This window comes from Pseudomonas sp. PA15(2017), from assembly GCF_001945395.1.
Taxonomy (GTDB): Bacteria; Pseudomonadota; Gammaproteobacteria; order Pseudomonadales; family Pseudomonadaceae; genus Aquipseudomonas.
In genome coordinates this window covers 21,506-72,809 of record NZ_MSXV01000060.1, presented here as the reverse complement: position 1 = coordinate 72,809, position 51,304 = coordinate 21,506, and the positions used below count along the sequence as shown (strand labels likewise).

The following is a 51,304-nucleotide window of genomic DNA, read 5'->3' as shown; positions in this document are numbered from 1 at the left end:
GCTGCTCACCTGAAAGGTTGGTCGCGACCTTTCGAATCGTACAAAAGCAAACGCCCCGAACAATGTCGGGGCGTCTGATGGGATCACTACCTGCATCAGCGAGTTTTCACACGCTCTGATATGGCGGGTTTTTTATGGCCTGGGAAATTACTGCTGGGCCGTTTCGCGCATGCCCTTGAGGGTATTGAAGGGCGCCTCCACCACGAACTTGTTGGACAGCCACGAGGGCACGCTGCCACCTGGATCGGTGTGCGCTTCGTACACCACTTCGACCATGCCGTCGGGCTTGGGCGTCATCGTCCAGTGGCCTTCGACACTGGCCACGCGTACGTAGCCCTTTTCCTCAGGGCGATAATCAGGCATGCCGTGAAGGGTGCGGGTGACGCTGCCATCGGCGCCCTGCTCGGTGGTGACCTCGATGATCGAATCCCGAGGCGTCACCGGCCATGGCGTGTTGAAGCGGGTGTAAGTCCAGCTCTTGTCACCTTCGTGCTTGAGCAACCGCTGCTCCTGGCACTCGTGAATCCAGGTACAGGAAGCCACCACGTCCTCCTGCATCGCTCTGAGCTTGGCCACGTCGGTCTTGATCAGGGTTACGCCGCGGTAAGCCTTGTAGGGAGAGCCGGCCACCTCGCTGAGGTAAACCTTGATGCCCTCCTCGTCCTTGGCCAGGCGCCAGTCCTCGGCATGGGCGGCAGAGGCGATGCACACCGCCGTACTTGCTAGCAACAAACGGGTCAACGACATTTTATTCTCCGGAGTTTGCTTGTAGAGCATCAGACAGCCGTTGCCGTGGCACCCTCCAGCCAGGCCAGCAGGCGGATGGCTTCTTCACGGCTATTACCGCAGACAGCGAAATCCGCTGAAAATGCGGCGCACACGGCGGGTCGATCCTCGCGCCCGAAGATCGCACAACGGTTGTCCTCGGCCAGATTCACGCAGCGCTCCCCAGCAGCCTTGCCATTGGGCATACCGGGGACGAAGGAGCTGATCGACGGTGAGATGCAGCAGGCGCCACAACCAGGACGGCATTGCATGGAACGGACCTCGAACAAGGAGCATGCAGCAAACGGCGGCGATTCTAGCCTGCCGGTCCATCGTCCGGCAGCCCCCTCGGTCAGTTGAGGTCGAAGCGGATGCTGAAGCGCGATCCCTCTCCCGGCGCACTGTCGACTTCCAGTTCGGCGCCGAGCACATCCACCGCCAGTTGGTGGGTGATATGCAGGCCCAGGCCGGTACCGCCCTGGCCACGCCGAGTGGTGAAGAACGGGTCGAATATCTTTCCCAGCAGCTCCACGTCCATACCCCGGCCGTCGTCGATGATCTCGATGATGCACTGCCCTCGCGCCTCATCGACCTGACCACGCACGGTGACCAAGCCTTTCACGCCAGGGTCGAAGGCATGAACCAGCGCATTGTCGACGAGATTCTGCAGCACTTGCCCAAGGGGGCCCGGGTAGCTGTCCAGCACTGTATCCGGAGCAACCTCCACCGCGATCTGGTGGTCGTTCTGACGTAACTTCGGTTGCAGCAGCAATACCACCTCATCCACCAGCTCGCGCAGGTCGAAGCGACGCCGCTCCGTACTGGCCCGGTCGGTAGCCAACTGTTTGAAGGCACGGGTCAGCTGCGACATCCGCTCCAGGCTGATCAGAATGATGCTCAGGCCATCGTCGGTACGCCGCACGAAACGCTCCAGGGTGGTGCGCTTCAGGCCTTCACGCATCGCCGCCTGAAACTCCTGGCTGGCTCGCTCCAGAGTGGACGCCGCCACGCTGGCGGCGCCAATTGGCGTATTCAACTCATGGGCGACACCGGCGACCATCGTGCCCAGAGACGACAGCTTTTCAGCCTGCAACAAGGCGCGGCGCGTGCGCTGCAGTTGCTCGACGGTACGCTGCAGTTGCTCGTTACTGGTGGCCAGCGCACGGCTGCTCACATGCAGACCATGCTCGGCGCGCAGCCGCTGGGCCTCATCGATCGCGCGGCGCACGCTGATCAGAATACCCAAGCCTTGTAGAACGCTGAAAAACAGCAAAACACGCCACGCCACGTCCCAGCGCACCTTGCTCAGGTTGCCCGCAGGCAGATGAGATAGCAGGAGCCAGCGGTCGGCAACATTGGACGTTGCCGAAGCGGCATCACTCGGCCGGAAATGGCTGTAGGCCCAGAAGCCTGCCGCATCGATGAACGAGCCACGCGGTTCGTTCTGCAAGCGTCGCCAGCTCGCGGGTTGGTGGCTGGCCAGGGTCAGATCCGGCTTGCCCAGCAGAAAGCCCCAATCGTGCTCCGGGCTCTCGCCCAGCATCCAGTAGCCTTCGTGATCGAGCAGTTGCAGCGAACCGCCGTAGGCCACGGATGTTTCGCGCAAACGCTCCAGCATTCGTTCGGCGCGATAATCGAGGATCAGGATGCCACGCCGCTCACCACGCTCGCTGAACACCGGCACCGCCGCGCGCAGGATCGGTACCAGGGACTCGATGGAACCGTCAGGCCGATAACGACGCTCCAGGTCGAAACGCGACAGATACGACTCGCCTTTGTAGAGATGCATGGTTTCCACGAAGTAATAGGCAGCCGAGTCATTCTGCAAGTCCGCCACCTCGACCTGGCGCGCCTTTCCCGACACGTTGTCGATGCGTACTCGCTCCATTCCGCTTTCATCGAGCCAGCGAATATGTTGGTAGTTGCCACGGCTATCTGAAAACTCGGCGAATAGCTCACTCAATGCAGCGTAGCTATCATCGGAGGCATACCTCACGGCCCTGTTCAGCAGGGGCTGCTGACTGAGGAACTGCAAATCACCGCGCAAGCTCGACAGATGCCTCTCGAGAACCGCCACGCCCTCGTTCAGGCTGTCGGTCTGCGCCTCGAGCAGCGGTTCCAGCCGGTCATTGAGCATGCGGTCGTAGAGCAACAGGCTGAGCACGACGATCAGCAGCGACCACGGCAGCAACAGCACCAGCAGGTTACGCGGCAGCGGCCTGGAAAGTGCCGCGCGCCAGCCGGCGATGCGGCGGCCCATCACCGCTGCGAACGCTCGCCCAGCCAGCCCAACAGCCGCTCCAGCGGCATCGGCCTGGCGTAAAGATAGCCCTGGGCCTCCAGGCAATCATGGCGCTTCAGCCATTCGGCCTGCTGCTGGTTTTCTACCCCCTCGGCAATTACCGTCATGCCGACCCGTCGGGCAATCTGGATGATCGCTTCAGCGATCGCCTGGCCATCGTCTTCGGCACGCAGTTCCTCGACGAAGCTGCGGTCGATCTTCAAGCGATCCGCCGGCAGCTGGCGCAGGTAGCTGAGCGAAGAAAAGCCGGTGCCGAAGTCGTCGATCGCCACCTTGACCCCTATGGCACGCAGTGCCAGCAGTTGCTCGCAAACCTGCTCGAACGAACGCATGGCCACCGACTCGGTGATTTCCAGCTCGACCTGCGCCGCGCTCACGCCAGCCGCCTCCAGGTGCAGGGTGAACCGCTCGATGAAATCGCGCTGCAGCAGTTGAGTCGCCGATACGTTGATCGCCACGCGGATGTCGCGATAGCCGGCTTCGGCCAGACGTCGGGCCGCCTGCAAGGCCAGGCGCATGAGCAGGTCGCCCAGCGGCAGGATGTAGCCAGTGGCTTCGGCCAGTGGAATGAACTCGAGCGGCGGGATGGCCTTGCCGTCGGCCTGGTACCAGCGGGCCAAAGCCTCGACGCCGGTGACCACACCAGTGCGCAGGTCCAACTGGGGTTGCAGTTCGATGCTGATCAGGTCGCTGGCCACCGCGTCGCGCAACGCCAGCAGCAGCCGGAACGACTCGGCATGGGCGCTCTGCAGTTGGCGATCGTGCACCACATGCTGGTCGTGGCCCAGCTGCTTGGCCTGTTTGAGAGTCAGCCGCGCATCCTGCAAGGCAACGCTGGCGGTGTCTTCGAAATCGCGCAGATACAGGGTGACACTGCTCAGGCTGTGCACCTGGCCCAGTTCGTAAGGCCGGTTGGGGCGTCGGAACAACGCCACGATATCCTCGGCACGCACCTGATCCTCCGGGCCCAGCACGGCGAACAGGTCATCGCGCACGCGGGCGATCAGCACATTGCCGTCGAACGCATCGCGCAGGCGGTTGGCCACCAAGCCGAGGATGAAATCCCCGTAGCCGGTACCGAAGGCGGTGTTGGCGCCGGAGAAGTTGTCGATATCGAGCAGCACCAGCACCCGCTCGTTCTTGTTCGGGCTGCTCAGGGTCATGTCGAGCATGCGGATCAGCGCGTTGCGGTTGGGGATCTTCAGTAAATCGTCTTGGTAGGCCATCTCCTCGAGACGGCTGAACAGCGCCACGTTGTAGAGCCCTCGGCTGATGCTGGCGCTGAACACTTCGAGCAGTTCCAGCTCGGTGTCGTCCAGGGTGCGCTCGGTGGCCACGTAGCAGGCGTAATCCGCACCCGCCTGAAAGCGCGGGAAGAACAGCACCGTGCAATCATCGAAACGCAGCGTGGCCTGTTTTTGCAGGGAGCAGCGCAGCGCGCTGGCCACTGCGTCGTCGCCGAGGCCATTGAGGTTACCGTCGATGGAGCCGTAGAAGCGACCACTGGCACTGATCACATAGGCATCGGGCAGCTCACCGGGGCTGGCGTCGTGGGCCTTGACGCAGACGATGCCCTCGGCCTGCAGATCGAGCAGCGAGGCGATTTCGGAAAGAATCTTGGCCGACAGCTCACGGGTGTTCTTCGAGCAGAACAGCGCGTTGCTGGATTCGACGATCATCTGCAGGCCGCGGCGGGCCCGCGCAGTGGCCCTGAGTTGCGAGTAGCTGCGCAGCCCGGCGGTGAGCACGGTGCGCAGGCGTTCGGCGCTGAGCTCGCTCTTGGACCAGTAGTCATTGATGTCGTAGTCGCGCATCACGTTCTGCACCGGCGCCATGCCCGGCTCGCCGGTCAGCAGCACGATACGAATCTCGGCGTTGCCGATGACTTCGCGCAGGGTCTTGACCAGGCGCAGGCCGGCGTCTTCGGTTTCCATCACCACATCGAGCAGCACCAGGGCGAAATCCTGCTGCTCGGCCAGCAACATGGCGGCCTCACGGTTGCTGAACGCCTGCTGGATCTCGACACGCCGGCCGAGGATGTCCATCTCGCTGATAGCAAAAGCGGTTGCGCGCTGGAAGTCAGGATCATCGTCAACGGTCAGGATGCGCCACGCCGGATGGCTGCTTTCGCCTACCGGCTCGTCATCTGAAAACACCACGGAATCATCCATGAACACATTCACCTATCACGCGGAAATGGAGAACCACGATCTTGCGTACGCAAGTATAGCCAGCGCCGCAAAGACACAATGTCCATGATGGCATTTCGTATATGGCACGAATCGCACCACTCGTCGGTCTGAGCACTGAGCGAGCCTGACGGCAGACAAGGAGAGGCAATGGGGTATTGGCTGGTCATCGACCTGGAAGCCACCACCGAAGAAGGCGGTTGGCCGGTTGAGCATATGGAGGTCATTGAGATCGGTGCCAGCCTGGTCAACGCCAGCGGCCACGAAATGGATCATTTCCAGCGCTTCGTACGTCCCATGCGCCGCCCCCTGCTCACCCGCTTCTGCAGGCAACTGACCCACATCAGCCAGGCCGAAGTGGATGGCGCCGCCACGTTGCCGGTGCTGTGGCCGCAATTCGAGCGCTGGCTGCAGCCCCATCACCCGCGCCTGCAGGGCTGGTGCAGTTGGGGAGACTACGATCGCCAGCAGCTCGAACAGGACTGGGCGCGCCATGACCTCGCCAGCCACCTGCAGGCGCTGCCCCATCTCAACCTCAAGCGTCGCTTCACCGAGGAGCGGCAACTACCTCGCCCCGTTGGCCTAAACGCCGCGCTACAACTGGCCGGTTTCAACTTCAGCGGCCAGCAGCACCGCGCCCTGAACGACGCGCGCAATACCGCTCGCCTGCTGCCCCTGGTGATGACCGAGCGAAGCGGCACGCGCAATACGTGACGCCGCCCAACGCCTTGGGCATACTTGCCAGCCCTTTATTCTGCCGCTCACGAGGATGCACATGTTCAAGGTCAACGAGTATTTCGACGGCACCGTCAAATCCATCGCGTTCGGCATGGCAGAAGGCCCGGCCACCCTTGGCGTGATGGCGGCAGGCGAATACGAATTCGGCACCGGCCAGCTGGAGATCATGCACGTGATCGCCGGCGCCCTGACCGTCAAGCTGCCGGGTAGCGACAACTGGGAAACCTTCACCGCCGGCAGCCGTTTCACCGTGCCGGCCGACAGCAAGTTCCAACTCAAGGTCGAACAGGACACCGCGTACCTGTGCGAATACCGCTGAGAAATCCTGCAGCAAGAAGAAGCCCGGCCAAGTGCCGGGCTTCTTGCATCAATGAGGCCTACTCGCGCCCCGTCAGACGCGCAGCTCCATGCCTTCCTTGAGAAAGCGTGGTGCGATATAGCGCTCGAAGTGCGCCTCGGACAGCAGGAAGAACTCGCGGTCGATGGCGTCACGCAGATCGGGCAGTTCCCAATCACGAAACTCGGGTAGCAACACGATGCCGTATGCCTCGAGCTGGGAAATCACCCGCGAGCCGCGTGCCAGTAGCTGATAGGCCCAGCAGTACGCCGACTGCTGGGCAACGAAGCGAATCTGCCGCTGTTGCAGCTGCTTGAGCAGCAGCGCCTCGTCGAACACCTCCAGCTTGGCGGTCATCACCTGCACCAGCAGCATCTCCAGGCGCAGCCACACCGACTGTTTTTCCTCGTCGCTGTAGCCGTTCCAGTTGATCACCTCGTGGTGGAAGCGCTTGCAGCCACGGCATACGGAATCTCCGAAAACCGTGGAACACAGGCCTATGCAAGGCGTCTTGATAGGTTGATTGGGCATGTGTTGAATCGATACACCGGACAATGAAGGCTGCATCTTAGCCCTTTGTCTAATAGGGATCACCCCAGAGGCCGATGGGTCTTTCACTTAACTTCACGCGAAGATTCGGCTAGAATCAGTGCGCCTTGCGAAAGGCGCCAATGTCCGTTGGAAGCTGTTTTCAAAGCGTCACGAGCACAGTCGATCCTGCAGCACGATAGTTGGCGTGGTCACCCTCAGGCCATGCCAGCCCTCATCAGACCCCGTTCTGCAGGCGTAAAACTTTGAAAGCAGCTTCCGGATGGAAGTATCGAAACCATCGTGCTCAGCCCATGAGGCTGCGCGACGGATGTGTTTGATGCATTCCTGCATGCGTCCCGGACTTCCCATTTGGGACCACTGATGAGGGTAATAACTGTGCTTGAAGCCTACCGCAAACACGTAGCAGAGCGTGCCGCCCAGGGTATCGTGCCCCAGCCGCTAAACGCCGAACAAACTGCCGGTCTCGTCGACCTGCTGAAGAATCCGCCGGCCGGCGAAGAAGAATTTCTCCTCGATCTGATCACCAATCGCGTGCCGCCAGGCGTCGACGAAGCGGCCTACGTGAAGGCCGGTTTCCTGTCCGCCATCGCCACGGGTGAAGCCACTTCCCCGCTGCTCGACAAGAAGCGCGCCACCGAACTGCTCGGCACCATGCAGGGCGGCTACAACATCGCCACCCTGGTAGAACTGCTCGATAGCGCCGAACTGGGCGCCATTGCCGCCGAACAGCTCAAGCACACCCTGCTGATGTTCGACGCCTTCCACGACGTGGCCGAAAAGGCCAAGGCTGGCAACGCCAATGCCAAGGCCGTGCTGGAATCCTGGGCTGCCGGTGAGTGGTTCACCAAGCGTCCGGCGATTGCCGAGAAGTACAGCCTGACCGTGTTCAAGGTCCCTGGCGAAACCAACACCGACGACCTGTCGCCGGCTCCGGACGCCTGGTCGCGCCCTGATATCCCGCTGCACGCCCTGGCCATGCTGAAAATGGCCCGCGACGGCATCATCCCTGAGCAACCAGGCTCCATCGGCCCGCTGAAACAGATCGAAGAAGTACGCGCCAAGGGCTTCCCGGTCGCCTACGTCGGTGACGTGGTCGGTACCGGTTCCTCGCGTAAATCCGCCACCAACTCGGTGCTGTGGTTCTTTGGCGACGACATTCCGTATGTGCCGAACAAGCGCGCTGGCGGCTTCTGCTTCGGCTCGAAGATCGCCCCGATCTTCTACAACACCATGGAAGATGCCGGCGCTCTGCCGATCGAGTTCGACGTGTCGAACATCGAAATGGGCGATGTGATCGATGTCTATCCGCACGCTGGCAAGGTCTGCAAGCACGGCACCGACGAGCTCATCACCACCTTCGAACTGAAGACGCCGGTTCTGCTCGACGAAGTTCGCGCTGGCGGCCGTATTCCGCTGATCGTCGGCCGCGGCCTGACCGACAAGGCCCGTGCCGAGTTGGGCATGGGCCCGACCGACCTGTTCGCACTGCCGGAAGCGCCGGTCGACACTGGCAAGGGCTACACCCTGGCGCAGAAGATGGTCGGCAAGGCCTGTGGCCTGCCGGAAGGCAAAGGCGTTCGCCCGGGCACCTACTGCGAGCCGAAGATGACCACCGTCGGCTCCCAGGACACCACTGGCCCGATGACCCGCGACGAGCTGAAAGACCTGGCGTGCCTGGGCTTCTCCGCTGACCTGGTCATGCAGTCGTTCTGCCACACCGCGGCCTATCCGAAGCCGATCGACGTCACCACCCACCACACCCTGCCGGATTTCATCCGCACCCGTGGCGGCGTGTCCCTGCGTCCTGGCGACGGCATCATCCACAGCTGGCTGAACCGCATGCTGCTGCCCGACACCGTCGGCACCGGCGGCGACTCGCACACCCGCTTCCCGATCGGCATCAGCTTCCCGGCCGGTTCCGGCCTGGTCGCCTTCGCCGCTGCCACCGGCGTCATGCCGCTGGACATGCCCGAGTCGATCCTGGTTCGCTTCAAGGGCAAGCTGCAGCCTGGCATCACCCTGCGTGACCTGGTTCATGCCATCCCTTACTACGCCATCCAGAAGGGCCTGCTGACCGTCGAGAAGAAAGGCAAGAAGAACGCCTTCTCCGGCCGCATCCTGGAAATCGAAGGCCTGGACGAGCTGACCGTCGAGCAGGCGTTCGAACTCTCCGACGCCTCGGCCGAGCGCTCCGCTGCCGGTTGCACCATCAAGCTGCCGGAAAAGGCCATCGCCGAGTACCTGAAGTCGAACATCACCCTGCTGCGCTGGATGATCAGCGAAGGCTACGGCGATGCACGCACCATGGAGCGTCGCGCGCAGGCCATGGAAGCCTGGCTGGCCAATCCGGAACTGCTGTCCGCCGACGCCGATGCCGAATACGCCGAAATCATCGAAATCGACCTGGCCGACGTCAAGGAGCCTGTGCTCTGCGCGCCGAACGACCCGGACGACGCGCGTCTGCTGTCGACCGTTCAGGGCGAGAAGATCGACGAGGTGTTCATCGGTTCCTGCATGACCAACATCGGTCACTTCCGCGCTGCCGGCAAGCTGCTCGACAAGGTCAAGGGTTCCATCCCGACCCGTCTGTGGCTGTCGCCGCCGACCAAGATGGACGCTCACCAGCTGACCGAAGAAGGCTACTACGGCATCTATGGCAAGGCCGGTGCCCGCATGGAAATGCCGGGTTGCTCGCTGTGCATGGGTAACCAAGCACGTGTGGCGGCGAACTCCACCGTGGTATCGACCTCGACGCGTAACTTCCCGAACCGTCTGGGCGATGGCGCCAACGTGTACCTGGCATCGGCCGAACTGGCCGCTGTCGCTTCGATCATCGGCAAGCTGCCGACCGTCGAGGAGTACATGGAGTACGCGAAGAACATCGACAGCATGGCTGCCGACGTTTACCGCTACCTGAGCTTCGACCAGATCGCCGAGTTCCGCGAAGCCGCGGCCAGCGCGAACATCCCGGTCGTTCAAGCCTAAGGCGTCACCCGCGTGAAAAGAAGCCCCGCCCAGTGCGGGGCTTTTTTATGGCTCTTCGCAATACGCCGAGTACCAAATTACGTGGGAGCGGCTTCAGCCGCGAGCCCTTGCCCGCTGTGGCAGCTAAAGCAGATTGTCGACCGAGCGCCCCACAGTGCCGCTGTTCGACCGGGAATTAGCGCGAACTGTACCGGATACAGCTGTGCTGGCCGCTCCGCTGTAGGGGACAAGCAGCCGTGGGCTGTATCTGACAGGCCGCCAGGCCCCTCGGTTAGGGTTGCACATCGCCGCCAACTGCCGAGACCCGCCCCATGCGCACTGCCGAACATACCCTGCTGACCGACGCCGACCGCCGCGCCATCGCCTATAACGATTCCCTGGAGCAGCGCCGGGTCTATCCCCACGAGAGCGCCATCGCCGCCCTGGATGCCTTTGACCAGCCCCTGCCAACTACGGGGCAGGATGCCGGGCAGGTGCTGCACGCACTCGATGAACTCGGCTCCCCCGCCACCGTTACCAGTAACGGGCCGCGCTATTTCGGCTTCGTGATCGGCGCCACCCTGCCTGCCGCCGCAGCCGCCGAACGGATGGTACTGGCCTGGGATCAATGCGCGTCATCCGCGGACGGCTCGCCCATCGCCGACAAACTGGAAAAGGTCGCCGCCCGCTGGGTCTGCGAGGCACTCGGCCTGCCAGGCGAAAGCGCCGTCGGCTTCGGCACCAGCGCCACCGCCTGCACCCTCGCCTGCCTGGCAGCCGCACGTCGCACGTTGCTGGCCAGGCAGGGCTGGGATTTCGATCAGGACGGCTTGATCGGCGCCCCGGAAATTCGCGTGGTGATCTCGGAAACCGCCCATATCACCGTGAAGAAGGCGCTGCGCGTGCTGGGTTTCGGCATGCGCCGGCTGCTTCTGGCTCCGGTGGATCAGCACGGCCGCATCGATCCGGCCCGGCTTCCCGAACTGGACGAGCGTACCGTGCTGATTCTGCAGGCTGGCGAGGTCAATACTGGCGAGTTCGACCGCTTCGCCGAACTGATCCCCAGGGCCAAGGCCGCCGGCGCCTGGGTGCACGTCGATGGCGCCTTTGGGCTGTGGGCACGGGCGTCGTCCTCGGCCGGGCTGGCCGACGGCGTGGAGCTGGCGGACAGCTGGACTACCGATGGCCACAAGTGGCTGAACACCCCTTATGACAGCGCCATGGCCATCTGCCGCGACGGCGATGCCCTGGCCACTGCGATGAACAGCGACGCCGCCTACGCCATGGCCTCGAAGGACTCGCAAAAGAACCTGACTCTGGAGTTCTCGCGCCGCGCGAGGGGTGTGGCGATCTGGGCGGCGCTGGCCAACCTGGGCCGCGATGGCCTGGCCGAGATGATCGACCGACACATCCGCCAGGCCGGGCGCCTCGCCGAGGCGCTTCGTGCCGGCGGCTACCAGGTGATCAACCGGGTGCGCCTGAACCAGGTACTGGTACGCGCCGACTCGGACGAACAGACCGCCGCGATTCTCAACGCCGCCCAGGCGTCTGGCGAAGCCTGGTTCGGGTCAACCGTCTGGCAGGGGCAGCCAGCCTTTCGCCTGAGCGTCAGTTCCTGGCGCACCACGGACGCCGATATCGACGCCTTGATCGCTCTGCTCCTGCGCCTGAAAGGCGCCTGAGCCTCAACGGTCAGTTTTCAAGACCTGCTGCAGCAGCTTGAAGGACGCATCGACCCGGGCCTCGAGCGGCACGTTGCGGTTGGCCAGCAGCACCACGCCGATGCGCTCGTCCGGCACGAAGGCAGCGTAACCGCCGAAACCGTTGGTCGAACCGGTCTTGCCGAACAGCACGCCCTGCTCGCTCGTTTCAGGCTCGGGCAGACGGGTAGCCGGTTGCGCTTCAACAGCCATCGACGGCGCGTTGCCCGCCAGCAGTTGCTCGCGGGAAACGGGCCAGGGGTAGCGCTCCCACACCATCGCCTGGGTGAAGCGCTCGGTGCGGGTCACGCCCTGATGCGTCGTCTTGATCGCGGCAGCCAGTGGCGCTGGTACCTGGGTTTCGCCCAGGTTGATATCGACGAAACGCAGCATGTCGTCGATGTTGGACTTCAAGCCATAAGCCTCGGCATCCAGCACGCCAGGGCTGACGCGAATGGCCTTGTTGTCCTGCCGCGCATAGCCGTAGGCGTAATTCGGCATCTGCGCCGCTGGCACCTGAACATGGGTATGGTTCAGCGCCAGCGGAGCGAGCACCTGATCGTGCAACGCCTTCGCATAGGACTCGCCGAATGCCTGGGCGGACACCCGCCCCAGCAGGCCGATGCTGACGTTGGAATAGGAGCGCTCGTGCCCCGCGCCCGCGGTCGGCTTCCATTGCCGCAGCCAGTTCAGCAGGCCGTTGTCATCCTTGACCTGATCCGGCACCTGCAAGGGCATGCCGCTGCTCTGGTGGGTGGCCAGATCCATCAGGCTCAGCTCACCTGCGGGGCTTCCCTGCAGCGACGGCATGCGGGCAGCGAGCCGGTCATCGAGCGACAGCAGCGAGCGCTGCTGAGCCAGCGCCGCCAGGGTGACGTTGAAGGTCTTGCTCAACGAGCCCAGCTCGAACAGTGTCTCGCGGGAAACCGCCCTGGCCGCCTCACGGTTCGCCAGGCCCTTGGTGAACACGTAGTGCTTGCCTTGCCAGGTCACGCCCACTGCGAGGCCAGGGATGTCGTACTCGGCCATAAGCGGTGCGAAGAGCGTGTCGGCCTCGGCCTGGAATTGCTGCTCGGTCATGGCCGCGGCCGGCAGCGTCACGGCGAGGCCGGCGGCGAGCAGGCCCAAGGCGATAGTGCGGTGAGTCATCGGGTAGGTTCTCTGTCTTGTTGTGATACGGCAGCGCAACGAGCGCTGCCTGGAAGATGGGCCAGGATTCGAGTGGCGGCCAAGCATATCGTTCGAGGCACCAGCAGGCACTGCAGGAAAAGCTTTTGCAGGCACTCGACAAAGCCTGCGGCGGGCCTTATTGTCCCGCCAGGCCACCCCATGTGGCCAACGTCGCTCGGACGGTTCCGGGCGCTTACGTCTCTCGAGGAAAGCATGGCTGACCAGGCTTCGCGCCGCTTTGCGCGCATCGATCGTCTCCCCCCTTACGTTTTCAACATCACCGCTGAACTGAAGATGGCCGCCCGCCGCCGTGGCGAGGACATCATCGATCTGAGCATGGGCAACCCCGACGGTGCCACCCCGCCGCACATCGTGGAAAAGCTGGTGCAGGTCGCCCAGCGCGAAGACACCCATGGTTACTCCACTTCCCGCGGTATTCCGCGCCTGCGCCGGGCCATTTCGCACTGGTACAAGGATCGCTACGAGGTCGACATCGACCCGGAAAGCGAAGCCATCGTCACCATCGGCTCCAAGGAAGGCCTGGCGCACTTGATGCTGGCCACCCTGGATCATGGCGATACCGTGCTGGTGCCCAACCCCAGCTACCCGATCCACATCTACGGCGCGGTGATCGCGGGTGCCCAGGTGCGTTCGGTGCCATTGGTGCCGGGCGTGGATTTCTTCATCGAGCTGGAGCGGGCGATCCGCGAGAGCATTCCCAAGCCGAAGATGATGATTCTCGGCTTTCCGTCCAACCCGACCGCACAGTGCGTGGAGCTGGACTTCTTCGAGCGCGTGGTGGCCCTGGCCAAGCAGTACAACGTGCTGGTGATCCACGACCTGGCCTATGCCGACATCGTCTACGATGGCTGGAAAGCCCCGTCGATCATGCAGGTGCCGGGCGCCAAGGACATTGCCGTGGAGTTCTTCACCCTGTCCAAGAGCTACAACATGGCCGGCTGGCGGATCGGTTTCATGGTCGGCAACCCGGAGCTGGTCAACGCCCTGGGGCGGATCAAGAGCTACCACGACTACGGCACCTTCACCCCGCTGCAGGTCGCGGCCATCGCCGCCCTGGAAGGCGACCAGCAATGCGTGCGCGACATCGCCGAGCAATACCGCCAGCGCCGCAACGTGCTGGTCAAGGGCCTGCACGAGCTGGGCTGGATGGTCGAGAACCCCAAGGCCTCGATGTACGTATGGGCGAAGATTCCCGAGGCCTACGCCCAGCTTGGCTCCCTGGAGTTCGCCAAGAAGCTGCTGGCCGAAGCCAAGGTCTGCGTGTCGCCGGGCATCGGCTTCGGTGACTATGGTGACGATCACGTGCGCTTCGCGCTGATCGAGAACCAGGACCGCATCCGCCAGGCGGTACGCGGCATCAAGGCCATGTTCCGCGCCGATGGGCTGATCGACGCGCCTGCCGCGAAAACCCCGCGCAAGGCCAGCGAAGCAGGCTGACCGCTACGGCGCGGCACCGCAAGAGTGCCGCGCCGCGTTATGATCGGCGCTCACCCCGCAGACGAGCGCGCCATGCAGGACCTCGGCAACTACCCGCACATTCGCCAGTCGGCCATCCGTTCGCTGTTCGAGATCTTCGAGCAATCCAGCGAAGGCACCATCATCGTCGACCGCGACGCCCATATCGTCTGGATGAACGAGCGCTACGCCCAGCGCTTCGGCCTGCAAAGCGCCAGCGAAGCCATCGGCCGTCCCTGCGAAAGCGTGATCCCCGGCAGCCTGTTGCGCGATGTGGTGAACAGCGGCCGGCCGATTCTGCTGGACATGATGGACACGCCCCGCGAACCGCTGGTGGTCATGCGCCTGCCCATCCATGACGACGCTGGCCAGGTGATCGGCGCCATCGGCTTCGCCCTGTTCGACGAACTGCAATCGCTGTCACCGCTGCTGACCCGCTACCAACGCATGCAGCAGGAACTGGCCTCGACCCGCTCGCAGCTCAAGTCGCGCCAGGCCAAGTACAGCTTCGCCCAGTTCATCGGTACCAGCGCCCGCAGCCTGGAGGTCAAGCGCCTGGCAAGGCGCAGCGCGACCAGCGACTCGGCGGTATTGCTGCTAGGCGAGACCGGTACCGGCAAGGAGCTACTGGCCCATGCCATTCACAATGCCTCGCCGCGGGCCAGCAGGCCGTTCGTCAGCCTGAACACCGCGGCGATTCCGGAAACGCTGCTGGAAGCGGAATTCTTCGGTACCGCACCGGGCGCCTTTACCGGCGCCGACCGCAAGGGACGGGCCGGCAAGCTCCAGATCGCCCACGGTGGAACGCTGTTTCTCGACGAGATCGGCGATATGCCACTGCCCCTGCAAAGCAAGTTGCTGCGGGTGCTGCAGGAGAAAGAATTCGAGCCGGTGGGCTCCAACGAGGTGCTGCGCAGCGACGTTCGGCTGATCGCCGCCACCTCTATCGACCTTGAAACCGCGGTGCGCAAAGGCACCTTTCGCGCCGACCTGTACTACCGGCTCAACGTGCTGACTATCGCCGTGCCGCCATTGCGCGAGCGCCTGGAAGACCTGCCGGCGCTCTGCGAAGCGATCTTCGATGCACTGCAGGGTCGCCACGAGCTGCATCCGGATGCCATCGCGCTGCTCGGTCGCCATGCCTGGCCGGGCAACGTGCGCGAGCTGCACAACGTGCTGGAACGGGCCTGCCTGCTCAGCGATGACAGCGTGCTCGACCATAAGGCCGTCGCCACCGCGATCGGCACTCTGCATCCGTTGCCAGAAACCCAGGACATCGTTGCGCAAACCGATGAAGTCGAAGACTTCCATCAGGCCCGCGCCAACTTCGAACGGGAGCTGATCCGCAAAGCGCTGACTGCCACCGCAGGCGATGTGCCGCAAGCCGCGCGGCGCCTGGGCTTGGGGCGTTCCACCCTGTACCGAAAGATGCTCGAGCTGGGTCTTTCGTCCTGATTGCGGGACTCGTCCCATTTTCGGAATTAACGTGAATACCACGCTGATCGGGGTCAACCCACTGTTTCCGTCCTGAAGTTGGGACAAGCAAAGTAGCGCATTACCACTAGATAAATAAAACCCTTTTAATTCAGTAACTTAAAAACTGGCACAGAACTCGCTATAGCCAGGCTGCGGGCTCACCCGCCGCCGACAACAAAAACAAAAGCGCCCACAGCGCCTGAGCGAATTACTCGAAGGCTAACGGCAGCCTGTCGATTCGCCGCGTTGCAGGGTCAGGAGATCGTCGATGAGTGTCATCATCGCCCTCGCTGCACTGGCTTTACTGATGCTGGCTGCCTACCGCGGCTACAGCGTCATTCTCTTCGCCCCCATCGCTGCGCTCGGCGCGGTACTGCTCACCGATCCCAGCGCCGTGGCGCCCGCGTTCACCGGGGTGTTCATGGAGAAGATGGTCGGTTTCATCAAGCTCTACTTACCGGTGTTCCTGCTCGGCGCCGTGTTCGGCAAGTTGATCGAGCTGTCCGGCTTCTCGCGCTCGATCGTCGCCACCGCCATTCGCCTGCTGGGTACCGGCCAGGCGATGCTGGTGATCGTGCTGGTGTGCGCCCTGCTCACCTACGGCGGCGTATCGCTGTTCGTGGTAGTGTTCGCGGTCTACCCGTTCGCCGCCGAGATGTTTCGCCAGAGCAACATTCCCAAGCGGCTGATTCCGGCGACCATCGCCCTCGGCGCGTTCAGCTTCACCATGGACGCCCTGCCCGGCACCCCGCAGATCCAGAACATCATCCCCACCACCTTCTTCAACACCACCGCCTGGGCCGCGCCCTGGCTGGGGCTGATCGGCAGCCTGTTCGTGCTCGGGGTGGGCATGCTCTATCTGCGCCGCCAGCTGAACAAGGCGCTGCGCGCTGGCGAAGGCTATGGCACCGAGCTGCGCAACGAGCCGGAAACCCCGGATGACATCAAGCTGCCCAGCCCGTGGCTGGCAATCGCGCCGCTGATCCTGGTGGGTGTGGCCAACCTGCTGTTCACCCACTGGATTCCTCAGGTCTACGGGCCGACCCACAGCCTGCAACTGGCCGGTATGGCCGCGCCGCTGCAGACCGACGTCAGCAAGCTCACCGCCATCTGGGCCGTGCAGGCCGCGCTGCTGCTGGGCATCCTGATGGTGCTGGTCAGCGCCTTCGGGGTGATCCGCGAAAAGCTCGCCGAAGGCACCAAGAGCGCCGTCGGCGGCTCGCTGCTGGCGGCGATGAACACCGCGTCGGAATACGGCTTTGGCGCGGTGATCGCCTCGCTGCCAGGCTTCCTGATCCTGGCCGATGCGCTCAAGGGCATCCCCGATCCGCTGGTCAACGAGGCGGTGACGGTCACCTTGCTGGCCGGCATCACCGGCTCGGCTTCGGGCGGCATGAGCATCGCCCTGGCGGCCATGTCCGACACCTTCATCGCCGCAGCCAACGCTGCCAACATTCCCCTGGAAGTCATGCACCGCGTCGCCTCCATGGCCAGCGGCGGCATGGATACCCTGCCCCACAACGGCGCAGTGATCACCCTGCTGGCGGTCACCGGGCTGACCCACCGCGAAGCCTACAAGGACATCTTCGGGATCACGATCATCAAGACCCTCGCAGTGTTTTTCGTGATCGGCGTCTTCTACACCACCGGCATCGTTTAGTTTTCGTGAGAGGCGCGGCTCGCTGCGCACTTAAGGAGTTGATATGAACCTCAAAGGCAAGACCGCATTGGTCACCGGCTCCACCAGCGGCATCGGCCTGGGTATCGCCCAGGTGCTGGCCGAAGCCGGCGCCGATCTGCTGCTCAATGGTTTCGGCGACGCTCGGGTGGCCATCGACAGCGTGGCCGCATCTGGCGGCAGGGTGCTTCACCATCCCGCGGACATGAGCGACCCGCAGCAGATTGAAGCGATGATCGCCTACGCCGAGCGTGAGTTCGGCGCCATCGACATTCTGGTCAACAACGCCGGCATCCAGCACGTTTCGCCCGTGGAGCATTTCGCCCCGGAACGCTGGGACGCGATCATCGCCATCAACCTGTCCTCGGCCTTCCACACCACCCGCGTGGCGCTGCCCGGCATGCGTCAGCGCAACTGGGGGCGCATCGTCAATATCGCCTCGGCCCACGGCCTGGCCGCCTCTGCCGGCAAGAGCGCCTACGTGGCGGCCAAACATGGGCTGGTCGGTTTGAGCAAATCGGTGGCGTTGGAAACCGCCACCACCGGCATCACCTGCAACGCCATTTGCCCCGGCTGGGTGCTGACGCCTCTGGTGCAGGCGCAGATCGATGCGCGCGCCGCCGAAAGCGGTGACAGCGAGGGTGAGCGGCGCAATCTGCTCGCCGAAAAACAGCCCTCGCTGGAATTCGTCACGCCCCGGCAGCTCGGTGAGCTGGCGCTGTTCCTGTGCAGCGACGCCGCGGCCCAAGTACGCGGCGCGGCCTGGAACATGGATGGCGGTTGGCTGGCGCAGTAACGCGCTAGACTGCAGCCCAAACGACAAGAACCAAGAGGTAACCCCATGCAGCAACCGCTTTGGACCCCCACGGCAGCCCGCATCGGCAGCACCCGGATGGACGCTTTTCGGCGCTTCGTCAACCAGCGCCATGGCCTGGAGCTGGTCGATTACCCGGCGCTGCACGCCTGGAGCGTGAGCGAGCGCGAGGCGTTCTGGCAGGCCATCGTCGAAGTCTTCGACGTGCGCTTCGACCAGGCGCCGCGGGCGGTACTCGAAGAAGGCGCGGCGATGCCCAGCGCCCACTGGTTCCCCGGTGCCACGCTGAACTTCGCCGAGCATCTGTTGCGCCGCCGTGACGATCACCCGGCCATCATCGCCATCGGCGAAGACGGCAGCCGCGAGCAACTCAGTTACGCACAACTGGCCACTCACGTCGCCGGTTTGCAACGCAGCCTGCGTGCCGCTGGCGTGGGCGTCGGCGACCGGGTTGCGGCCTTTATGCCCAATACCTGGCAAACCCTGGTCGGTATGCTCGCCACCGCCAGCCTCGGTGCCACCTGGTCGAGCTGTTCGCCGGACTTCGGCACTCAAGGGGTGATCGACCGGTTCGGGCAGATCGAGCCCAAGGTGCTGATCGCCTGCGCGGGCTACCGCTACGCCGGCAAGAACCTCGACCTGAGCGACAAGCTCAACGAGATTCTCACCCACCTGCGGGGCCTGCAGCAGTTGGTGGTCGTGCCCTATGCCAACACTGGCTGCCAGGCCGACGACTTCAAGACTCAGGCACAAGTTGCCTGCTGGGAGGATTTCTACCAGGCCCAGGGCGAGCCGACCTTTACCCCGGTGCCGTTCGCGCACCCGCTATATATCCTCTACTCCAGCGGCACCACCGGCGTGCCCAAGTGCATCGTCCATGGCGCTGGCGGCACGCTGCTGCAGCACGTCAAGGAGCTCGGCCTGCACAGCGACGTAACGGCCGAGGACATCCTGTTCTACTACACCACCTGTGGCTGGATGATGTGGAACTGGCTGGTTTCCGGCCTGGCCCTGGGCGCCACCCTGGTGCTGTACGACGGCTCGCCGTTCCACCCCGAACCCACGCGGCTGGTCGACCTGATCGATGCCGAGGGCATCAGCGTGTTCGGCACCAGCGCCAAGTTCATCGCCGCCCTGGAAAAGGCCGGTGCCAAACCGCGCGAAACTCACGAGTTGCGTCGCCTCAAGGCGATTCTCTCTACCGGTTCGCCCCTGACCCACGAAAGCTTCGACTACGTGTACCGCGACATCAAGGCCGATGTCTGCCTGTCGTCCATTTCCGGGGGCACCGACATCGTCTCGTGCTTCGCCCTCGGCAACCCGGTTTCACCGGTGTACCGCGGGGAAATACAGTGCAAAGGCCTGGGCATGGACGTGCAGGTGTGGGACGACGCCGGCAACGCGGTGATCGGCGAGAAAGGCGAACTGGTCTGCGCCAGGCACTTCACCTCCATGCCGGTGGGCTTCTGGAACGACGCCGACGGCGAGAAGTTTCACAGCGCCTACTTCGAGACCTTTCCCGGCGTCTGGGCTCACGGTGACTACGCCGAACAAACGCCTACCGGCGGGCTGATCATCCACGGCCGTTCCGACGCCGTGCTCAACCCCGGCGGCGTGCGCATCGGCACGGCCGAGATCTACCGCCAGGTGGAAAAGGTCGAGCAGGTGCTCGAATCCATCGCCATCGGCCAGGAATGGGACGGCGACGTGCGCGTGGTGCTGTTCGTGCGCCTGCGCGATGGCGTGACGCTTGACGAATGGCTGCAGAAGCAGATCTGCCAGGTTATCCGCGCCAACACCACGCCGCGTCACGTGCCTGCGCGCATCGTTGCGGTGGCCGACATTCCACGCACCATCAGCGGCAAGATCGTCGAGCTGGCGGTGCGCAACGTGGTGCATGGCAAACCGGTGAAGAACACCGATGCCCTGGCCAATCCCCAGGCGCTGGAGCTGTATCGCGACCTGCCGCAACTGCAGCACTGACCCTATTGCCCGGGCCCGCCACCCGGGCAATCACGCCCCGACGGCAACTCGTCGCTTTTGCTGGCCAATGGTCATGGGCTCGCGGATATCCCGCCAGGCAGTTCCTATACTCATGGCATAACACCAAGGGATGCCTACGTTGCGCCTGCTCACCTGCCTGTTGCCATTGCTGCTGTGCTGCTCGGCAGTCGCCGAACCGCGCACCATCCAGCTGTTCATGCCAGACGCTCCACCCTTGGCGTTGCAACGCGAGGATGGCCACGGCATTACCGGCGACGCCGCCATCATGGCGCTGCAGCGTGCCGGCTACCGCGTGGCACTGCAGAACATGCCCTGGCCCAGAGCCCAGAGGCGCACCCAGGAACTGCACGATGCGTTGATCGTGCCCCTGTCCAGAACCACCGAGCGCGAGGCCCTCTACACCTGGGTGGTCAATATCCAGCCGTTATACCGCGCCTTCTTCACCCTTGACGACCCGGTTGCCAGCCTGGAGGAGGCGCGCCAGCGCTATCACCTGGTGGCCGTCGGCCTGGGTTCGGCTCAGGAAGAAATCCTCAGGCGCGCCGGCTTCACGCCTGATCAGTTGTATGCCCTGAAACTAGGCGACCGGCCGATTCAGCTGGTCAGACGCGGCCGGGTGGACGCCTGGTTCACCACCGATCTGGAAGGCCGCCACCAGTGGGACGACGGGCCGGCGCTGGCCATGAGTGCCCTGCTCGCGCCACAGGATATGTTCATCGCCTGCTCGCTGCTGCGACCCGCTCCTGGTTCGACCCGTCCACGACGCCCTCGAAGGTATGCGCGCCGACGGCAGCCTGCAGCGCATTATCGAACGCTACGTGCCCAACCGCTAAGGGCCACCGCCAAGAACCTGCTGATAGTCATTCATGGCAGGTAAGTGGCGAAAATGGACGGCCGACAGCCACTTGTGGGAACGGGCCATGCCCGTGATTTTTCGCGGGCATGGCCCGTTCCCACAATGAATCAGTCATGACCGTTATTGCCTTGTTGTTGCCGCTTCAGACGCGCAAGAATCGTGAATAGACTCCAAGGCGGTTGCCGCAGTGAGGCTTTGCTGCTGGAATGCAGCACCGCCTCACAGGAGCCTCCCATGCCCAGCTATCAGGACCTTATCGCCATCGGCGAGCGCTTCGAGGCCTTCGCCAGCCGCGGCCTGCCTGCCGAAATAGAGACAGTACGAACTGCCCAGGCACTGCTCAGTCGGGCCGACGCGCTGAGCGCCGAGACACATCAGCGCGCGGCAGCCATCCAAGGCCGCTACCACCTGCTCGCTGCCGGCGAAATGTGGTGCCCGGACTGCCAGCTCAATCTCGCCGCGATTGACCACCTGCAGCACCTGCAGCCCCAGGTGGGCCTGGCGATCATATCCAAGGCCCGCGCCGAGCAGGCGTTGAAAACACCGCTGAAGCTTGAGCGCATCTCGATTCCGCTGGTGCTGGTACTCGACGACGAGTTCGAGCTGATCGGCCGTTTCGTCGAGCAGCCGCAAGCGGTAGTCGAAGGCGGCGAAGCGGTGAAAGCTGACTACCGCGCCGGCCGCTATCTGGCCAGCACGCTGACCGATCTGCTGAGCATCATCGAAGCCCACGAGAGCCTGGTCTCGACTAGAGGATTTTCAGCATTGCGTGGAGATCCATGAACAGCCTTCCGTCGACTGAAGCGATTACATTAGCCAAGATTCGCCGAAAGCCACGGCTTAACTGGGCCGTATAAACGGCGCCATTTAGCTGGCGCTGCGGATACTGGCACAATACGCGCCCGAGAACTGAGGAACCTGTCATGACAAAGGCAATGGCCCGACACATTCTGGTCAAGACCGAGGCGCAAGCCGCTGCTCTGAAAAAGCGCATTGCAGGCGGCGAGGCCTTCGACATCCTGGCGCGCAAGTACTCGACCTGCCCGTCCGGCAAGAAAGGCGGCGACCTGGGCGAGGTACGGCCCGGACAGATGGTGCGGGTGATCGATCAGGTGATCTTCAAGAAACCGTTGCGCGACGTGCACGGGCCGATCAAGAGCCAGTTCGGTTATCACCTGGTGCAAGTGTTCTTTCGCGACTGATCGCGTTCTATGCATAGGCACAATCGGTCTGCTACAGCCGGTCGCCAGGGGCTGCGCCGTTCCTTTCAAGGTGGCAGGATGGACGCCAACGCTGCGAAAGGAGAAAAAGGATGACGTTTGCACCCCTGGTAACAACCGACTGGCTGGCCAGCGAAGGCAATGCCCCGGACGTGGTGCTGTTCGACGCCAGCACCTACCTGCCCAACGAAGCGAAGAATGGCCGTGCCGAGTACCTGAAGGCGCACATTCCCGGCGCCCGCTTCTTCGATATCGACGCTTTTTCCGACCCCGACACCCCGCTGCCGCACACCGTACCGTCCCAGGGTCGCTTCGCGCGGCTGATCGGCGCCGAAGGCGTGGGCAACGACACCCGCGTGGTGGTCTACGACCAGAAGGGGCTGTTTTCCGCCGCCCGCGCCTGGTGGCTGTTTCGCTATTTCGGCCATCGGCAGGTCGCCGTGCTCGATGGCGGCTTGCCCAAATGGCTGGCCGAGCAGCGCGCCACTGAAGCCGGTGAACCGACAGCCGCCAGCGAACGCAGCTTCCAGGTCAAGGTGCACAGCCGCAAGGTACGGGGCCTGGGCGATGTGCTGGAGGCAATCGAGCGTGACGACACGCTGATTCTCGACGCCCGCGCCGCCAACCGCTTCGATGGCAGTACTGCCGAAGCGCGTCCGGGGGTCGCCTCTGGGCACATTCCCGGCAGCCAGAACCTGCCCTACAGTCGGCTTTTGCGCAGCGATCACACCCTGCAACCAGCGGATACCCTGCGTACCTTGTTCAGCGCCGCGGGTGTCGATGGCAAGAAGGCAGTGATCACCAGTTGCGGCAGCGGCGTTACCGCAGCGGTACTGCTGCTGGGCCTGGAAGTCGCCGGGCTGCCGGAAGGCGCCCTGTACGACGGCTCCTGGACCGAATGGGGCAGCCGCGCCGATACGCCAAAGGCCACTGGCGTGGTGTGACGCCCGAGCGCCCGCCCGGAACGGCGGGCGCTTAGCGCCTGCTCAAGATCTGCATGCCGGGTTTTATTTCCTTTAGCTGCAAAACGGCCATAAGCACCTGCTCATGATCTTTCTGGGCACATGCACACGTGCTGTTAAAAGGCGAAAGCAGAGATTGTTGTTTTACCGGTGGGAGCGGGCCATACCCGTGATTTTTCGCGGGCATGGCCCGCTCCCACAGATACTGCGCTGCTATAGCGCATTGGATTGATACAGCTCCGTCAGCGCCTCACCGCGTAACTGCGCCAGCTGTGGCGAGCGACGATCACGGGGACGCGGTAACGGCACCGCCAGCTCACGCTGCAAACGGCTGGGCGCACCGCCGAGAATCAGCACGCGATCGCTCAGGTAGAACGCCTCGTCCAGATCATGGGTGACCAGCAGCACGGCAATCCCGTAGCGGGCAGCCAGCTCGGCCACCAGGTCCTGCAATTTCATCCGCGTGAAGGCATCCACCGCGCTGAACGGTTCATCGAGCAGCAGCACCTGGGGTTTGCCGTACAGCGCCCGGGCAATCGCCACACGCTGCGCCTGGCCGCCGGACAACTGCTTGGGCAAGGCCTCACCGCGCCCCTGCAGGCCGACGTCACGCAGCAGTTGCTGTACCCATTTGTCCTCGGCGATCCAGCCATCGGCAAAGCCGACGTTCTGCGCCACGCTCAGCCAGGGCATCAGCCGCGGCTCCTGGAACACCACACCGATGCCGTTGCCACGCCCACGCGGCAGGTGTGCGCCGAGCTGCAAATCGCCCTGGTATTCACGATCCAGCCCCGCGGCGATGCGCAACAGGGTGCTCTTGCCGCAGCCGCTGGGGCCGAGCAGGCTGACCACTTCGCCGCTAGCGAGGCTCAGGCTGACGTCTTCGAGCACCCGCACATCGGCGAAGGCCTTATGAATATTGTGTAATTGCAGAAGCGTATTCATGCTCCGCCCTCCCCACCCTGATAGCTGTCGCGCCAGCGCAGGGCGCGGTTTTCCCAGGCTTTGAGCAAGCTGTCGCTGAGTTTTCCGAGCAGCGCCAGCAGCACAATGGCGGCGATCACCAGATCCGGGCGCGAGGTTTCCCGACCATCGCTGAGCAGGTAACCGAGGCCGCGGGTGGCGGCGATCAGTTCGGCGGCGACCAGGAACATCCAGCTCAGGCTCAGCGCGCCACGCAGACCGGTGAACAGGCTTGGCAGCGCGGCCGGCAAGAGAATGCGGCGCACCAGGGTCAGTGGCGGCAAGCCGTAGAGCTGCCCCACTTCCACCAGCTTGCGATCGATGTTGCGGATACCGGCTAGCAGCGCCAGGTACACCGGAAAGAATGCGCCGAGGGCGATCAGCACGATCTTTGGCGTTTCGTCGATGCCCAGCCAGAGCAGCAACAAGGGCACCCAGGCCAGGCTGGGAATCGCCCGCAGCGCCTGGAAGGTCGGTTCCAGATACGCCTCGGCACGCCGGCTCAGCCCGACCCAGGTACCGATGACGATGGCCAGCGCGGCGCCGATCACGAAGCCGGCCCCGACCCGCAGCAAGCTGGCGCCAAGGTGACGCCACAGCTCGCCGCTTTGCGCCAGGAGGTAGAGCGTTTGCGCCACTTGACTGGGCGCCGGCATCTGGTGGCTCGGCAGCACGCCGGTGCGCACCAGGGTTTCCAGCAGCGCCAGCAACAGCAGCGGCACCACCCAGCCACGCAGGTCGTTCAGCCGGGGCCGTGAGGTGGGCAGGCCGCGGCTGATGACGAACCCTAGCGCCCTCATCATCAGTTACCTGCCTTGGCCACGGAGCGCGCGATCACCTTGGCCGCCAACTGCGGCGTGATCAGCTGATCGACCACCCCGGCGACGTCGGTACCCGGGCGCACCAGCCCCTCTTCGAGCAGAATCTGGGCCGCCGCCTTCAGCGCGTTGACGTGTTCGGCGCCTGGCTGCGAGTTGCTGAAGTCGGTACGCGACAGCTGCAGCCTGGCGACTTCCAGCGGCAGCTTGGCTTCGTCGGCGAGCAACTGGGCCAAGGCATCCGGGTTGGCGATGGCCCACTGGCGGGCCTGCTCATAGGCGGCGATGACCTGCTCGATCAACGCTGGCTGCTGCTGGGCGAAGGTTTCGGTCACGCTGAGCACGCTGTAACTGTTGAAATCGCGATTGCGATACAGCAGGCGCGAGCCGGCCTGCAACTCGCTCGACGCCATCAGCGGGTCGAGCCCGGCCCAGGCCTGGACGTCACCACGCTCCAGGGCCACGCGGCCATCGGGGTGTTGCAGGTGAACGATCTCCACGTCGCTCTTGTTCAGCCCGGCTTTCTGCAGGCTCTGCAGCAGGAACAGGAAGGGATCGGTGCCCTTGGTGGCCGCCACCTTCTTGCCCTTGAGGTCAGCCACGGACTGGATCGGCGAATCCTTGGGCACCACCAGCGCCGTCCATTCCGGGCGGCTGGCCACGTAGACGGTCTTGATCGGCGCGCCATTGGCGCGGCTCAGCACTGCGGCCAGGCCGGCGGTCGAAGCGAAATCGGTGCTGCCACCATTGAGGTATTCCAGCGAGCGGTTGCTGCCCTGGCTGAAGACCCATTTGACGCTGATGCCCTGGGGTTCGAGCGCTTTTTCCAGCAAGCCTTGCTGCTTGAGCACCAAGCTGGTGGGCGCGTAGTAGGCGTAGTCCAGGCGTACTTCCTTGGGCGGGGCGGCGTGCGCGGCGGTGGGCAGCCAGGCAGCGAACAGGGCAGCGAGCCCGACACGCAAAGCGGTTTTTTTCATGATCTTGTTCCACATGAAGGACCGACCAGGTCGTTGCCGGGCCGATCAGAAATATCAATGGGGAACCTGTCCAAAGGATCGCGAGCTAGAGCAATGCAAGGCCTAGGAGGCCTCTTTTTAACGCAGCAGTGCCGACGCGCAGCAGACTTTGGGCTGGTTCGGTTACAGCAGCGTCAGGGTGTAGCTTAGAATCAGGCGATTTTCATCGGCATCGGTGGCGACGTTGCCGCGCTGTGTCGCATTGCGCCAGGACACGCCCAGGCCCTTGAGCGGGCCGTCGAGCAGGGTGTAATCCAGGCGCAGGTCGCGCTCCCATTCCTTGAGGTCACCGCTGGCGGAATCGACGTTGTCACCCTTGAGGTAGGCGACGCTGGCCTTCAGGCCCGGCACGCCGATCTTGGCGAAATCGTAGGCGTATTCGGCCACCCAGGTGCGCTCGCCGGCACTGGCGAACTTGCCGATCTGCCGGTCGGTGATCAGGTAGGACGACGAGCCGCCGCCCTGGTTGAGGAACGGGAAGGCGCTGTCGCCTTCGACCTGCTGATAGCCCAGGCCGGCGGAATGGCCGCCCAGGGTGTAGGTGAACAAGGCACTCCAGGTCTGATTATCCACCTCGCCGGTGGTCACGCCATTGCCGTAGTAGCCGGTGCTGGTGTAACCCTGGGCACGGCCCGCGGCACTGCCGTTCTTGCCATCGGAATTGCTGTCGAAGTAACGCAGGTCGCTCTTCAGCGAACCCGGCCCGATGGCCCAGTTGTGTACCAGCCCAAGGAAGTGCTGTTTGTAGAAGTCTTCCAGATTGCCGTAGTAGTACTGCAGCGTCAGGTCCTTGGTGGCCTTCCAGTCGCCGCCGGCGAAGTAGAACTTGTTGGTATCGGCCTCGCCCGAGGCGCCAGCGATACGCAGGCCGATGTCGTCGGTGGAACTGCGGGTCTTGGTACTTTCCAGTTGGCCGGCGGTCAGGGTCAGGCCGTCGATCTCGCTGGAGGTCACCTGCCCGCCTTCGAAGGTCTGTGGCAGCAGGCGGCCATCGTTGAAGATCACCACCGGCAGCTTGGGCTGCAGGGTGCCGATGCGTGCCTCGGTCTTGGAGAGACGCAGCTTGGCGGTCACGCCAGCCTTGCTGTAGTCGTCCACCGCGCTGCCGTCGCTATCGAGCGGGAACAGCTGGCCCGGGGTGCGATCACGGCCGGCCTTGCCAGCCCGGCCACCGGAATCGAGTTTCACGCCGAGCAGGCCGATGGCATCGACGCCAAAGCCGACGGTGCCCTGGGTGAACCCGGAGGCGTAGTTGAAAATGAAGCCCTGCCCCCACTCCTGCGCCTCGCCATTGTTGTTGGCGGTGTTCTTGGTGTTGAAGTCGTAATAGAAATTGCGCAGGCCGATGCTGGCCTTGCTGTCCTCGATGAAGCCAGCGGCGCTGGCTTCGGTGGCCAGAGCGGCCAGGGCGACGGCCAATGCCAGGGTGGACTTGTTCATGCTCGATGCTCCAGTGCAGGGATGTGCTGTTATGAACGGGCACGGCACAGGGGCTCGACATCGCCGACACGAAGACGTTGGCAGAGAGCCCCTGATTCGGGCCCGATGCGGTGGTCCGCTGTCGGCTGGTGACTAATTTACGAGAGGCTTGGTAATCCCGAAAAAGAATTATTTTTCACTTTGTAGTAACTATTTTGCATATGCGCCAGCCAGGGTCATCGACCTAAGCTAATATCCAAAAATTATTTATTAATCATTTTTTATATCGATTAGCTTCTCATCACCGGACCACCGGACTTCTATCGCTCATTCATGAAGTACGTGTGATCGTCCCCTGCATGGCCGCCACGCGTTTTCGCCGAGGCCCTGCCATGTCATTACCGCATATCCTGCACCGCTCCATCACTGTCTTGTTATTGAGTCTCGGTATGGCGGCCGCGCCACTTGCCAATGCTGCCGAACAGCTGCGTATCGGCTACCAGAAGTCGTCGACCCTGATCAGCCTGCTGAAGAGCCAGGGCACCCTGGAAAAGGCGCTGGCGGATCAGGACGTCACCATCAGCTGGCACGAGTTCCCCAGCGGTCAGCCGCTGCTGGAATCGCTCAATGTCGGTAATATCGACCTGTCCGCGGATGTCGCCGACACCGTGCCGGTATTCGCCCAGGCAGCCGGCGCCGACCTCGCCTACTTCGCCCAGGAGGCGCCCTCGCCTCACGCCCAGGCCATCGTGGTGCGCGAGGACTCAACGATCAAAACCCTGGCCGATCTCAAGGGCAAGAAGGTCGCCGTCACCAAGGCGGCTGGCGTGCACTACCTGCTGATCGCCGCGCTCGCCAAGGCGGGCCTGAAGTTCAGCGACATCGAGCCGGCCTACCTGACGCCCGCCGACGGCCGCGCTGCCTTCGAAAATCGCAAGGTCGATGCCTGGGTGACCTGGGAGCCCTTTCTCAGCGGCGCCCAACAGCAACTGCCCACACGCCTCCTCGCCGATGGCGAAGGCCTGGCCGACTACCAGCGCTATTACCTGACCAGCGCCAGCTTCGCCAGGAATCACCCGCAGGTGCTGCAGATCGTCTTCGCCGAGCTGGTGAAGACCGGTGACTGGCTGCGCGCCAACCCGCGCCAGGGCGCCGAGGTGCTCGGCCCGCTGTGGGGCAACCTGGACCCGACCATCGTCGAGAAGGCCAACGCCAAGCGCAGCTATCAGGTACGCCTGGTCAAGCCTGACAGCCTTGCCGAGCAACAGAAGATCGCCGATGCCTTCCTCGCTGCTGGCCTCTTGCCAAAGGCCGTGGACGCGCGCCAGGTGAACATTTGGAGCCCGGCACCATGAGCAGCCAAGCCCTCGCTCATTCCAGGCAAGCGGAAGAACCGTTGTTCGCCGCGCATCTGTTCCCCGCGGACTTCGGCAGCCGCAGCGCGACCGTCGAACACCTGGCCCGGCAGTTGGCCGCCAGCGCCGTGGAACGAGACCGTGCCGGCGGCAGCGCCCAGGCCGAACGCGAGCTGCTGCGCGGCAGTGGCCTGCTGACCCTCGCCGTGCCCCAGCAATACGGCGGTCAGGGCGTGGCCTGGCCGGAGATCTACCGCATCGTGCGCTACCTCGCCGCCGCCGACAGCTCGCTCGCCCACCTGTTCGCCTTCCAGCATTTGCAGGTGGCGACCATCCAGCTGTTCGGCAGCCCCGAGCAGCAACGTCACTGGCTGGGCCGCAGCGCGCAGGAAAACTGGTTCTGGGGCAATGCCACCAATGGTCGCGACGTCGGGCTGCACCTCACCCAGCGCGAGGAGCACTTCGAGCTCAATGGCAGCAAGTCGTTCTGCTCCGGCGCCCTGGGCGCCGATGCCCTGGTGATCGGCGTGCAGCGCAGCAAGAAGCCCGATGACCGGGTGTTCCTCGTGCTGCCCAGCCAGCGCGAAGGCCTGGCGGTGAATCAGGACTGGGACGGCTTCGGCCAGCGCCAGACCGACAGCGGCACCGTACAGTTCGAGCAGGTATTCGTGGACAGCAGCGAATTGCTCGGCCCCGTGGGCCCCAGCCCGCGCACCACCCTGCGCTCGTGCCTGTCGCAGCTGATCCTCACCCAGCTCTACCTGGGTAATGCCCAGGGCGCACTGGACGCTGCGCTGCGCTACACCCGCGAACAGAGCCGCCCCTGGCCGGCCTCCGGCGTGGCCCAGGCCAGCGATGACCCATTCATACAGCAACGCTACGGTGAGCTGTGGCTGCGTTATCGCGCCGCGCTGCCCCTAGCCGAACAGGCCGCGCAACGCTTGCAGAACGCTTGGGAAAAGTCGGCGCTTACCGCTGCAGAACGCGCCGAGGTTGCCCTGGCCATCAGCGAGGCGAAGGTGGTGGCAGTACGCGCAGCACTGGATATCACCAGCCAGATCTTCGAGAACATGGGCGCCCGCGCCACCAGCTCGCGCTACGGCTTCGACCGCTTCTGGCGCAACGTACGGGTGCACAGCCTGCACGACCCCATCGATTACAAGGTGCGCGATCTCGGTCACTGGCTGCTCAGCGGCCAGGGTCCGCAGCCCTCGCTGTACAGCTGATCGCGCTCGCTCACATACGCCGTTCGCCACCGGCTCCACCGGAGCCTCGATTTCCTGCCGCAGCGCGCGCCCACCCCCGCGCCGCTGCGGTACATCCACACGATGAGGTTCATATGACCCGTCCGATTACCCTTGAGGACAGCGCATCCGACCAGGACGTCGCCCCAACGCTCCACCCCGCCGCCATTCTGGCTAGCGACGCCGACGCGCTGAAGGCCGCCCACGCCCTGGCCAACGCCGCCGAAGCAGGCGTCATCCAGCGTGACCGCGAGCGGCGTCTGCCGTGGGAGCTGGTGGAGCGTTTCACTGCCAGCGGCCTGGGTAGCATCGCCGTGCCACGCGCCTTTGGCGGCCCGCAGCTGTCGTACGTGACCATCGCCGAGGTGTTTCGCATCATCAGTGCTGTCGACCCGGCGCTCGGGCAAATTCCGCAAAACCATTTCGGTCTGCTCGGTCTGTTGCACGCCGCGGCCAGCCCAGAGCAACAGCAGCGCCTGTTCGCCAGCGTGCTGGCCGGCTGGCGTATCGGTAACGGCGGCCCCGAGCGCGGCAGCAAGCACACTCTGGATCTGCGTGCGCGCCTGAGCCAACGTGATGGCCGCTGGCTGCTCAGTGGCGAGAAGTTCTACTCCACCGGTGCCCTGTTCGCCCATTGGGTCACCGCCAAGGCGCTGGATGATCAGGGCCGCCCGTGGTTGGCCTTCATCCAGCGCGGCCAAGCGGGCCTGCGCATCGTCAACGACTGGTCCGGCTTCGGCCAGCGCACCACTGCCAGCGGCACCGTGCTGCTCAACGAGGTAGAAGTAGATGAGAACGACCTGGTGCCGCTGTGGCCGCTGGCCGACAAGCCAAGCATCCAGGGCGCGTTTTCCCAGCTGGTTCAGGCAGCCATCGACCTGGGCATCGCCGACGGCGCGGTGCGTGACGCCATTGCCTTCGTGCGCGAAAAATCCCGGCCGTGGGTCGATGCCAAGGTCGATCTGGCCGGTGATGATCCGTACGTGATCGCCGACATCGGGCGCCTGCACATCGAGCTGCACGCCGCCGAAGCGCTGCTGCACAAGGCTGGCCGAGTACTCGATGAAGTGGCCGCCGCCCCCATCGACGCCGACGGCGCGGCGCGGGCCTCGATTGCCGTAGCCGAAGCCAAGGCGCTGAGCACCGAACTCAGCCTGCAGGCCAGCGAAAAGCTGCTGGAGCTGGCCGGCAGCCGCGCCACCCTGGCCGAGTTCGGCCTCGACCGCCATTGGCGCAACGCCCGTACCCATACCCTGCACGACCCGGTGCGCTGGAAATACCACGCCATCGGTGCCTGGCACCTCAACGGCACGCGCCCCAACCGCCACTCCTGGATCTGAGCCCATGAACGCCCACACCCAACCTGACGTGCCGCTGCTGCGTGATGACGCCCAAGCCCTTGCCGTCGCCGACGGCCTGGCCGAGCGTTTCGCCGCCAGCGCCGCCGAACGTGACCGCGAGCGGCAACTGCCCCACGCTGAACTGGCGCAGTTCTCGCACTCCGGCCTGTGGGGCATCAGCGTGCCCAGCGCCTTTGGCGGGCCGGGCCTGGCCAGCGTCACCGTCGCCAAGGTCATCGCACGCATCGCCCAGGCCGATGGCTCGCTCGGGCAGATTCCGCAAAACCATTTCTACGCCCTGGAGGTGCTGCGGGTAAACGGCAGCCAGGCGCAACAGCGCCGCCTCTACGGTGAAGTGCTGGCCGGCCAGCGCTTCGGCAATGCCCTGGCCGAACTGGGTACCAAGACGGCGCTGGACCGCACCACTCGCCTGACCCGCACCGCCGATGGTTACCGCATCGACGGGCGCAAGTTCTACTGCACCGGTGCTCTGTTCGCGCAACGCATCCCGACCCTGGCGATCGACGAAAACGGCGTCGGCTTTCTCGCCTTCGTGCCGCGCCACGCCAGCGGCCTGCAGGTGATCGACGACTGGAGCGGTTTCGGCCAGCGCACCACCGGCAGCGGCAGCGTGGTGTTCGACGGTGTGGCGGTGGCTACCGATGACGTGCTGCCATTCCAGAGTGCCTTCGAGCGCCCGACCACGGTCGGCCCGTTCGCCCAACTGCTGCACGCGGCCATCGATACCGGCATCGCCCGTGGCGCCTACGAGGACCTGCTGCAGTTCGTGCGGCACAAGTCGCGGCCGTGGATCGACGCGGGCATCGAAAAAGCCAGTGAAGACCCACTGACCCAGCAGGAAGTCGGCAAGCTGTGCGTGCGCCTGGCCGCCACAGAAGCGCTACTGGAGCGGGCTGGCGAATTCGTCGACCGCGCCCAGGCCGGGCCGGATGCCGACAGCGTGGCCGCCGCATCGATTGCCGTCGCCGAGGCCCGGGCCATCAGCACGGAAACCTCGCTGCTGCTCGGCAGCAAGCTGCTGGAGCTGGCCGGCAGTCGCGCCACCCTGGCCGAACACGGCCTCGACCGCCACTGGCGCAACGCCCGCACCCACACCCTGCACGACCCGGTGCGCTGGAAGTACCACGCCGTGGGCGACTTCTACCTCAACGATCGCCTACCGCCGCGTCGGGGGACCATCTGATGAGCAAACAGATTCTTCTCAACGCCTTCAACATGAACTGCGTCGGGCACATCCATCACGGCCTGTGGACGCACCCCGACGATCAGTCGGTGAACTTCAACCAGCTGAGTTACTGGACCGACCTGGCCCAATTGCTGGAACGCGGGCTGTTCGACGGGCTGTTCATCGCCGACATCCTCGGCGTTTACGACGTGTACCAGAACGGTATCGACCTGCCGCTGCAGGAAGCCATCCAGCTGCCGGTCAACGACCCACTGCTGCTGGTCTCGGCCATGGCCGGCGTCACCCAGCACCTCGGCTTCGGGGTTACCGCCAACCTCAGCTACGAGGCGCCGTACACCTTCGCTCGCAGGCTCTCCACCCTCGATCACCTGAGCAATGGCCGTATCGCCTGGAACATCGTCACCGGCTATCTGGAAAGCGCGGCCAAGGCCATGGGCCTGAACCAGCAGGTCGAGCACGACCGCCGCTACGACCAGGCCGACGAATACCTGGAAGTGCTCTACAAACTGCTCGAAGGCAGCTGGCAGGACGACGCCGTGCTCGCCGACCGTGGGCAGCGCGTTTACGCCCAGCCCGGCAAGGTGCACAAGGTGCACCACCATGGCGAGTTCTATCAGGTCGAGGGTTACCACCTCAGCCAGCCTTCGCCGCAGCGTACGCCGCTGCTGTTCCAGGCCGGCTCGTCAGCACGCGGCTCGCGCTTCGCCGGCCAGCACGCCGAATGCGTGTTCATTGGCGGCAATGGCGTCGAGGCGGTGCGCGCCCAGGTCGAGCAGGTGCGGGCCAGCGCCGTGGCGGCCGGGCGCGGGGGCGACGCGATCAAGGTGTTCATGGGCATCGCCGTGATCGTCGCACTCACCGAAGCCGAGGCCCGTGACAAACACGCCGAGTACCTGCGCTACGCCAGCCCGGAAGCGGGTATCGCCCACTTCTCCAGCTCCACCGGTATCGATCTGGCGGCCTTCGGCCTCGACGAACCGATTCCGGCGCGCAAGACCAACGCCATCGAATCGGTGGTCAAGTCCTTCACCGGCTGGACCAAGCGTCGCCTGCTGGAACAGCACGCCCTGGGCGGACGCTATCCGGTGTTGATCGGCTCGCCAGACCAGGTGGCCGAACAGCTGATCGAGTGGATCGACGCCACCGGCCTCGACGGTTTCAACCTCACGCGCATCGTCACCCCGCAAAGCTACGCCGATTTCATCGACCTGGTGATTCCCGAGCTGCAACAGCGCGGTCGCTACAAGACCGCCTACGCAGGCGGTGCCCTGCGCCACAAGCTGTTCGGCCAGGGCCCCAGGTTGCCAGCGGATCATCCGGCCGCCGCCTGGCGCGACCCGGCCCGCCTGCAACACGCCAACGTCATCCCCCATGAACTGCGAAACCTCAGCGCCCACGCGCTGAACCTGCTCTGACCTCACAAGGACGCCGCCATGCTCAAATCGCTGAAAACCCTAACCCTCGCCGCCCTGTTCAGCGCCAGCACCCTGGCTCAGGCCGATCCCGCCCTCAAGCTGGGCACCACCGCGGCCTTCGCCCCACCGCTGGAAGTGGCCGTGGCCGAAGCCAGGAAACAGGGGCTGGAGGTGGAGCTGATCGAGTTCACCGACTGGATCGCGCCCAACGTCAGCCTCGCCAATGGCGACATCGACGTGAACTACTTCCAGCACATTCCCTTTCTGGAGAATGCCAAGGCCGAGGGCGGCTACGACCTGGTGCCGGTGGCACGCGGGGTGATCAACAACGTCGGCCTCTACTCCAAGACGCACAAGGATTTCGCCAGCCTCCCGGATGGCGCCAAAGTGGCCATCGCCAACGACCCGGTCAACGGCGGGCGCGGCCTGCAACTGCTGCAAAAGGCCGGGCTGATCGAACTCAAGCCCGGCGTCGCCTACAAGGCGACCCAACAGGACATCATCGCCAACCCGAAGAACATCCGCATCATCGAACTGGAAGCCGTGCAGTTGGTGCGCGCGTACGACGAGGTCGACCTGGTACAGGGCTACCCCGCCTACATCCGCCTGGCCAAGACCTTCGATCCGGCCTCGGCCCTGCTGTTCGACGGCGTCGACCATCCCGAGTACATCATCCAGTTCGTCACCCAACCGGCGAAGGCCAAGGATGCACGCCTGCTCAAGTTCATCGACATCTACCAGCACTCCCCGGCGGTACGCGCTGCGCTCGACAAGGCCCACGGCAACCTCTACCAGGCCGGCTGGGAGAGTTGACATGAGCGGCTTCGACCCCCACCTGCAGCAAGCCGCCGCAGCCAGCCGCATCGCCCAGGCGCACCTGCGCTTCGAACACCTGGGCAAGACCTACGAAAGCGCGCAGGGCCCGGTGCAGGCGCTGCACGACATCGAGTTGTCGATCGAACGCGGCGAAGTGTTCGGCATCATTGGCCGCAGTGGCGCGGGCAAATCGTCGCTGCTGCGCACCATCAATCGCCTGGAACAACCCAGCAGCGGCCGAGTGCTGATCGACGGCAGCGATATCGCCAGCTACGACGACGACGCCCTGGTGGCGCTGCGCCGCCGCATCGGCATGATCTTCCAGCACTTCAACCTGATGTCCGCCAAGACCGTGTGGCAGAACGTCGAGCTGCCGCTCAAGGTCGCCGGCGTGCCGCGCGAAATCCGCCAGCGCAAGGTACGCGAACTGCTCGAACTGGTCGGCCTCGAGGACAAGCATGGCGCCTATCCGGCGCAGCTCTCCGGCGGGCAGAAGCAGCGGGTAGGCATCGCCCGTGCTCTGGTGCACGACCCGCAGGTTCTGCTCTGCGACGAAGCCACCAGTGCCCTGGATCCGGAAACCACCCAGGCGATCCTCGGCCTGCTGCGCGAGATCAACCGGCGCCTGGGCCTGACCGTGGTGCTGATCACCCACGAGATGGCGGTGATCCGCGAGATTTGCGACCGCGTGGTGGTGCTGGAACGCGGTGAAGTGGTCGAACAAGGCCCGGTCTGGCAGGTGTTCGGCGCGCCAGGCCATGAAGTCACCCGCACCCTGCTGGCGCCGCTGCAACATGCCTTGCCGGCGAGCCTGCAACAGCGTCTGCACCGCTCACCCGGCGAGCACGACGACCTGGTGCTGCGCCTGCACTTCGCCGGCACCGGCCTTGAGCCGGATTTGCCGGCACTCGGCGCTGCCCTGGGCGGCCGCGCCACGCTGCTCGACGCCAGCCTGGAACAGATCCAGGGTCACGCCGTGGGCCACCTGATCCTGTCCGTCGGCCCCTCAGCACTCGGCCATGCAACGCTGATCGAAAACGCCCGCACGCTGGCCGACCATGTGGAGGTACTGGGTTATGTCGCTGCTGTTTGAACGCCTGTGGCAAAGCCTGCTCGACACCCTGCTGATGGTCGGTGTGTCCTCCCTGCTGGCCTTGCTGGCCGGCATTCCACTCGCGGTATTTCTGGTCACCAGCAGCCGCGGCGGTATCTTCGAGGCGCCGCGGCTGAACCGCGTGCTCGGCGCCATCGTCAACCTGTTCCGCTCCATCCCCTTCCTGATCCTGATGGTCGCGCTGATTCCCTTCACCCGCCTGGTGGTCGGCACCACCTATGGCGTCTGGGCCGCCGTGGTGCCGCTGACCATCGCCGCTACGCCGTTCTTTGCACGCATCGCCGAAGTCAGCCTGCGCGAAGTCGACCACGGCCTGATCGAAGCCGCCCAGGCCATGGGCTGCCGCCGCCGGCATATCGTCTGGCACGTACTGCTGCCCGAAGCCCTGCCCGGCATCGTCGGCGGCTTCACCATCACCCTGGTCACCATGATCAACTCCTCGGCCATGGCGGGCGCCATCGGCGCCGGCGGCCTGGGCGATCTGGCCTACCGCTACGGTTACCAGCGCTTCGATACGCAGGTGATGCTGACGGTGATCGTCGTGCTGGTGGTGCTGGTCAGCTTCATTCAGTTGGGTGGGGATCGGTTGGCGCAGCGGCTGAACAAACGCTAGGGTACAGCCCGCTTCTCAACCTGCCAGCAGGCCGGTCAGCTGCGGTCATAGGGGTTGCGAGCGCCGGTAAAACGAGGCTCCACCGGCGTGAACACATCTCGCGGGGCGCCCGGGTGAGGGGCACTTCCCGCTGGCCGCAAACCGGCTGCTCGCAGGCCTCGCGCACGTCCCCTGCCGTGTCTAGGCCTGACGTGCCTCCGGCCACTCACCCTCGCCCAGCAAGGCGGCGACGGTTCGCTCGCCAAGGCCCAGCCCCACGCTCATGCCCAGCCCGGTGTGCATCAGCACGGCAGTCAGCCCCTCGGCGACCCGCGTCACGCTGAATGGCCCAGGGCCCCGGGCGCCATATACACCTTGCCAGCGTTCGCGCACCTGCAGCCGCCCGCCCAGGGTATGCTCGGCCAGCTCGATAAGCAGCTCGTCCACGCGCTCTTCATTGAAAGGTGCTGCATCGCTGCCGTAATCATGGGAATCACCGATGATCAGTTCGCCGTAGGGCGTCGGGCTGATCAGCAGATGCACGCCGCACGCTTCCAGCAGCGGGTTGGTGCTTCTGATTTCGGCACGAATCGCTTCGGCCTCGGGCAGGTCGCTGAACGCACCGTAATGCACGCAGCTCAGTCCCGTGAGCACGGCGTGCTGCAAGTCCAACGGCTGCACCAGACGCGCTCGCAGCATCTGCAGGCGGCACACCGACGGCTGCAACCTGGCCATCTGCTCGGCCAGCAGCGTCTGATAATCGTGACCGGAACAGACCACGATGTGCCGGGCCGTGAAGCGTCCCGCGGTGGTCAGGGCAGTACCAGGCTCGACGTCGCGCACCAGGGTCGAAAAGTGGAATTCGACGCCCTGGCCAGCCAGGTAGTCGATGATCTGTGGCAGCGCTTCCCGGGAGAACAGCTGCTGGTCGTCCAGGCCGTGCAGGGCGGCGCGGTGGTGGGCGAAGCGACCGTCATAAAGGCTGTCGAGGGCCGCACCGCGCAGCAGTTCGGTGCGGTAACCGAGGGCCTGGCCGCGTCCGGCGCAGAAGGCCTCCAGCATGGCCTCTTCGGCTTCGGTACGGGCGAACAGCAGAGAGCCCTGCTGCTTCATCGCCAGCCCAGCGCCCCTGCCCAGCTGCGCCCATAGGCCATGGGACTGGCGCGCCAGGTCGAGCATCGGACCAGGCGCCTGGCCGCTTACCAGGGCCTGTCCGAAATTGCGAATGGATGCGCCCAGAGGCGCGCTGCTACGTTCGAACACGTGAACCTTGAGGCCGCGCCGAGCGCCCGCCCAGGCATGTGCAAGGCCCAGTATGCCGGCCCCTACGATCAGCAGGTCACAGTCGTGCTGACTCATGGAAAACTCCTCGTGACGGAAAGTGGCCAGAGCGGCCAGCGGATTGCGTTGGATGACACCTGGCTCACTGGCTGACCGGCTCGGACTTGCCGTCATAGCGCTTGCGCCACTCGGCGAGAATCCGCTCGCGGTTATCCGAGGCCCAGTCGAAATCGTTGTTGATCAGCCGTTGTTCATAGTCGGCCGGCAGCTCCTGAAAACGCTCGGCGATGCCCGGCTGGGCGAGTACGGCGAAGTTGGCCTTGTACAGCTCCATGGCTTCGCGGCTGGCGGCGAAGTCGGCAAGCTTTCTGGCCGCCTCCAGATGCGCGGTACCCTTGATGATCGCGCTCGCTTCGATCTCCCAACCCAGGCCCTCCTTGGGTAGCACGATGGCCAGCGGCGCACCCTTGCGCTTGAGCTGAATGGCCGGGTACTCGAAGGAGATGCCGATGGGAAACTCACCGGCGGCCGCCTGCTTGCAGGGTTTGGAGCCGGAATGGGTGTATTGGCCGATGTTCTGGTGCAGCTTGTCCATGTAGGCCCAACCACCGTCTTCGCCGAAGATCTGCAGCCAGGCGCTGACGTCCAGGTAGCCGGTACCGGAAGAGGCTGGGTTGGGCATGACGATCTTGCCCTGGTAAACCGGATCGGTCAGGTCTTGCCACTTGGTCGGCTTTGGCAGGCCCTGCTTCTCGGCCTCGATGGTGTTGAAGCAGATGCTTGCGGCCCATACGTCCATGCCCACCCAGGAAGGCGGATTGTCGCTGTCGCGGTAATTGCGGCCGATCTTGTCCAGTTCGGCCGGCGCATAGGCTTCGAGCATGCCCTGCTGCTTGAGAATGGCCAGGCTGGAACCCGCCAGCCCCCAGACCACGTCAGCCTGCGGGCGGTTCTTCTCGGCCAGCAGCTTGGCGGTGACGATCCCGGTGGAATCGCGGACCCACTTGATGCGAATGTCGGGATGACGCTTCTCGAACGCCTGCTGGTAAGGCTTGAGCTGCTCGACTTCCAGGGCACTGTAGACGGTCAGCTCGGTGGCAGCCTGGGCATGCAGGGCGCCGGCGGTGAGCAGACCGGCGGCAAGGGCGATGCGCTTGAACATGGCGTGGTTCCTGTGTACGAAGAATGGGCGTGAGAATCGCTCAGAAAGGCTCAGCAGCCTTGGGGGCTTTCGCCCCGAGCCAGACGAGCGTTGATGGCCGTGATGATCGGTGGCAGATCGGCCAGGGTGTCGATCAGGTAATGCGGGCGGCTGTCGGCGAACAGGGCATCGATGCGCTGACGCTCGATGTCCAGGTGCTCGCTGGACAGCGCCTGGTATTGCGCCCAGGTGAGGCCCAGAAAATTGCCGGAAAAGCGCAGCGCCACCGTCCACATGCCGGCCGCACGGCCCTCGAGAATGCCCGGTTCGGTGTCATCGACCTTGACGCAGGCGGCCACGTCGTCGAGGCCCAGCGCGATCACATTGGCCAGCGCCTGGGCAGGGCTTGGCCGCCCCTTCGGTACTTCGTCGGTGGCAACCACATGATCAGGGCAGTAACCTGCCACTGCCGCCAGCTCGACGACCTGTTGCATGACCACCCTCGGATAGCCCGAGCAGCTGCCGATCTTCAGGCCTTGGTCGCGCAGGTTATGCACCACCTCCAGGGCACCGGGAATGAGCGCCGAATACTCACCGACCTTGGCGATCTGCAGAGGCATGAAGCGTTTGTAGATGGCGGTCACGTCGGTATCGGTCGGCAAGCGCCCGAAGCGCGCCTGGAAACGCTCGGCGACCGCCGGCTGGTCGCACAGGGTGCGGATGTGATCCCACTTGCCCATGCCCATGGGGCCACGCGCCTCAGCCAGGCTGATGGTCACGTCGAACTCGGCGAACGCCTCGACAAAGATGCGCGTCGGTGCGAAGGAGCCGAAATCGACCACGGTACCCGCCCAGTCGAGGATGACGGCTTGCAGATGATCGGGATGCTTGTAGTGCATTGACAGTGCTCCGAATGTTCAAAGGCCAGGGGCCGCCCGCCAGGCCTGGGAGCGCCGCAGCAAGCCGCGCGAAGCCCAGGCCAGCAGCAGCGACACGCCGGCGGAGGTGAGAAGAATCAGGGTCGACATGGCGGCGGCGCCGCCAACGTTGCCGGCATCGTCCATATTCAGCACGGCGACGGATGCCACCACGCTGTCGGGGCTATAGAGAAAGATCACCGCCGAGACGGTGGTCATCGCCGAAACGAACAGATAGCGAACGATGTCGAGCAACGCTGGCAGACAGACCGGCACGGTGACCCGCAGGAAGTGGCGCAGCAGCGGCACCTTCAACGACAGTGCGGCCGACTCGAACTCGCCATCCAGTTGGCGCAGCGCGCTGGCTGCGGTCATTTGTGCGGTGGTCAGGAAATGTGCCACGGTGCACATCACCAGCAGCGCCAGGCTGCCGTAAAGCCCATGCAGCGGATTGGCCGGCAGGTTGAAGAAGAAGACGTAACCGAGTCCGAGCACCAGGCCGGGCACGGCCATGCGGATGAAACAGAGCAGGCGCAGCGCCTGGGTCAGCGCGGTTTGGCGGGTCTTTTCCAGCAGGTAGCTACCGGTGAAGATCAGCAGGCTGCCGAACAACGCCGTGGCGGTAGCCAGCAACAGGCTGTTGCGATAAGCCAGCCAGCCTCCGGGCAGTTCCGAAAAGGTGTAGTTGTGCAGCGACAACGACAGGTCGTAAGGCCAGAACTTGACCAGCGACGAATACACCGCCATGCCGAACACGCCGAGCAGAGCCGCGCACACCAGTACAACCAGCAACAGAAAGGCCATGTCGCGATTGGCGCTCGGCTGCGGGTGATAGACCTGGGCACGCCCCCCATGGCATCGCGCTGACGGCGACGCAACCAGAAGTCGATCGCAAAGGTGAATAGCGCCGGCAGCAGCAGGAACAGCCCGATCAGTGCGCCGCGGCCAAACTGCTGCTGGCCGAGTACCGCCTTGTAAGCTTCCAGCGCCAGCACCTGGTAGTCGCCACCGACCACCACGGGCACACCGAAATCGGTGATGCACAGGGTAAACACCAGGCAGCCAGCAGCGAATACGCCTTGTCGGCTCCCGGGCCAGGTGATGCTGCGAAAGGCGCGCCAGGGTGAGGCGCCCATGCTCGAAGCAGCATCGAACAGGCGTGCGTCGGCCAGCGCCAGAGCACTGAGCAGGACCATCAGCGCATGCGGAAAGGTATAGATGGCCTGGCCCAGCACGATGCCCCAGAAGCCGTAGATGCTGCCGGGCATCCAGTCACGCAGCATGCCCTGATTGCCGAACAGGTAGATCAGTGCGATGCCGGGCAGCATGGAAGGTGCCAGCAGCGGCAGTAGCGATATGCCCCGCCACAGCGCTTTGCCCGGCAGGCAGGTGCGCAGCAGACCGTAGGCGAACCCGTAAGCCAGGGGCAGCACCATCAGCACCACGGCCAGCGCACTGGTGAGGCTGTTGCCGAGCAGCCAGCGAAAATTGGCACTGCCGAACAGCTCTACGGCTGCAGCCAGGCCACCGCCCTGCCCCGGATCGCCCATCAGGCCACGCCAGAGCATGGCCAGCAGGGGCAGCAGCACGGCCAGTATCAGCAGCGCCAGCAGCAACCATTGGCCGCCCAGCACGAACAGCCGGTCGGGCAGATCCCTCGAGCGCTGCTGCTTTCTCACTGTGCTCGCCATCATCGCGACCTGTTCCATCAGGCAAACACCTGCAAGCTTCGCGGCGGCAGGGCCACGCGAATCTGCTTGCCATGCAAATGGGGCAAGGCTTCGGGAGCTATTTCGGCCAACAATGCATGGCCCGGCAGAGCGTCCAGCTCGAAGCTGACGCGGCAGCGGTTGCCAAGAAAGGTCAGCTCGTGCAGTTGCGCCGCAAACAGGTTGTCCTGCTCCAGCGTGGGGTTCACCAGAATCGCTTCGGGCCGGCAGAATAGCCGGCCGCCAACACCTTGCGCGGTGTCGGCCAGGCGTATGCTCAATTGCCCGACACGGGCATGGGCGCCGTCGCGCTCGAATGGCAACCAGTTGCCCTGGCCAACGAATTGGGCGACGAAAGGTGTCGCTGGCGCGTTGTAGATGGCCTGAGGGGTAGCGTACTGCTCGATCCGCCCCTGATTCATCACCGCGATGCGGTCGGCCATCAGCATGGCTTCTTCCTGATTGTGCGTGACCATCAGGGTGGTGATGCCGAGCTGGCGCTGCAGGCTGCGCAGCTCGCCGCACAGGTGCTCACGTACCTGGGCATCGAGGGCCGACATCGGCTCGTCGAGCAACAACAGCGAAGGGCTCGGTGCCAGGGCGCGGGCCAATGCCACGCGTTGCTGCTGGCCGCCGGAGAGCTGTGCCGGATACTTGTGTCCGCTGCCACTCAGGCCGACCAGCTCGAGCATCTCGTCGACACGCCGGCGCACCTCGTCACGTCCGCGGCCGGACAGGCCATAGGCGACGTTCTGGGTGACCGTCAGGTTGGGAAACAGCGCGTAGGACTGGAACAGGATGCCGTAATCCCGGGTCTGTGGCGGCAGTGTGGAGACGTCTCGCCCGGCGAAGTGCAGACTCCCCTGCTCCTGACGCTCCAGGCCGGCGATGCAGCGCAGCAGAGTGGTCTTGCCGCAACCGGACGGCCCGAGCAGGCAGACCAGTTCGCCGGCTTCGACATCCAGTGATACGCCATCGAGCGCCTTGAAGGTGCCGAAGCCTTTGTGAATGCCGCGTATTTGCAGGTCGACGGTAGCCATGCCAAGAACCTCGTTTGGAATCGAACGAGCGTCATCTTGGTATCGGCGTGCGAAGCCTTTATGGCAGTTGGGCAAAAGTTACCGATAGTGGTATCAGCGTTTTTGTGCAGGCTGGCCCTGCTCAGGCCTCAGTACATTCCCGGGCGATGGCCAGGAAAGCCGCCGGCAGGCGCGCCTGCCGGCGTTCACGCAGGCAGTAGAGGTACTCCGGAATCAGCGGCGCGCCGTCCAGGGTGATGACGCGCAAATCGGGGTGGTCCGGCACCTCGTGACGGGCGATGACCGTGATACCGATATTGCGCAGCACCGCCTCGCGGATCGATTCGCGGCTGCCGATCTCCAGGAGCACGCCAGGGGCGACACCAGCCTGGCGCAGCATCTGCTCGGTGAGCTGACGTGTGATCGAGCCCACCTCGCGCATCAACAGGCAATGCCCGGCCAATGCCGAGGGCGGCAAAGATCTGTGATTGGCCAGCATATGGCTGCGGTGTACGGCCAGCACCAGCGGATCCTCGCCAAGTCGCAGGCGGGTGAAGCGTGAGTCCTCTTCCAGTTGCGAAGAGGCGGCCAGATCGACCCGGTACTCCTCCAACGCCTCGATCACCTGCAGCGAGTTGCCGGTTTCCAGCATCACCTGAATCGGCGGCAGGCGCTCGCGAAAGCGTCTGACCAGCTCGAGCACATAATAAGGGGCGGTGGCGGCTATGCGCAGGCTACCCTGCAACTGCCCACCATTGCGCAGGTTGAACTCGATATCCGCCTCCTGCTGCAGCAGGCTCTTGACCATCGGCAGCAGACGCGCGCCCTCTTCACTCAGAGCGAACCGCCGCCCACCGCGATAGAACAGCTCGACGCCATACTGGGCTTCCAGGTTACGAATCTGGCTCGTCACCGTAGGCTGGCTGAGGCCAAGCTTCTTGGCCGCCTGGGTGATACTGCCCAGACGCGCAACCATGTGGAACGACTTGAGCTCGGCAAAAAGCATCTGCGATCAGGCGCCTCGGTTCGCCAACCCATTCAGGCTGCCGAGTTGGTGGAGCACGAATGGTACGCCGGCAAAGTGGCTAAAAGCCATAGGTGGTTTATCGCCAGCGCGCCGCCCAGCGCCTGACTGGCGAACAAGCCTTCCAGTGTTCTGTGCAGTGCAGGGGCATGCAGCTACCCGTAATCCGTTCGCCAGCATCCTCGCCGTACCGAGCTGGCCCCTGGTGCCGGTGATCACGATCATTACCGGGATCAGCATCCAGGCCGTGCATGCGAACACCTTCAACCCGTTCCTGTTCACGCTATCAGCGCGATGGCCTGCATCATGCGCAAGCTGGATTTTCCGCTGTCAGCGGTACTGCGGGGTTTCATCCTCGGCAAGCTATCGTTCTAGGAGCCTGTTCAAGGCAGAAGCGGCCGTCCCCGATCCACTGTGAGAGCACGCCTTGCGCGCGAAAAATCGCGGGCATGGCCCAGGCGTCCCCGCGCGCTCCCACAGGTACTGCGCCGCACGTAGCTGCCAAATCGTCGAACCTCGGTTTGAAGACGTTGAGCAGGTTCTAACGGGGCCTGGCCAGCATCCTTCACGATAGTTTGCATTCCACGCAGCCAAGCGTCAGGCGGGACCTAGAGCGGCATACGCCGATCCAAGGCAGGCCTCGGCGCAACTTCCTCGCCACCGGTTTACCAGCCTATGCGCTTCGCGTCCTTTCATGTGGTCGTGATCAGGCGTGGCTCTTAAAGCGAACCAAGGGGCTAAGCGATTTGCACTGAGCGCTGCTCTATCTATCACGAACTTTTCAGACAACCGCTGACCTCACCTAGGAATATATAATTTTTATTAAATAAAAAATGACCGATAAAAACAAAATAGGTTATATAAAGTTATGCAATAGGGATATTCTGCCTCACGCGCTGCAGACATTCTCAGCCTCAGCTAACATCCTGTAAAATTCCGGCAAACATACCTGTTGACATCATAAAAATCTGGCGTATAAGTTCGAGATGAGCTTTGTGCGTAGCTTGCCAAGTCCTTATATTTCACGAAAGCAGGCAAAGGCTCCCATAAGCATATAGTTGGCTCCTAATGGCTTATTACTGGCGAGATCCTTCCCGCGCACAACCTGGCAGAACATTTATCGAACACAGGCAGAATACGAGCCTGACCAGACGGAAGTAGCGTTAAAAAGCAAGGATGCAGCCTCCTCTGTAGCAAAGTCATTCAGTACATTCTAAACCGCTTCGGCGCGGCGTGATGTCTGTGTCGCTTACCTAACGTTCCTACGGCTATTCGCGACATCAATTCGTCAATAACCTCAAGATAACGGAATAGATACAATAGTGGCAGGCTCAGTCAACCAATAGTAAAGCGCCCCTAACATATTGTCCTTGTCTGATGATGCCCCCATTAATTCACAATCAAAAATAACCCAATACCTATTTCGCCTAACTTGATTAATCCTGTACAGCTTCAAAAATTAGACAGCTAGCAAAAATTAATTTTTATTCAAACGAGCAAGGAGATTCAAATGAAAGCGTTCGGCAAGATGGGTTATCCATTGGTAGGTGCAGTCGACCATCTCGGCAAAATAGCTTCTGCCGCACAAAAAGCTACTGCTGATACCATACAAGCATTCAAACAGGCGACCTGGAGTACAGGGACGGAACAATCCGCATTGGTGGCAGCCTCCATTGCAGAGACAGCAAGCGCCACAGTTGATCTATGGAGCAGTGGTCGAGATGAACTCAAAAGGATGGGGGATGACTTTTATCGGTTTACCGAGTCGGGTGCGAAGCTTTTCACTGGAGTGGTGAAAAATGGTGGAAATCTGGTTGCTGAAGGGTTGCAGTCCAACGTGACCTTCAACGACATCAAGGCTTTTGCAGGCTCGGCCTATCTAGATGCTCGATCATTCATTGACAACGGCAATACCGTCGCCCTCAACATTTTTGATGTTGCCAATGGTGTTCGCGGCGCCCTCGTTAATACGCATGACATTGAATTAGGCAACGCAGACGGCTTAGCTGCTTTGAACATCAGCCTCAGCGCCTTAGGCAGCCGTTCGGAAGGTTACATTCCAGATGACCGTGGAAATTACGGGTTAGTGCCTTTTACGCTTAAACCTACTGAAATCGGCGCAGAGTTACCGTTTAACTTCTTACTGGCCGGAGCGTTGAGTCTGAATCCGATCACCCTTCCATTCGCGCCTTTTGTGCTCAGCGCCGACCTTGGAGGTATAGGCTTTGTCGGCAAACTCAACATGGAAGGTTTTGCGTTCAAGCCATATATCACAACTGGCATAGGTACCGCAGGACCTATCGGCGGTAATGTATCTGCCGAAGCGGGTATCTACAATCAAGTCCAATTGATCAAGTGGAACGAGTTTTCGATAAAAGAGCTACCTGTAATCGGTCAGATCGCCGCGTATATACCTGGCGTATCCACGCTTTCATCGCACGTCCCCATACTGGATATCAACTTCAACACTGATGCCTATGTGCAGGCCCAAGCGAGCGCCAACTTGGTGGGGATCAAGCCCAGTGCGCAACTCGAGTTTATTCACGATGTTGGCAACACTGTGAACATCCTCGCCGGTATATTCAAGGAAACCGCTGGCGTTGCGGTCGAGGGCGCCAAGCACGTCGTTGCAACTGCACTTGATTTGCACACAGAAGGGCCCGCTGTGGAGCTGATTGGCATTGATACCCTAATGGAACAGAACTATCTGGCTGCTTAGGCTAGGTACCGTTAGACGCGCACATGGATGTGCCACCAATCCACTGGGTGGCAATGGCCACTAACCAGGCACCACCAGCAACAGGGTTCATTTCAATATATCGATAGCAAGCGAGCGTATAGGCTTGCTTCCGCATCAGGCAGGTAGATGAGGCTTTGCGAATCCAGATGCTCAGTGTCTGAGCAGTACAGCCGAACTTTTTGGATATCGCCTCAATGGCGTCCACTGGAATGTATGCGACCAACGGACTTTATAAACCATCCGTACAGCACGCTCGCGGACTTCGGGAACCAGTTTCATTGGCTTTGGCATAGTAGCTTTAGTTTCTCAAATGGTGGAGCCCCCGTGAAACCTGGGGCGGTTCAATCTGGCATTTGCGATCACAACATAAAGCTCGACAAAATTTAAATTGATAAAATATATGACCAGCAATCACACAGTTGATGTATAGGAAATTATATATCAACTTATATAAGCAAAGGAGTAACTTTATGCTAGATTTGACTCAAGAAGAGCTTGACAGTGTAAGCGGCGGCAGTGGTGGCTTTGTTAGCAAACTTCCTATTCTCGGCCTTATAGTTGCCCAAGAAGTTTTTTCCGAACTTACAGCACCGCTAAATAACGCTTTAGTGAATGCTTACAATCCTAATGCAGCGACGGATAGCGCTCCTCTTTTAACGCGAATCGTAGAGGGCGGAAAATATCTATTTTCGTCTTGATTTTTCGCAAGGAGTGGCCTGAAGCAGCATTTTTGGGGCTGCTTCTTTGTCTCCAAACTTTAAAAATTAGCCGTTTGGGGGATAGTTTTACATGGGAATTTTCAGTTTCAGAAAAAGAGCTTCAAAAACTGCTCTTATGAAAATATTATTTTTAAATGCATGAACCTTGGAAACTAAACATGTTAAAAATAGATTATAACTCCTATCGTTCTACCAGTAGCTTTGGCAAGAGGGTTAGGTTTCTTGTCCTACATTACACGGCTTTAAATTTTAGAGACTCGATCAAAGCTCTTACTAGTAGTGTAAGCGCACACTATCTTGTTCCCGATCCTTCTGAGCAAACATATATTGACGCTGGTTTCAAAGGTGTGAACGTGTTCAATATTGTCGATGAGGTTGATCGTGCATGGCACGCCGGTGTAAGTAGCTGGAGTGGCCGAAGTAATATTAATGACACATCTATTGGCATTGAGACCGTTAGCCTCGCTGAAGACAATCATGGTGCTTTTAATTTCCCCCCCTTTAACGCTCTACAAGTTGATGCCATCAAGCAGCTCGCATTGAATATCATCCAGCGCTATCCTGACATTACACCTACAAACGTTGTCGGTCATAGCGACATTGCGGTCGGCAGGAAAAGTGATCCGGGCGCGGCGTTTCCTTGGAAAGAGCTTTACTTGGCGGGCATTGGGGCTTGGTATGACGATGCAGACAAGTTGAAATATGCGGAGCAATTTAAAGCCAACTTACCATCTAAATCAGAAATTCTTACTAAGCTTCAACGCTACGGATACGACATTTCTGGTGCTGATTCAGATATTGGATATAGGAACTTGCTGCGTGCTTTTCAGCTTCATTTTCGCCAAAGTAATTACTCCGGGGTATTAGATTTAGAAACGGCATCTATTATTTACGCGTTAGTAGACAAATATTTTTCATAACAGGTGCCGGTATTGCTCAAGGGGGTATTGGCGCCTACAGCGTTGCTGGCGGTGCTGGGGGCGGTTTCGGTACCTGTCCAGCCGTCATAGAGCCCGGTTGTCAGGCCCGCCGTGATACCGGTGACGGCGTAGCCCTTGAGCGCATCGCTGGCGGTCACGTCCTTGAGTACGGCGCCCAGGTCGCCCCGGTTGTTGAGGGTGCTGATCGCTGCGCCGCTGGCCGCCGAGGTGCCGATGGCCGTGGCGCCGACATTGGCCCAACCGGCAGCTTGGGTAGCAGTGGCCGCTGACCAAGCGCCGCCAGCTGCGGGGGCACCCGCAGCACCGGCAAGCGCATTGCTCATCCAGGGCCCGGTGAAGTACGCCACGGCAATCGCAACCACTATGGCCGCACCACCGCCCAGCCCCGAGTGGCTGTATTTGAAGCTGTCGTGGATTTCCTTGACGTGCCGCCAGTCCACATCACCGCGCTGTTCGGCTTGCTTGAGCCACGCCAGGTTGGGGTCGGCCTGGACCATGGCGTCGATGCTTTGGCTGACGGTCTGTCGATCGAGCTGGTTGAGGTCGATGCGCAGGCCGTCCACCGCGGCGATCACGGTTTCGCCCTGGGCGATCAGTTGGCTTTGCACCAGGGTTTCGTCGGTCTTGCCCTTACCCTTGGCCGATTGCCAGGCGAAGCTGCTTTTGCTTTTTTCGCGGCTCTCTTGTTCCAGATCCTTCACACCCTCGAAGGCGATCTGGCCTGCGCTGGACACTGTCAGGTCGGCGCCGCTCTCCAGCCGCGCCGCCTGGTAGGTCTGATCACCGCCACTGAGCAGTGTCAGGTCGCCACCGGCCTGGATGTCGCTGCCGACGTGGGTGACGTCGGTGGTTTCGTCGCGTTTGAAGCTATTGCGCCCGAAGCTACCTTTTTTCTTTTTCTGGTGCAGCGCGTAGTCGGAGTCCTGGGCAGCCAGCAGTGCCAGCTCGCCACCGGCCACCAGGTAGGCTTGTTCGCCGGCCGTGACGCGGCTGGCGATCACGGCCAGATCGCCGCCGGCGCTGATGTCGAGGTCGCTCTCTGCGCTGAGGGTCGCGGCTCGCTGGGTGACACGATCCTTCTGATCGGTGACCCGCTTGGTGCGCCACAGCGCGTGGCTTTCATCCGCGGCCGAGGCTACGGTCAGGTCGTGCTCTGCCCGCAAGGCGAGGTGGCGACCGGCACTGAGGTCGCTGGCGGTCACGCTCAGGTCACGGCCGGCGCTGATGGTCAGGTCACGGCCAGCACTCACCTCGCCACCGAGCTGCGTCACGCGTTCGTCGAGGAACCAGTTGCCCCAGGAGTGGTGCTGTACGTCCTGCACCGCGGCAAGGTTGACATCGCGGCCCGCCTGGATTGCCAGGTCGCTCCGGCTGTCCAGTACGCCGCCCAGGGATGTCGCCGTCAGGTGCGATCAGGCTGACGTCGCGACCGGCGATATCTGCTTTTTAAAGAATGATTGACCTGTGAAACGCACTGGCCGAGCCGCGATAGTTCTATCGATTCCGCCAAAATCTATGACTCTGACCCTATCGATTCAGAACTGAACGCTTCGCCACCGTCGCCGCCGATTACTACCCGCCGCTCGGCGAACCCGCCTACACTCGCGACCGCATCGTCCCCGGCATCAAACTGCGCGGCCTCTGGCTGCAACAGGCCGGATTCGAGGTCAACGAGAAGATACGCATCCGGGTGATGCAGGGGTGTTTGGTGATTACGGCCGAGTGAAACAAATAGCCCCGGCAAGGCCGGGGCTATTTCTATTCAAGGAAACTCAATATTGCATTTTGACAAATAAATCTGCCGCCTCTTTATTAACTTATCCAGGAAATCCGATCTTCATCTAAGTAATAGAGCCCCTCAAGCCCCCCTGAGATTTGAGGCAGTTCGAGAAGAGATTCTGAAATATATGAAATAGGCAAGACCATTCTCAGCTCTTGAGCTCTTGCAGAATAGTCCCCCCAAGAGGGCTTAACCATCCCATTCCAGAATGTAACAGAGGAGCCATCCTTAAGAAGAATAACAGGCTTCAAATACTCAACCTTTCCACTGCCATCCCAGTACAGATAGCCTAAGTACCTAGAGCTATCTGCCCCAAGGAACCCAGCCCGAACAATTAGCTGAGCGTCAGCACAAATTTCCTTCTCAAGGAGAGGACGGACTGTCAGTTCATCTTCTACAGACTCATCCATGGGAAAGTACCAAACACCAAAGCAAGCAAGATCATCAATAGCTAATTCATACACCTGCTTATCAGCCATTCTCATATACCTATTTAATCAGATGTTTGATTGAGTCAAAAAATTCGGGCCGACCTATATCGCCGTAGGCTTTCTGCAACCCCGAGCTTACTTGCCCAGCAGTATACGTAGCCGGCTTACCGCCTACCATGGGAGGTAAATACTTACTTATAGCCTTATGCATAGCATCAGGATTCACCTTCCCAGTATGGGAATATTGGGTAATTAGAGTCGCAGGATGATCCAGCATGTCATTCTTCGTGTACCCCAGCATCTTGCCCAAATATTGAGGCAAGGTGTGATGCGCTTGGAATCCTTTGTTTAACCCCTGAAGCTCTCGATAAGTAGGGCTAATTACGTCAGGAACAGCCTGCGCAGTTGCTTTTGCCCCAAAGGTAAGCGGCTAAAACTTAGCCGCTCACTCACCCACCTACATATCAACACCAAGTTGATCTGCAATTCCCCTCAGACGTAGAGAGACTTCCAGAATTTCATCTTTACTCAAGCCACAATATGTCGAAAGGGAGTCCTTAGGCAGATTTTGCACCAGAGCCATACCACATGAAATAAAGTACCGTAACTCTTTAGGCGTGACTTCGAGATAAATAGACTCAAGCCCACTATTAAATTCAGTCATTTCTTGGGAACCTGCGATTTAATATAGTTTTCCCAACCAACGCCACCTTTGTCGGGCCTGAATGCCGTAGCCTCACCTCTCTGCCCTCGAATAACAATGGTCTTCGTAGAACTATCAAGATAGTAGACCGTACCATCAACAGCTTGGCGGCGCTCAATTGCTGGATTGGAGACAATTTTTTTCTACAAAACTCTGGAATTGGCTTTTTGTGTTGATGCCAAGATCAGCAAACTCTTGCCGTCCGACTACATGCTTCTGGAACGCATGACCGCTTGCGACCTCCTCAGCCAAGAGCTGAGAATTGAGCCTACCCTGATTGATAGCACTTTCTGCGCCACTACTGCCTTTTGCCCCAACTGTATCACCCGACGCGAATTTCGTTGTCCAGGCGTCCAGGCCCAGACGCGGCGCGGCTTCCCAGCGCGTTACACCCAAG

The 51,304-nt window shown here is 62.4% G+C and carries 41 protein-coding genes and 5 pseudogenes; 26 read left to right on the top strand and 20 right to left on the bottom strand.

The window, feature by feature from the left end; translation table 11 throughout:
* Nucleotides 1-147: 147 nt before the first annotated feature.
* From BVH03_RS25590 to BVH03_RS25575, 4 genes are all read right to left on the bottom strand, one after another.
* Nucleotides 148-747 carry an START domain-containing protein gene (locus tag BVH03_RS25590; RefSeq protein ID WP_075963826.1) on the bottom strand — a complete coding sequence of 200 codons (600 nt, stop codon included), beginning with the start codon at nt 745-747 and terminating at the stop codon, nt 148-150.
* Nucleotides 748-776: 29 nt separating this feature from the next.
* On the bottom strand, nt 777-1,037 hold the full coding sequence (locus tag BVH03_RS25585; RefSeq protein ID WP_075963815.1) for a YkgJ family cysteine cluster protein: 261 nt from the start codon (nt 1,035-1,037) through the stop codon (nt 777-779).
* Nucleotides 1,038-1,117: 80 nt separating this feature from the next.
* A complete protein-coding gene (locus BVH03_RS25580; protein WP_075963814.1) occupies nt 1,118-3,025 on the bottom strand; it encodes a sensor histidine kinase in 1,908 nt (635 codons plus the stop codon).
* Complete coding sequence (locus tag BVH03_RS25575; RefSeq protein ID WP_075963813.1) at nt 3,025-5,238, bottom strand: EAL domain-containing protein; 2,214 nt, start codon at nt 5,236-5,238, stop codon at nt 3,025-3,027. Before BVH03_RS25575 ends, BVH03_RS25580 begins: the two co-directional genes overlap by 1 nt.
* 168 nt (nt 5,239-5,406) lie before the next feature.
* Between BVH03_RS25575 and BVH03_RS25570 the strand changes: the two genes are divergently transcribed.
* Both BVH03_RS25570 and BVH03_RS25565 read left to right on the top strand, forming a co-directional pair.
* Entirely contained in the window at nt 5,407-5,970 is a 564-nt protein-coding gene (locus tag BVH03_RS25570) for an exonuclease domain-containing protein (RefSeq protein WP_075963812.1), read from the top strand.
* Between the two features lie 61 nt (nt 5,971-6,031).
* Nucleotides 6,032-6,313: a pyrimidine/purine nucleoside phosphorylase gene (locus BVH03_RS25565; protein WP_075963811.1), complete on the top strand. Its 282-nt coding sequence runs from the start codon at nt 6,032-6,034 to the stop codon at nt 6,311-6,313.
* A 72-nt stretch (nt 6,314-6,385) separates the two neighbouring features.
* On the opposite strand, the gene BVH03_RS25560 is transcribed toward BVH03_RS25565, so the two are convergent.
* Complete coding sequence (locus BVH03_RS25560) at nt 6,386-6,862, bottom strand: DUF1289 domain-containing protein (protein ID WP_075963810.1); 477 nt, start codon at nt 6,860-6,862, stop codon at nt 6,386-6,388.
* A gap of 396 nt (nt 6,863-7,258) precedes the next feature.
* Here BVH03_RS25560 and acnB point away from each other — a divergent pair, with 396 nt between their 5' ends.
* A complete protein-coding gene (acnB, locus tag BVH03_RS25555) occupies nt 7,259-9,868 on the top strand; it encodes a bifunctional aconitate hydratase 2/2-methylisocitrate dehydratase (RefSeq protein WP_075963809.1) in 2,610 nt (869 codons plus the stop codon).
* 311 nt (nt 9,869-10,179) lie between these two features.
* Complete coding sequence (locus BVH03_RS25550) at nt 10,180-11,529, top strand: pyridoxal-dependent decarboxylase (protein ID WP_075963808.1); 1,350 nt, start codon at nt 10,180-10,182, stop codon at nt 11,527-11,529.
* A 3-nt stretch (nt 11,530-11,532) separates the two neighbouring features.
* On the opposite strand, the gene ampC is transcribed toward BVH03_RS25550, so the two are convergent.
* Entirely contained in the window at nt 11,533-12,696 is a 1,164-nt protein-coding gene (gene ampC, locus BVH03_RS25545; protein ID WP_075963807.1) for a class C beta-lactamase, read from the bottom strand.
* A 234-nt stretch (nt 12,697-12,930) separates the two neighbouring features.
* Here ampC and alaC point away from each other — a divergent pair, with 234 nt between their 5' ends.
* The 9 genes from alaC to sseA all read left to right on the top strand — a co-directional run bounded on the left by alaC (nt 12,931) and on the right by sseA (nt 23,185).
* Entirely contained in the window at nt 12,931-14,175 is a 1,245-nt protein-coding gene (gene alaC / locus BVH03_RS25540) for an alanine transaminase (RefSeq protein WP_075963806.1), read from the top strand.
* A gap of 72 nt (nt 14,176-14,247) precedes the next feature.
* Complete coding sequence (locus BVH03_RS25535) at nt 14,248-15,648, top strand: sigma-54-dependent Fis family transcriptional regulator (RefSeq protein ID WP_075963825.1); 1,401 nt, start codon at nt 14,248-14,250, stop codon at nt 15,646-15,648.
* A gap of 289 nt (nt 15,649-15,937) precedes the next feature.
* On the top strand, nt 15,938-17,329 hold the full coding sequence (locus BVH03_RS25530) for a GntP family permease (protein ID WP_075963805.1): 1,392 nt from the start codon (nt 15,938-15,940) through the stop codon (nt 17,327-17,329).
* 43 nt (nt 17,330-17,372) lie between these two features.
* Nucleotides 17,373-18,143 carry a 3-hydroxybutyrate dehydrogenase gene (locus BVH03_RS25525; protein ID WP_075963804.1) on the top strand — a complete coding sequence of 257 codons (771 nt, stop codon included), beginning with the start codon at nt 17,373-17,375 and terminating at the stop codon, nt 18,141-18,143.
* Nucleotides 18,144-18,188: 45 nt separating this feature from the next.
* Complete coding sequence (locus BVH03_RS25520; RefSeq protein ID WP_075963803.1) at nt 18,189-20,144, top strand: acetoacetate--CoA ligase; 1,956 nt, start codon at nt 18,189-18,191, stop codon at nt 20,142-20,144.
* A 139-nt stretch (nt 20,145-20,283) separates the two neighbouring features.
* Nucleotides 20,284-21,042, top strand: coding sequence for an ABC transporter substrate-binding protein (locus tag BVH03_RS25515; protein WP_083640171.1), 759 nt, complete (start codon nt 20,284-20,286; stop codon nt 21,040-21,042).
* Between the two features lie 213 nt (nt 21,043-21,255).
* On the top strand, nt 21,256-21,804 hold the full coding sequence (locus BVH03_RS25510; RefSeq protein ID WP_075963802.1) for a thioredoxin family protein: 549 nt from the start codon (nt 21,256-21,258) through the stop codon (nt 21,802-21,804).
* Between the two features lie 140 nt (nt 21,805-21,944).
* Nucleotides 21,945-22,223 (top strand): peptidylprolyl isomerase, encoded by a 279-nt coding sequence (locus tag BVH03_RS25505; protein ID WP_075963801.1) that lies wholly within the window; start codon nt 21,945-21,947, stop codon nt 22,221-22,223.
* Nucleotides 22,224-22,333: 110 nt separating this feature from the next.
* On the top strand, nt 22,334-23,185 hold the full coding sequence (gene sseA, locus BVH03_RS25500) for a 3-mercaptopyruvate sulfurtransferase (RefSeq protein WP_075963800.1): 852 nt from the start codon (nt 22,334-22,336) through the stop codon (nt 23,183-23,185).
* A 231-nt stretch (nt 23,186-23,416) separates the two neighbouring features.
* Here sseA and BVH03_RS25495 read toward each other — a convergent pair whose 3' ends face one another.
* The 4 genes from BVH03_RS25495 to BVH03_RS25480 all read right to left on the bottom strand — a co-directional run bounded on the left by BVH03_RS25495 (nt 23,417) and on the right by BVH03_RS25480 (nt 27,440).
* The gene (locus tag BVH03_RS25495; protein WP_075963799.1) at nt 23,417-24,148 is read right to left on the bottom strand and encodes an ABC transporter ATP-binding protein; all 732 of its coding nucleotides are present in this window, start codon (nt 24,146-24,148) and stop codon (nt 23,417-23,419) included.
* Nucleotides 24,145-24,966: an ABC transporter permease gene (locus BVH03_RS25490; protein ID WP_075963824.1), complete on the bottom strand. Its 822-nt coding sequence runs from the start codon at nt 24,964-24,966 to the stop codon at nt 24,145-24,147. Before BVH03_RS25490 ends, BVH03_RS25495 begins: the two co-directional genes overlap by 4 nt.
* Before the next feature lie 2 nt (nt 24,967-24,968).
* Nucleotides 24,969-25,961, bottom strand: coding sequence for an aliphatic sulfonate ABC transporter substrate-binding protein (locus tag BVH03_RS25485; RefSeq protein WP_075963798.1), 993 nt, complete (start codon nt 25,959-25,961; stop codon nt 24,969-24,971).
* A 162-nt stretch (nt 25,962-26,123) separates the two neighbouring features.
* Entirely contained in the window at nt 26,124-27,440 is a 1,317-nt protein-coding gene (locus BVH03_RS25480) for an OprD family porin (RefSeq protein ID WP_075963797.1), read from the bottom strand.
* Nucleotides 27,441-27,811: 371 nt separating this feature from the next.
* Here BVH03_RS25480 and BVH03_RS25475 point away from each other — a divergent pair, with 371 nt between their 5' ends.
* The 8 genes and pseudogenes from BVH03_RS25475 (at nt 27,812) to BVH03_RS25440 (ending at nt 36,523) form a co-directional block, all read left to right on the top strand.
* A complete protein-coding gene (locus BVH03_RS25475) occupies nt 27,812-28,774 on the top strand; it encodes an aliphatic sulfonate ABC transporter substrate-binding protein (RefSeq protein WP_075963823.1) in 963 nt (320 codons plus the stop codon).
* On the top strand, nt 28,771-30,000 hold the full coding sequence (locus BVH03_RS25470; protein ID WP_075963796.1) for an acyl-CoA dehydrogenase family protein: 1,230 nt from the start codon (nt 28,771-28,773) through the stop codon (nt 29,998-30,000). Before BVH03_RS25475 ends, BVH03_RS25470 begins: the two co-directional genes overlap by 4 nt.
* Nucleotides 30,001-30,113: 113 nt before the next feature.
* A complete protein-coding gene (locus BVH03_RS25465; protein WP_075963795.1) occupies nt 30,114-31,358 on the top strand; it encodes an SfnB family sulfur acquisition oxidoreductase in 1,245 nt (414 codons plus the stop codon).
* Between the two features lie 4 nt (nt 31,359-31,362).
* Entirely contained in the window at nt 31,363-32,562 is a 1,200-nt protein-coding gene (locus BVH03_RS25460; protein WP_075963794.1) for an SfnB family sulfur acquisition oxidoreductase, read from the top strand.
* Nucleotides 32,562-33,980: an LLM class flavin-dependent oxidoreductase gene (locus BVH03_RS25455; protein ID WP_075963793.1), complete on the top strand. Its 1,419-nt coding sequence runs from the start codon at nt 32,562-32,564 to the stop codon at nt 33,978-33,980. The genes BVH03_RS25460 and BVH03_RS25455 overlap by 1 nt, the downstream gene beginning before the upstream one ends.
* Before the next feature lie 18 nt (nt 33,981-33,998).
* Complete coding sequence (locus BVH03_RS25450) at nt 33,999-34,793, top strand: MetQ/NlpA family ABC transporter substrate-binding protein (protein WP_075963792.1); 795 nt, start codon at nt 33,999-34,001, stop codon at nt 34,791-34,793.
* Between the two features lie 55 nt (nt 34,794-34,848).
* Nucleotides 34,849-35,889 (top strand): annotated as a pseudogene (locus BVH03_RS25445) (methionine ABC transporter ATP-binding protein); the annotation flags it as partial.
* Complete coding sequence (locus BVH03_RS25440) at nt 35,873-36,523, top strand: methionine ABC transporter permease (RefSeq protein ID WP_168175677.1); 651 nt, start codon at nt 35,873-35,875, stop codon at nt 36,521-36,523. The pseudogene BVH03_RS25445 and the gene BVH03_RS25440, both read left to right, overlap by 17 nt.
* Before the next feature lie 180 nt (nt 36,524-36,703).
* Here the strand turns inward: BVH03_RS25440 and BVH03_RS25435 are convergent, their stop codons facing one another.
* The 6 genes and pseudogenes from BVH03_RS25435 to BVH03_RS25410 form a co-directional block, all read right to left on the bottom strand.
* On the bottom strand, nt 36,704-37,861 hold the full coding sequence (locus BVH03_RS25435; protein WP_075963790.1) for a TIGR03364 family FAD-dependent oxidoreductase: 1,158 nt from the start codon (nt 37,859-37,861) through the stop codon (nt 36,704-36,706).
* A 64-nt stretch (nt 37,862-37,925) separates the two neighbouring features.
* On the bottom strand, nt 37,926-38,945 hold the full coding sequence (locus tag BVH03_RS25430) for a putative 2-aminoethylphosphonate ABC transporter substrate-binding protein (RefSeq protein WP_075963789.1): 1,020 nt from the start codon (nt 38,943-38,945) through the stop codon (nt 37,926-37,928).
* 50 nt (nt 38,946-38,995) lie between these two features.
* The gene (phnX, locus tag BVH03_RS25425; RefSeq protein WP_075963788.1) at nt 38,996-39,823 is read right to left on the bottom strand and encodes a phosphonoacetaldehyde hydrolase; all 828 of its coding nucleotides are present in this window, start codon (nt 39,821-39,823) and stop codon (nt 38,996-38,998) included.
* Nucleotides 39,824-39,841: 18 nt separating this feature from the next.
* A pseudogene (locus BVH03_RS25420) lies at nt 39,842-41,535 on the bottom strand (putative 2-aminoethylphosphonate ABC transporter permease subunit).
* Between the two features lie 14 nt (nt 41,536-41,549).
* Nucleotides 41,550-42,590: a putative 2-aminoethylphosphonate ABC transporter ATP-binding protein gene (locus tag BVH03_RS25415; protein ID WP_075963787.1), complete on the bottom strand. Its 1,041-nt coding sequence runs from the start codon at nt 42,588-42,590 to the stop codon at nt 41,550-41,552.
* 121 nt (nt 42,591-42,711) lie between these two features.
* Complete coding sequence (locus BVH03_RS25410) at nt 42,712-43,575, bottom strand: LysR substrate-binding domain-containing protein (protein ID WP_075963786.1); 864 nt, start codon at nt 43,573-43,575, stop codon at nt 42,712-42,714.
* A 187-nt stretch (nt 43,576-43,762) separates the two neighbouring features.
* Between BVH03_RS25410 and BVH03_RS27065 the strand changes: the two are divergent.
* The 4 genes and pseudogenes from BVH03_RS27065 to BVH03_RS25400 all read left to right on the top strand — a co-directional run.
* Nucleotides 43,763-43,959, top strand: a pseudogene (locus BVH03_RS27065) (tripartite tricarboxylate transporter permease); the annotation flags it as partial.
* Between the two features lie 1,144 nt (nt 43,960-45,103).
* Complete coding sequence (locus BVH03_RS25405) at nt 45,104-46,312, top strand: hypothetical protein (protein ID WP_075963785.1); 1,209 nt, start codon at nt 45,104-45,106, stop codon at nt 46,310-46,312.
* Between the two features lie 491 nt (nt 46,313-46,803).
* A complete protein-coding gene (locus BVH03_RS26290; RefSeq protein WP_143486076.1) occupies nt 46,804-47,031 on the top strand; it encodes a hypothetical protein in 228 nt (75 codons plus the stop codon).
* A 179-nt stretch (nt 47,032-47,210) separates the two neighbouring features.
* Entirely contained in the window at nt 47,211-47,972 is a 762-nt protein-coding gene (locus BVH03_RS25400; protein ID WP_075963784.1) for an N-acetylmuramoyl-L-alanine amidase, read from the top strand.
* Here the strand turns inward: BVH03_RS25400 and BVH03_RS25395 are convergent.
* Nucleotides 47,942-49,315: a hemagglutinin repeat-containing protein gene (locus BVH03_RS25395; protein ID WP_075963783.1), complete on the bottom strand. Its 1,374-nt coding sequence runs from the start codon at nt 49,313-49,315 to the stop codon at nt 47,942-47,944. The two genes, BVH03_RS25400 and BVH03_RS25395, sit on opposite strands and share 31 nt — an antisense overlap.
* 284 nt (nt 49,316-49,599) lie before the next feature.
* On the opposite strand from BVH03_RS25395, the pseudogene BVH03_RS25390 reads away from it, so the two are divergent.
* A pseudogene (locus BVH03_RS25390) lies at nt 49,600-49,719 on the top strand (SymE family type I addiction module toxin); the annotation flags it as partial.
* Between the two features lie 86 nt (nt 49,720-49,805).
* On the opposite strand, the gene BVH03_RS25385 reads toward BVH03_RS25390, so the two are convergent.
* From BVH03_RS25385 to BVH03_RS26710, 3 genes and pseudogenes are all read right to left on the bottom strand, one after another.
* Complete coding sequence (locus BVH03_RS25385; protein WP_075963820.1) at nt 49,806-50,252, bottom strand: hypothetical protein; 447 nt, start codon at nt 50,250-50,252, stop codon at nt 49,806-49,808.
* A gap of 409 nt (nt 50,253-50,661) precedes the next feature.
* Entirely contained in the window at nt 50,662-50,868 is a 207-nt protein-coding gene (locus BVH03_RS26285; RefSeq protein ID WP_143486075.1) for a hypothetical protein, read from the bottom strand.
* A 153-nt stretch (nt 50,869-51,021) separates the two neighbouring features.
* Nucleotides 51,022-51,304, bottom strand: a pseudogene (locus tag BVH03_RS26710) (hypothetical protein); the annotation flags it as partial.

Coding starts and splice junctions, on each gene's coding strand:
- ampC (WP_075963807.1), bottom strand. CDS start 12,696: ATGACTCACCGCACTATCGCCTTGGGCCTGCTCGCCGCCGGCCTCGCC.
- alaC (WP_075963806.1), top strand. CDS start 12,931: ATGGCTGACCAGGCTTCGCGCCGCTTTGCGCGCATCGATCGTCTCCCC.
- BVH03_RS25470 (WP_075963796.1), top strand. CDS start 28,771: ATGAGCAGCCAAGCCCTCGCTCATTCCAGGCAAGCGGAAGAACCGTTG.
- BVH03_RS26290 (WP_143486076.1), top strand. CDS start 46,804: ATGCTAGATTTGACTCAAGAAGAGCTTGACAGTGTAAGCGGCGGCAGT.
- BVH03_RS25415 (WP_075963787.1), bottom strand. CDS start 42,590: ATGGCTACCGTCGACCTGCAAATACGCGGCATTCACAAAGGCTTCGGC.
- BVH03_RS25520 (WP_075963803.1), top strand. CDS start 18,189: ATGCAGCAACCGCTTTGGACCCCCACGGCAGCCCGCATCGGCAGCACC.
- BVH03_RS25490 (WP_075963824.1), bottom strand. CDS start 24,966: ATGAGGGCGCTAGGGTTCGTCATCAGCCGCGGCCTGCCCACCTCACGG.
- BVH03_RS25435 (WP_075963790.1), bottom strand. CDS start 37,861: ATGAGTCAGCACGACTGTGACCTGCTGATCGTAGGGGCCGGCATACTG.
- BVH03_RS25405 (WP_075963785.1), top strand. CDS start 45,104: ATGAAAGCGTTCGGCAAGATGGGTTATCCATTGGTAGGTGCAGTCGAC.
- BVH03_RS25495 (WP_075963799.1), bottom strand. CDS start 24,148: ATGAATACGCTTCTGCAATTACACAATATTCATAAGGCCTTCGCCGAT.
- BVH03_RS25450 (WP_075963792.1), top strand. CDS start 33,999: ATGCTCAAATCGCTGAAAACCCTAACCCTCGCCGCCCTGTTCAGCGCC.
- BVH03_RS25505 (WP_075963801.1), top strand. CDS start 21,945: ATGACAAAGGCAATGGCCCGACACATTCTGGTCAAGACCGAGGCGCAA.
- BVH03_RS25590 (WP_075963826.1), bottom strand. CDS start 747: ATGTCGTTGACCCGTTTGTTGCTAGCAAGTACGGCGGTGTGCATCGCC.
- BVH03_RS25565 (WP_075963811.1), top strand. CDS start 6,032: ATGTTCAAGGTCAACGAGTATTTCGACGGCACCGTCAAATCCATCGCG.
- BVH03_RS25550 (WP_075963808.1), top strand. CDS start 10,180: ATGCGCACTGCCGAACATACCCTGCTGACCGACGCCGACCGCCGCGCC.
- BVH03_RS25455 (WP_075963793.1), top strand. CDS start 32,562: ATGAGCAAACAGATTCTTCTCAACGCCTTCAACATGAACTGCGTCGGG.
- BVH03_RS25430 (WP_075963789.1), bottom strand. CDS start 38,945: ATGTTCAAGCGCATCGCCCTTGCCGCCGGTCTGCTCACCGCCGGCGCC.
- BVH03_RS25480 (WP_075963797.1), bottom strand. CDS start 27,440: ATGAACAAGTCCACCCTGGCATTGGCCGTCGCCCTGGCCGCTCTGGCC.
- BVH03_RS25465 (WP_075963795.1), top strand. CDS start 30,114: ATGACCCGTCCGATTACCCTTGAGGACAGCGCATCCGACCAGGACGTC.
- BVH03_RS26285 (WP_143486075.1), bottom strand. CDS start 50,868: ATGACTGAATTTAATAGTGGGCTTGAGTCTATTTATCTCGAAGTCACG.
- BVH03_RS25510 (WP_075963802.1), top strand. CDS start 21,256: ATGCCCAGCTATCAGGACCTTATCGCCATCGGCGAGCGCTTCGAGGCC.
- BVH03_RS25580 (WP_075963814.1), bottom strand. CDS start 3,025: ATGGGCCGCCGCATCGCCGGCTGGCGCGCGGCACTTTCCAGGCCGCTG.
- BVH03_RS25570 (WP_075963812.1), top strand. CDS start 5,407: ATGGGGTATTGGCTGGTCATCGACCTGGAAGCCACCACCGAAGAAGGC.
- BVH03_RS25440 (WP_168175677.1), top strand. CDS start 35,873: ATGTCGCTGCTGTTTGAACGCCTGTGGCAAAGCCTGCTCGACACCCTG.
- BVH03_RS25485 (WP_075963798.1), bottom strand. CDS start 25,961: ATGAAAAAAACCGCTTTGCGTGTCGGGCTCGCTGCCCTGTTCGCTGCC.
- BVH03_RS25585 (WP_075963815.1), bottom strand. CDS start 1,037: ATGCAATGCCGTCCTGGTTGTGGCGCCTGCTGCATCTCACCGTCGATC.
- BVH03_RS25460 (WP_075963794.1), top strand. CDS start 31,363: ATGAACGCCCACACCCAACCTGACGTGCCGCTGCTGCGTGATGACGCC.
- BVH03_RS25410 (WP_075963786.1), bottom strand. CDS start 43,575: ATGCTTTTTGCCGAGCTCAAGTCGTTCCACATGGTTGCGCGTCTGGGC.
- BVH03_RS25560 (WP_075963810.1), bottom strand. CDS start 6,862: ATGCCCAATCAACCTATCAAGACGCCTTGCATAGGCCTGTGTTCCACG.
- sseA (WP_075963800.1), top strand. CDS start 22,334: ATGACGTTTGCACCCCTGGTAACAACCGACTGGCTGGCCAGCGAAGGC.
- BVH03_RS25535 (WP_075963825.1), top strand. CDS start 14,248: ATGCAGGACCTCGGCAACTACCCGCACATTCGCCAGTCGGCCATCCGT.
- phnX (WP_075963788.1), bottom strand. CDS start 39,823: ATGCACTACAAGCATCCCGATCATCTGCAAGCCGTCATCCTCGACTGG.
- BVH03_RS25475 (WP_075963823.1), top strand. CDS start 27,812: ATGTCATTACCGCATATCCTGCACCGCTCCATCACTGTCTTGTTATTG.
- BVH03_RS25525 (WP_075963804.1), top strand. CDS start 17,373: ATGAACCTCAAAGGCAAGACCGCATTGGTCACCGGCTCCACCAGCGGC.
- BVH03_RS25385 (WP_075963820.1), bottom strand. CDS start 50,252: ATGGCTGATAAGCAGGTGTATGAATTAGCTATTGATGATCTTGCTTGC.
- BVH03_RS25530 (WP_075963805.1), top strand. CDS start 15,938: ATGAGTGTCATCATCGCCCTCGCTGCACTGGCTTTACTGATGCTGGCT.
- BVH03_RS25575 (WP_075963813.1), bottom strand. CDS start 5,238: ATGGATGATTCCGTGGTGTTTTCAGATGACGAGCCGGTAGGCGAAAGC.
- BVH03_RS25400 (WP_075963784.1), top strand. CDS start 47,211: ATGTTAAAAATAGATTATAACTCCTATCGTTCTACCAGTAGCTTTGGC.